Genomic DNA, 55,903 nt, shown 5'->3' on the forward strand with positions numbered 1-55,903 from the left:
GTTGGGGTGGAATCAGGACATTCCCCCTCCCGCCTGCGGGAGGGGGAATGTCCTGATTCCACCCCAACCGCTCAGTCCACAGTCCCGAATATCCACACCGCCTGCAACGGCACGCTCGCGAGCAGGCGCAGGAGCGCCCCGACGAACCCGGCTCAAGCGCCCGGAGACAGAATCTGGTCGACCGCGCCGCGACGGATGTTGGCCTGCGCCGCATGGGCATAGGCGGCCTGTTCCGCGATGCGCTTGGCGACGCGGATCGTGCTTTCCACCGCTTCCTTGGAGGCCGGGGGCAAGGGGACCAGTATCTGCGGCTCGGGCAGCATCGACTGGATTTCGCCGGCTGCCCCGTCGACCGTCACCGTGCCGCCCTGACTGCGCAATTCAGCCAGAATGTCGGCAATGCGGGCATGCACCTTGGCATATTCGGCGCTGGTCGCGATGCTTTCTTCCACGCCCGACTGATCCTCGGGCGTCGGCGCCTGCCGGGACGATCCACCACCCTGATGCACGGTGGCGGCCGATGAAATGGGCGCAATCGCGGACACGGCGGACGGCGCGCGGGTCGCGCCGCGCTCCACCGACAGTTCAGTCCGCGAAATATAGTCGTTCATGACGCACATCCTAATGCGTCCCCATGAAGATTATACGGATATTAAGTCCTAAACTTAAGTTAAGGACGATCGATTTTCAGGAAACCGCTGATTATCAACATGATTTTTTGCCGTCCGCGTCGAAGCGCAGATCGTCCGGCACGGTGATGAATGGCCGGTCCATCTCGCTCGCCATCCGATTCTCCACCCGGAAGACGAAGGCAAGGACGGTCGCGACCGCCATGTACAGCCCTTCATTGACGATCTGCCCGGCGCGCGAGGTGAAGTATATGGCGCGGGCCAGTTCGGGATATTGCAGCACCGTGACCCCGTTCTGGTCGGCAAGGTCGCGGATCGCCGCCGCCACCGCGTCGCAGCCGCGCGCCACCACCACCGGCGCGGCGTCCTGCCCCGGCTTGTAGCGCAAGGCGACGGCGAAATGGGTGGGGTTGGTGATGATGACGCTGGCCTCCGCCACCGCCTTGCGGGTCGAACCGCTCAGCACCTCATATTGCTTGCGGCGGATATGGCCTTTCAGCTCGGGGGAACCTTCGCTCTCCTTATGCTCGTCCTTGATCTCCTGCTTGGTCATCGACAGCCGCCTGGACCGCTGCATGAGCTGGGCGGGAACGTCGATGCCCGCGATCAGGAACAGGCCCCCCGCCATGATCAGGCAGGTCATGATGAACATGTTGCCAAGGTCCGCCATGGCGGGCGCCAGCCCCGCCTTGCCCAGCCCGACGATCTCCGTCAGCCGGTCCCAGATCATCCAGACGCCGATCGCGCCCAGCAGCGCGACCTTGGCGACGGACTTGACCAGTTCGATCAGCCCCTGGAGCCCGAACATGCGCTTGAGGCCGGCGGCGGGATTGAGCTTCGACGCCTTGGGCGCGAAGGCGCCGGGACGGAAGCCGAGCGAGCCGAGCAGCGCCGGCCCCGCAATGGCAGCCAGCAAGGTCGCCAGCAATATCCCCGCGACCGGCAGGGCGATGCCGGACAGCAGCGCGATGCCCCGGTCGGCCGGCGCGAAATTCACGATGTCCTCCCGCCGGAAACGCAACGCCTCTATCAGCATGTCGGACAGGGATTCGACCATGGAGGGCCCCGTGACCGCGATCCAGCCAATGCCGGCCATCACCACCAATGCAGTGGCGAGATCGCGGGACTGGAGAATGTCGCCATTCTTGGCCGCATCCTTCAGCTTCTTGGCTGTCGGCTTCTCGGTCTTTTCGCCGCCGCCATTGCTCCCGGCCATGGTCAGTGCCCCTCAGCGATGGTCTGGGCCTGGTCCAGCCCGGCCTTCAGGGCGGCGGCGATCCCCTCCGCCATGATCGGCGCGGTGACGGCCAGCAGGATGAGCCCCGCCATCAGCGCCACCGGCATGCCGACCGCGAACAGGTTGAGCGCGGGCGCTGTGCGCGCCAGCATGCCCATGACGATCTGCACCAGCACCAGCGCGAAACCGACCGGCAGCGCGATGGTGACGCCCGCGCCGAGCAGCGCGCCGCCGAATTCGATCAGGTGCCAGACCGCATCGTTGCTCAGCATCGCGCCACCCGGCGGCAGCGCCCGATAGCTTTGCACGACAAAGCTCACCAGCATCAGATGCCCGTCCATCGCCAGCAGCAGGAAGGTCGACAGGATGGAGAGGAACTGGCCCACTGCCTGCGTCGCCTGGCCCGACGAAGGATCGACCATCGCCGCGAAATTGAGGCCCATGGTGTTGCCGATAGCCTCCCCGGCCACCAGCGCGGCGGCATAGCCGATCTGCACGGCAAAACCGATGGCGAGGCCGGCAAGCACCTCACCCGCGACCAGCATCACGCCCTGGAAACTGGCGACGCCGTCGGCGGGAAGCTGGATAGGCACGCTGTTGAGCGCGGCCATGCCCAGCGCCAGCGACAGGATCAGCCGCAATTGCAACGGCACGGCGGGCGCGCCGAAGACGGGCGCGGCGATGAAGGCGGCGCCGGGGCGGATCATGGCGATCAGCCAGATCCAGAGCTGGACTTCCACATTGACAAAGCCTGGGGCGAAGCCCGGCGCGATCATTGCAGCAGGTCCGGAATGCGCTCGAAAATCTCGCGCGTGAAATCGGCGATCAGCACCATGATGGAACCGCCGAACAGCACCAGCATCGCGCCGACGACGATGATCTTGGGGATGAAGGCCAGCGTCTGTTCATTGATGGAGGTCGCGGCCTGCACCATGCCGATGACGACGCCTGCGATCAGCGCGGGAATCAGGATCGGCGCTGCCGCCAGCGCCGTGATCCACAGCGCCTGCTGCGCCAGCCCCATGAAGAAATCGGCGTTTTCCATGGATCAGGCCGCCCCGGAGCCGTCTGGAGGAGAGAAGCGCCCGCCCTTCATGTCGCGAACGATCCGGCCAGCGAACCCATGGTCAACGCCCAGCCGTCCACCAGCACGAACAGCAGCAGCTTGAACGGCATGGAGATGATCGTGGGCGACAGCATCATCATGCCGAGCGCCATCAGCGTCGATGCGACCACAAGGTCGATGATCAGGAACGGCAGGAAGATCATGAAGCCGATCTGGAAAGCGGTCTTCAGTTCCGACGTCACAAAGGCCGGCAGCAGGATGGAGAAGGGAATGTCGGCGGGCGAGCGGAAGGCCGGCGCCTCCGCCAGATTGGAGAAGAGCTTGAGGTCCGTCTCGCGGGTCTGCTTGGTCATGAAGCCGTGCAGCACCTTGCCCGAACGGCCCACCGCCTCCTCGATGGAAATCTGCCCCTTGCCATAGGGATCGAAGGCCTGGGCGTTGATCTGGTCAATGGCCGGCCGCATCACGAACAGGGAGAGGAACAGCGACAGGCCGACCAGCACCTGATTGGGCGGCGTCTGTTGCAGGCCAAGCGCCTGACGCAGCAGCGACAGGACGATGATGATGCGGGTGAAGCTGGTCATCATGAGGATCAGCGACGGCAACACCGTCAGCAGGCTCATGAGGATCAGGATCTGCAGCGATAGGGAGAGCGAACGGCCGTCGCCGCTGATCTGCCCCATGGCGCGGCTCAGCGCGCCGCCATTGTCGACGGGCGCCGGAGCGGCGGGCGCGGCCTGCGCAAAGGCGGGCATGGCAAGGACCAGGGTCAGCAGCAGCAGCGCGACCACACCCCATTTCATCATCCCCGCGCAGGCGGGGACCCATCTCCCGGCAGCAGCCTGCGGACCCGAGGTCCGGAGAGGGGTTCCCGCCTGCGCCGGAATGACGGTGGCAAGCAGGTCAGCGCCCGGCACGATAAGGGTCGCCTTCCGCGATCTTCTCGATCCGCCCCCGCGTCACGGAAAGCAGGATCTTCTTCCCCTCGAACTCCACGACGGCGAGCTTGCCGAACGTCCCCATCGGCAGCGCTTCCAGCACCTTGAGCGACCGGTCGTTCTGCCCCGCCATCATCCCCGGCTGATATTTGCGCCACAGCCACAGCGCGCCGAAGGCCATGCCGCCGACCAGAGGCAATAAAATCAGCAGCTTGACGAAATACCAGATCATGAGGGCTTTCCGCGAAGATGGTTAATTCGTCATCCGTTCCGAAAGATTGGCGCGCAAGGCAAGCGGTAAATCTGCCGCCTGCGCTTCAGCCGCGCCGCTCGACGCCCGCCAGCCGGCTTTCGGCAGCCGCGATTTCGACGATGCGGATGCCGTAGCGGCCGTTCACCGTCACCACCTCTCCCTTGGCGATCAGCGCGCCGTTGACCATGATGTCGAGCAGGTCGTCGGCCTGGCGGTCCAGTTCCACGACGCTTCCTTCGCTCAGATCCATGACCTCCGCCAGCCGGAGCGAGGTCGACCCGACCTCCACCGACATGCGGACGGGAATGTCGGCCAGCAACCGGAACTGGCGGTTGTTCACCATGCGGGAAATGCTGTCCTCGCCCACGCTGTCAAGGCGGGGGGCTTCGCTCATGTCGCTCATTGTCCGGTTTCCTGTGCAAGCTTTTCGATCTGGAATGCGGCGCGGCCATCCTGTTCGCCGATGGAGCCGTGCGCGACGATACGGTCGCCCACGATCAGCGGCAGGCTGCGGTTGATGGTGACGGGAATGATGTCGCCGGCCTTGAGCTGCATCAGTTCGGCCAGGGACAGGTCAGGACGCGCCAGCACCGTGCGGGCGGGCAGGCGGATGTCGCGCATGCGGTGGGCGATGCGCGCCTGCCACACCGGGTCGGCGCGTTCGTCGTCAATCGGGATGCGACTGCCCGTCAACGACTCGACGGCGCGCAGCGCGGACAGCGGGAACAGCAGGTCGACGGGCCATTCGGCATCGCGGCTGATGCTGATCAGGAAGCGTTGCAGCACCATCTGCTCGCCCGGCTGGGCCGCGGCGGCGAAGCCGATGCCGGTTTCCCGGACGATCAGACCGGCCTCTATGGCCAGCATGTCGCTCCAGCATTCCACCAGCCGGGCCATGAAGGCATCGGAAATCCGCGCGATCAGGCGATCTTCGGTCGGCGTGAACTCGCCGCGCGGCGGCAGCGCACGATTGCCGATGCCGCCATAGAAACAGTCGACCAGCGTCGAGATCATCGCCGCATCGAGCCGCAGCAGCACCTGCCCCTTGAGCGGCGCCAGGCGATAGACGCCGATGCTGGAGGAGCCGGGCACCTCATGCGCCCAGGCGCCGAATTCCAGCGCGCGCGCGTCCTGCGCGGCGACATGCGGGCGAACCCCGGCGATCGGCTCGATCAGGGCGCGCAAACGCCGGCCGAGCTTTTCGCCCAGCCGGTCCAGCCCCGACAGCATCAGCGGCGCCTGCGATTCCCCCCGCCCGAAGGCGTAGGCTTGAACGTCGGTCATTTCAGTCCCCAGCCGTCCCGGGCGGGGGACTTCCCGCCGATCAGGCAGCCCTATTGAATAACGAAATTGGTAAAATAAACGTTATCGACGCCGCCATAGCCCGTCTTCTGCTTCAGAATGTCGTTAATAATGCCCTTGATCTTCCCCTGAAGCGCCCTTTTCCCCTCCGGCGTCGACAGCGCCTCCACCGGCTGTTCGGCCAGCATCATCAGGACCTGGCTGCGAATCGCCATCTCATGGACCTTGATCGCCTCGACAACGCGAATGTCGTAATAGGTCGAAACGGCGATGGAAATCTGCGCAAAGGCGTCCGTATCCGACATGTTGGAGGTGAACGGCGTCTGAAGCTGGAAATAGGTCGCCTGATAGGCCGCGGGATTGGCCGGGCTGGGCAGGTCGATGCCCTTGGCCGGGACATGGACACCCGAAGGGGCATGACCCCCGCCGCCGCCCTCATGCCCGCCGCCTTCGCCGCCGCCACCGCCGGCATAGCCATGGGCCTTCGCCACTTCCTCGGCATTTTCCCCCGCCAGCACGAGCACGGGCTTGTTCGGATCTTCCTTCGGCCCTTCTTCCTTCGGGCTGAAGAAACCCGCGGCGTAAAGACCGCCGGCCGCGCCCGCCCCGCCAACGACCATGGCGATGACGATGAGCAGGATCATCTTCATCCCACCGCCCTTTTTCTTCTTCGGCTTGGCGTCGTCACTCATCGGTCAAAGTCCCCCGCAATCCATGTCGTCAGGCATAGCGCGCGCGCGCGGCGGGATTGCCGGCATGGCGCAGCTCGTCATGGTTAAGAACGGCCGGATCGCCGGAATTTTTAGGGGCAAATGCGCTATTTTCCTGGGGACGCCAACGGCCCTGTCCCTGCGATTGCGCCATGTTCTGGCCGTTGTTCGCCCATGCGTTCGCGCCCTGGGAACCCTGTTGCTGCGCGCCCTGCTGCTGGGAGGATTGCTGTTGATTGGCGCTGTCCGCCCGCGCCGCTTCCGCGACAGGAGGCGCGCGTTCGATCTTCACCTCGGCAATGCGCACCGCCGAAAGTCCAGCATCAAGGCGCAGACGGTCGCTGTCCTGGCGCAGCGCCATTTCGGCGGCTTCGCTGGCGACGGTCAGGCTGACCGCCGCGCCGTCGCTGCCCTGGCGGATGTCCACCTGCACGGCCCCAAGCTGGTCGGCGTTGATCTGGAACCGCCCCTGCGCACCGTTCGCGGACAGCCCGGCAATCTCGCGGGCGAGGCCGTCGATCCACTGGCCGGAAACGCCCATGTCGACGATCTGCGCGCCAAGGCTGGCGGACAGGTCGGCCGGCGGCGGCGCGACGGCCGACGGCACCGGCGGCGCGGAAACAGGCTGGGCGAGCGGCATCGGGGGCACGGCATCGACCGGGTCATGCTGGACGGCATGGGCCGGCACCGCCTCGACCGGCGTGGCGGCCCTGCCCGTTTCGACGCGGGCCGCGAGCGGTTCCCCGGCGCGGACCGGCGTGCCCGGCTGGCGGGCAGCGACCTGATCGCGCACGAGCTGGAGCAGGGCGAGCGCCTCGGACTTCACCGGGGCGCTGCCGGGATGCGCAGCGGGAACCGGGCCTTCCGGCTGGTCGGCCGATGCCGCAGGCGCTTCAATGGCTGGCTGCACAGGGGCGTCCGCCACGGGAGTCGGTTCAACCGTCGACTGGGCGGGAACCGGCTGTCCGGCAGACTGAGGCGGCAAGGGCGCCGCTACCGGCAGATTCTTGCCGCGATCCGGCTTGGCGGGCGCCGTTTGCGCGACCGGGGCCGTCGATGGCGGCAGCGCCTGCGCCGGAACGCTTGGGGGGGCCGGCATGTGGACAGCAGCGACGACCGTTGCCGGAGCCTGTGCCGCCTCGGCCTGCTCCTTCGGCCTGTCGCTGTCGCCCGGCTCGGCTTCCGCTGGCTCGTCGGCATGCTCCACCGCCGCGGCTTCGGGCAAGGCCTCCACCTTTTCCGGCTTGGTTTCCCTGCCGGGGCGCGGGGCCTTGACCTGGGGATCGGGCGTCGCGACCGGCAGTTCCGGCCCGCCGACCTCGCCCTCTTCCATCGCGACCGGCGCCGCAGCAGGCATTTCCGCCGCGACCTCCTCGACGGAACCGCTATCCACCGCAGGGCCGTTATCCACCATAGGGCCAGCATCCACCGCAGGCGCCGTCTCCCGAACGGCGGCCTCGGCTGGCGCGTCGATCTTCCTCGCAAGTCCGGGCGGCAGCGGCAGCGAATCCTTGCGGTGGCTCTGCACCGCCCTCAATGCGTTGGCCAGACCGAAAGGCAAGGGGGAAGGCGTCTCCACCTCCGGATCGCCGCCATCGGCTTTGCCGGCCTTGGGCGGTGCGGGCTCCATGCCCTCGGCTTCATCCGCGACCGCCGGAGCGATCCCTTGCGGCAGGCCCGCGATCCCCGCGCTTTCCTGCGCTTCGGGCAAAGCGGCCATCGTGCCGTTCAGCAGCTTGGCGAAATCCGCCGCCCCCTCCGCAGGCACGGTCGACGCAGCCGCGCCATCGGCGGGCATCGGCGTCGCCGCCGAGGAAAAGAGCAGCGCCTTGAGGCTGGTCAGCATGTTCACGTCAGACATCTCCTGTCCTCTGCATCCGGCGATAGCGCGGCAGCGCCGCAAGCTTGTTCTCCCGCCATTCCTCCAGGTCCGCGCGGGCGCGATCCTTGAGCTTCACGGCGATTTCGCGATCCCGATTGGCCGCGAGGGAAAGGCCTTCCTTGACCTCCACCTTGCGGCGCGCATCGTAGAGCGCACCATCCAACTGGCGCCCCGCCTGTTCCAGACGGCCCGCCAGTTCCTGCATCGCTGCAAAATTCGCGCCAGTTGCGACGCCCTGCCCGGTAAAAAGATCGTTCCGCACATTGCGCAGCCGCTCGACATTGCGGGCAAGGCCCTCCGCCTCGTCGCGGGCGCGGGCGGTTTCGGCCGCGGCCATGGCATGCTGGACATGGCGGACGCGCAGCACGCGCTGGCGGCGGGCGACTTCGCCCTTCACGCGCCGAACTCGGCGATCAGGGCATGGGCGCTGGTGTCGAGGTCGATGAAGCTCTTCTGATCCTGACGAATGAAGTCGAGGACTTCCTGTCGCCGCTGCACGGCTTCATCGATCACCGGATCGTTGCCGGGGCGGTAGGCGCCCATCAGGATGAGGTCGCGATTTTCCTCATAGGCGGCCCAGAGGCGGCGATAGGCGGCGGCGGCAAGGCGATGCTCGTCCGGCACGACATCCGCCATGACGCGGGACAGCGACTTGCCGACATCGATCGCCGGGAAGATCGCCTGTTCCGACAGATGGCGCGACAGCACGAAATGCCCGTCCACAATGGCGCGGGCGGCGTCGACGATCGGATCGTCCGTATCGTCGCCATCGGCCAGCACGGTGTAGAGCGCGGTGATCGACCCGCCAGTCCGGGCGTCGACACCCGCCCGCTCGACCAGACGCGGGATCAGCGCCAGCGCGGAGGGCGGATAGCCCTTCATTGCGGGCGGCTCGCCCAATGCCAGCCCGATCTCGCGCTGGGCATGGGCGCAGCGGGTCAGGCTGTCGATCAGCAGCAGCACCTTCTTGCCCCGCGCCCGGAAATATTCGGCGATGGCGGTGGCGCGGGCCGCGGCGCGCAGGCGCAGCACCGGCGGATGGTCGGCTGGGACGGCGACGACGATGCTCTTGTGCATCGCGCCTTTCAATTTGGTCTCCAGGAAATCGCTGACCTCGCGGCCACGCTCCCCGATCAGGCCCGCGACGACGATGTCGGCTTCGGCGCCCTGGATCATCTGGCCCATCAGCACCGACTTGCCAACGCCGGACCCCGCGATGATCGCGATGCGCTGGCCGCGTCCGGCGGTCAGCAGCGCATTCACCGCACGCACGCCCAGGTCGAACGGCTCGGTGACGCGGCCCCGGTCGAGCACATTGCCCTTGACGCCGTTCAATGGCCACGACCCGCCCGCGATGATCGGCCCCTTGCGGTCCAGCGGCTGGCCCATGGCGTCGATCACGCGGCCGATAAGGCCTTCGCCCACCTGCACCATGGTCGCCTGGGAATCCGGTTCGACCCGCGCCCCATTTTCCAGCGGCGCGTCGCTGTCGAGCGGCACCAGCAGCGTCCTGTCGCCGCGAAAGCCCACAACCTCGGCTCGGCAGACCGTCCCGTCCGAAGCGATCACCCGCGCGCCCGCGCCGATGGGACGGCGAAAGCCGGTGACTTCCAGCATGCCCGCATCATGGCTGACCAGCCGGCCGACATGGCGCGGCTGCCGGTTCTGCACCTGCATATGGTCGAACAGCGTTTCCGCCTGGGCCAGCGCGGCGCGAATCATCAGGCCTTGCCCTCCATATCGTCCAGCAGGGCGCGCAGGCGCGACAGGCGCACATCCGGGCCGTCCTCGACCCAGCCGTCGGCGGTTTCAAGGCGCACGCAGCCGCGCTGCATCGCGCCGTCGGGCACCAGCTTCACGCCGATGCTCTCGCCTTCCAGCAGCGCGATGTCGTCGGGATGCAGGTGCAGCGCGCCCTTTTCGTCATTATCCTCGATGAAGGCGGCCACGCTGTCGCAGCGCTGGAGCAGCCGCTCGATGTCGATCTCGACCTCGCCCACGATCTGCTCCACCAGCCGGACCACGGTCGCGGAAAGCATGGTGGACAGCATGCCGCTGGGCGCCGGCGCCAGCAGTTCCAGCGCTTGGGCAAGCTGCTGGCGGGCCTGCGTCTCGGCCGCATGGGCTTCCGCCGTCACGCGGCTGCCTTCGTCGAAGCCCATGGCGAAGGCTTCGATCCGCGCCTGTTCCAGCACATCCTCTTCGCTTTCCGGAATGCTGTCATGCACCGGCTTGCCGGGCGCGGCATGCGCAGGCGCGAACAGGCTGCGGAAGCCGCCGCTCGTCACCTGTCCCATGCCGCCCAGCGGGATGCTGGCGACTTCCGCATTGCTCCAGAGCTTAGACAAAATCATTCCCCTTGCCGCCCAGCATGATGGTGCCCGCATCGGCCATGCGGCGCGCGGTGGCGATGATCAGCTTCTGCGCGTCGATGACCTCGGCCAGGCGGATCGGCCCGCGTTCCTCGATCTCGTCGGCAATGGCCTGCGCGGCGCGGGCGGACATGGAACCGAATATCTTCGCCTTCAGCATGTCGTTCGCGCCCTTCAGCGCGACCACCAGGATCGAACTGTCGACGGTGCGCATCAGCGTGCCCATATTCTTGTCGTCCATGTCGATCAGGTTGTCGAAGACGAACATCTCCTCCTCGATGGTCTGGGCGACCATCTTGTCCCGCTTGGCCAGCGCCTTGATGATGCGCTGCTCATTCTCCTTGCGGACATTGTTCATGATCGCCGCCGCCTCGATGGTGCCGCCGCGCTGCGAGGCCCCGCCCTGCTTCTTGGCCATGTTGCCGCGCAGCAGGAGCTGCTCCAGATCGTCCAGAGCCTCGTTCGACACGGGCCCGAGCGTGGCGATGCGGTAAACCACCTCTTCCTGATATTCGGTCGGCAGCAATTGCAGCACGTCGGCGGCGATCGGCGCCTCCAGATGGGCGAGGACGATCGCCATGATCTGCGGATGCTCCGCCTCGATCAGCACGGCGATCTCCTTGGCGTCCATCCATTTCAGCATCTCAAGCTGGGTGGAGCGGGTCGGCGGGGTGATGCGGGCGAGCATGTTCTCGGCCCGCTCCTCGCCCAGCGCCTTGGTCATCGCGCCGCGAATATGGCGGGTCGCGCCATAGCCGATGGTGGTGCGCTTCTTCGCCTTGGTGACGAAATGATCGAGCGCCTCATTGACTTCCTCGACCTGCACGTCGGCCACATCGTACATCGCATAGCCAAGCTGGCGCACCTCATCGGGCTCCAGGCGCGAGAGGATCTGCGCGGCCTCATCCTCGTCGAACAGCATCAGCAGGACGGCGGCGGCGGCGCTGCCCTTCAGCGCCGTGGCGGTGGCGGCGTCAGGCATTTTCCTTCTTCCCTTCCTTCAGAAGGTCGCGGACGACCAGCGCCGCGCGATCGGGGTCCTGCTTCACGAAATTGCGGATCAGGTCGGCGCGCTGGGCATAGTCATAGGTGGAGGAGATCATGTCGAGCGTGACCGGCGTCGACCCATCCGGGTTGACCGTCGCCTGACGGGTGATCTCGGTCGAGATTTCGCGGCCGATCTTCTGGCCCTCGGCGGCGACCTGTTCGGCGGCGGCGGCCTGAGCGGCGGCGCGGCGCTTCAGCAGCGGCCGGCCGATGCCGAAGATCACCAGCAGGGCGACCAGCAGGGCGGAGACATTGCGCACCAGCGGCGACACCCATCCCGCTTCATACCAGGGCGCCTGAACCACTTCTTCCTTGGCGAAGCTGCGGGCGGAAAGGGCCACCACGTCGCCCCGCGCCTGGTCGAAGCCGACCGCCCCCTTCACCAAAGCCTCCAAGGCCGCGATCTCCTGCGCCGAACGCGGCTTGCCGTCAGGCCCGTTGTCCAGCGCGACCGCGACCGACAGGCGCTTGACCGTGCCGATGGCGTCCCTGGTCACGGAAACCTCGCGGCCCAGTTCGAAGCTGCGGTTGAAGGTTTCCTCGGTCTTCATCAGCGGATTGGGCGGCGTGCCGGGCTGGGCTGCGGTCTGGGTGCTGGTGGCGCCCTGCGCAACGGCCTGGCCATTGGGATTGGTCTGCGTCACGGTCGGATTGACCGGCGCCTGATTGCTGAGCGCGCCGGGAATGCCGCTCGCTTCGCCGCCCGCGCCCTGACCGCGCGGGTCGGATGCCCAGGTGCCCTGTTCGCTGCGAAGACGCGCTTCATCCTGCGGATAGGTTTCGCGGGTCGCCTGCCGCTCCGCGAAGTTCAGTTCGGCATGCACTTCGGTCGAGAATTTGCCCGCGCCCAGAATCGGCGTCAGCAGCGCGATCACCGACTGGCGATAGCGATCCTCCATCCTGGTCTGGACGGCCAACTGGCGGTCGTCGGCGGCGTTGCTGTCGTTATTGCTGAGCAGACGGCCATTCTGATCGACGACCGATATGTCCTCCGGATTGAGTTCCGGGATCGACGAAGCCACCAGATGCACGATGGCGCTGACCTGCTGGTCGGTCAGCGACCGGCCGGAGGCAAGACGCAGCATCACCGATGCGGAGGGTTTGGACCGTTCGCGCAGGAAGACGCTGGGCGGCTCGACCGCAAGGTGGACCTTGGCGCTCTCCACGCTGTCGATCGCCTCGATGGTGCGGGCCAGGTCCATTTCGCGGGCGGAGCGCAGCTTTTCGCCTTCCACCGCGCGCGATGCGCCCATGGGCAGGCTGTCGATCATGCTGTTGCCGTCGGGCGCGCTCTTGGGCAGGCCCTGGGCGGCGAGCATCATCTTCGCCTTGAAATAATCGTCCTCGCCAACGGTCATGCTGCCCGAATTGTCGAAGTCGTAGCGGATGCCGTTCTGGTCCAGCACGCTCGCAACCGCCGATTTGTCGGCATCGGGCAGGGCGCGGAACAGGTCGCGCTGCGGCGGTTCGCGCAGGGCGAGCCACGCCGCGCCAGCGGTCGCGACGACGCCCAGCAGGCCCAGCAGCGGCAGGCTCTTCGCCACGGCGGGCTGCTTCATGAAGCCGGTGAAGCGCGCCTTCAGCGCATCGACGCCCTTCGCGCCGCCCGGAAAGGCGGGGCTGGTGGCCGGGAGAGCGGCGGCGCCGCCGACGGAGGGGGTGAGTGCGTTCTCGCTCATATTACACCGGCATGCTCATGATGTCCTTGTAAGCGGACAGCAATTTGTTGCGGACCTGAAGGGTGGCTTCGAAGCTGACGGAGGCCTGCTGCTTGGCCAGCATGACCCCGGCAATATCGGTGGTTTCCCCCCGTTCGAACGAGGCGGCTGCTTCGCCCGCCTGGTTCTGCAGGCCGTTCACCTGCTCCAGCGCCGATTTCAGCGCGTCGGTAAAGCCGCCCGGCGCGGTTGCGCCATTGGTGCCGACCGCGGAGCCAGGGCCGACATTGCCGGTCTGGGCGACGTCGCGCAGCGCCGCGTTCTTCTGGAGGATGGCGTTGCGGATCGCCATCACGCTATCGGTCGGAGAAATTCCGGACATGCCCTATTCCTCCTCAGGCCGCCGCCCGCTCGCGCATCTCGGCAAGCCGATAGCGCAGCGTACGTTCGGAAATGCCCAGCTTGCGGGCGGCGGCGGCGCGATGGCCATCCGTTTCGCGCAGGGCGGCGCGGACCGCCTCCAGCTTGCTGTTATGCGCCACGTCGCGCAGCCGGATCGGATCGGCCGGCGCCAGGACCTGCTCCACGATGCGCAGTTGCGGCGCGCCGGTGATGTGCAGGTCGTCGGCATCGATGCGGTCGCCGTCGCGAAGGACCACGGCGCGCTGAAGGACATTGCCCAGCTCGCGGGCATTGCCGGGCCAGACATGGCCGGTCAGCTTTTCCAGCGCCGCGGCGGTCGGCCAGACGAAGGCATCCTGCTGGCGCAGCAGCATGGCGGCGGCGATGGCGGCGATGTCGCCCGGGCGCTCGGCCAGCGGACGCAGCTCCAGCGGCATGACATTGAGGCGCCAGTAAAGATCCTCGCGAAAGCGGCTGGCAGCGACTTCGGCGGCGAGGTTGCGGTTGCAGGCCGCGATGATGCGGACATTGACCGGCACCGGATGAGTCGCGCCGACGGGCAGCACTTCGCCTTCCTGGAGGGCGCGCAGCAGCTTGGCCTGAAGGCTGAGCGGCAGTTCGGCGATTTCGTCGAGGAACAGCGTGCCGCCGTCCGCCGCCAGGAACAGGCCCTCGGACGCATTGGCCGCGCCGGTGAAGCTCCCCTTCTTGTGGCCGAAGAGCATGGCTTCCATCATGGTTTCGGGCAGCGCCGCGCAATTGACGGCGATGAAGTCGCGGGTCACGCGGCCCGACTGGGCATGAAGGAAGCGCGCCATGCCTTCCTTGCCGGTGCCCGTATCGCCCTGGATCAGCACGGTGGCGTCGCTGCGCGCCACGCGGCCGGCCAGCGTCATCAGCCGCGTGCTGCCGGCGTCGCCCACCGCGGGAACGGCAGCGGGACGGGCCAGCTCCGCGATCAGCGCGAAGGCGAAACCCATATCCTCAAGGCCGAAGGCAACGCGGGTGGGCAGGCCGTTGGCGGCAGGCACCAGCGAGGGCAGGCCGTCGATCAGGTTGATCAATATGTCGCGATGGGTCGCATGGCCGATTTCGGTGGCCAGCAACACGCGCCGGTCTTCCCGCTCGCGCGGGCTCTGGGCGTCCACGATCCGGACGGTAAAGAACGCATTTTCCAGCCAGTGCTGCAGGCCCGGAACGAGCGCGCAGACTCCTCGGCTCACGTCCAACGATGACATGAACTTGTCCCCATGTTTTGGCCGGCTTGTGCCCCCGCACGCCCCTGACCCCTTCGATGGGTTGAAACTGCCCGACTGTGGTTAGCATATGGTTAATGCGGCAAACCCCTTGCCGCATAACGGCAATTTTTTTCCGCCGGCGCGGAACTTTTCGCCGCTTCATGGATATATCGGCCCCCGCAAAGGGCCCCGAACGCCCTGTTTCCGGGCCTTTTCAATAAAATAGCAGAAAAAATCATCCCCGCCCTAAAAGCTTTTTTTCCGGTGCCGTTATCCCCTTTCGAGGCCGCAAGCAGCCTGATGGCAGCGACCTGAACGAACGAAAGGGTATCAAAATGACTGTTATCGGAACCAACTCCTCGGCGCTGCGTGCATCCAATGCTTCGGCCCAGGCCAGCAAGGCGCTCAGCACCGCGATGGAACGCCTGTCGACCGGCAAGCGCATCAACAGCGCGAAGGACGACGCGGCCGGCCTCGCCATCGCATCGACCATGACCTCGCAGATCCGCGGCATGACCCAGGGCATCCGCAACGCCAATGACGGCATCTCGCTCGCCCAGACGGCGGAAGGTGCGCTGGGCGAAGTCAGCAACATGCTGCAGCGTATGCGTGAATTGTCCGTCCAGGCTTCCAACGGCACCAATGGCCCCGACTCGAAGGCAAATATCCAGACCGAACTGGAACAGTTGAGCACGCAGATTGTGTCCACCGTCAAGAACACCTCGTTCAACGGCATTCAGCTTTTCTCGGGAACGGGCTTCAGCGGCACTCCGAGCGCGCAGTCGATTAACATCCAGGCCGGCGCCAATGCGAGCGACGCTGTAACCATCGATCTCAGCGATCTGAGCGATACCGCTTCCGACTTGGCGGCTGTGGTAGATTTTACGGCCACCGCGTCTCCCTATGCCTTGATCGACGTCACGACCGGCACGCCGAATCTCACTCTGTTCGATGATGCCTTGAAGCAGATCGACACGGCACGCGCCGGCCTTGGTTCGGTCCAGAACCGCCTCGAATCGACGGTCAACACGCTGACGGCCAACGTCACCAACCTGACCGACGCCCGCAGCCGCATCGAGGACGCCGACTTCTCGGCCGAAACGACCGCGCTCGCCAAGCAGCAGATCCTGAGCCAGGCCTCGACCGCGATGCTGGCCCAGGCGAACCAGAGCCAGCAGGGCGTGCTGAAGCTGATCAGCTAAGCTGCGACACTCAGATTGACCGGCTGGGGTTTTGGTCACCCCGGCCGGTCATGCCGCCCCCGGCGCATTTACAGTCCCCACCGCGCCGGGGGTAAAAACTTCGATGAAACGACCAGCATAACGAAGCCTCCGTCCCCCCGGGCGGAGGCTTCATCGCATTTGTCGATCGGCCGGTTTCCAATCAATGCGGGATCGAAACACTTGCATTGGCGGTTGTCGCACCCATGATGACGGCCATGACCAACAATTCTTCGACAGGAATCGGACGCCGCGCAATGATCGCGGCGTCCGGCGCTGCGCTGCTGCTGCCGCATTCCGTGCTGGCCCAGAACCGGGCCGAGGCCTTTTCCTGGACCATGCTGATCGCCCGGGCACAGCGCCTCGCCCGCGGCGCGTTCACGGTGACGCCCTTCTTCCCCGGCGCCGACAGGATCGGCTATGATGCGTTCAACGAGGCGCGCTTCCGTGACGAGCGGACCATCTGGAACGAAAGCGGCGACGATACCGGCATCCGCCTGTTCCCCCTGAGCGGCACGGTGCAGCAGCCGGTGGAGATCGCGCTGGTCGAAAAAGGCCGGGCGACGCCGCTGCGCTACGATCCCGCCATGTTCGACGCGCCGCCGGGCAATGCGGTGCGCGCACTGGGCCCCGATGCGGGCTTTGCCGGCTTCCGCATCATGAATCAGGCGCGGGACGGCGACTGGCTGTCCTTTCTGGGCGCGACCTATTTCCGCGCCCCCGCCGAAAGGCAGTTCGGGCTCTCGGCCCGCGCCGTCGCCATCAACACCAGCATCGCGGGGAAGGAGGAATTTCCCCGCTTCACCCATTTCTGGCTGGAGCGGACCGGGCGCAGCAGCGTCACCGTCTATGCGCTGATGGACAGCGCATCGCTCACCGGCGCCTTCCGCTTCGCCAATGAACTGACGCCGCAGGGCGTGCGGCAGGATGTCGACGCCGTGCTGTTCACGCGCAAGGCGATCGCGGAACTGGGGCTGATGCCGATGACCAGCATGTTCTGGTACGATCAGGCCGACCGGCGCACCCGCACCGACTGGCGGCCGGAAATCCACGATTCCGACCTGCTTTCCATCGCCGGCGCGGATGGGACCGTCCATTGCCGTCCGCTGGTCAATCCCTCCGCCCCCCGCGTCGATGTGTTTGAGGAGCGCAACCCCAAGGGCTTCGGACTGCTCCAGCGCGACCGCAATTTCGACCATTATCAGGATGACGGCGTCTTCTACGAACGGCGGCCTTCCCTATGGGCGACCAGCCGCAAGCCGCTGGGCGCCGGACAGGTGCGGCTCTATGCCTTTCCGACCGACAGCGAATATACCGACAATGTCGCGGCCTATTGGACCCCCGCCGCGCCCACCCGCGCGGGCAGCCGGATAGAGGCGAGCTATCGGCTGGACTGGTCCGCCGCCCGCGCCCCCGCTTCCGCCGGCCTTGCCACGGTGGAGAATATCTGGACCGGGCAGTCGGGCGAAGCCGGGGTCGACCGTTTCCTGGTCGACTTCGCCGGCGTGCCGACCGGAAGCAGGCCGGACATATGGGTCGACCTTGCCGGCGGAACGCTGGTCAAGAAGGCCGGTTATCCGGTCCTGCACCAGAAGGACATGTTCCGGATGGTCCTGGATATTCGTCGGGACCGGGGCAGGCCGACCGATATCCGCGCCCAGCTCAGGGCTGGCAATCGCCCGTTCAGCGAATATGTGCATTACCCGCTGGGCGCCTGAATTAAGGGCGACAAGGGAACCAGCCGGGTTCAAGGCGGTTCTGGTGACGGGTTTCGAGCCCGTGAAATCTGGCGAAACGAGTCGGGCATGAAAGCAACGGGTGGCGTGCACAGCAACAGGGCCGGCGGAATGGCGACCGTCAGGGCGTTCGAGCATCTTCCCCCGGAGAGGCCCCTGGCCATGCCCGCGCAGGATTTTTCCGCGACCCCGCGCGACCTGCCCCACCGTCCGTTCAACATCGACCTCTGGGCCCGGCGCACCCTGGTGGTGCTGCTGGCGCTGCTGCCTGCCTCCATGGCGGCGCATGAGATGCGGCGTTCCATCGGCCTGGACGGCATTTCGGCATGGGAGGGCGTCTATCTCGCCCTCTTCATCCCGCTCTTCGCCTGGATCGCCTTCGGCTTCGCCACCAGCCTGATCGGTTTCCTGCTGCTGACCATGGGGCGCGGCCCGGGCGTCCGTCCCTATCGCGCGCGGTCGACGGCGCCGCTGCGCGGGCGCACCGCCGTGCTGCTGCCTGTCTGCAATGAGGATTTTCAGGGCGTGCTCGGCCGCCTGTCGATCATGGAGCGCTCGCTGGCGCAGGTCATGGGGGGCGAGCGGTTCGAATTCTTCATCCTCTCCGATTCCAACCCGGAAAATGGGGAGAAGGAGCGCGCCGCCTATCTGAAGATGCGCAAGGGCTTTTCCCGCCCCGTCCATTACCGCCGCCGCGCACTCAATGTCGGGCGCAAGCCGGGCAATATCGCGGAATGGGTCGAACGCTTCGGCGGCGCCTATGACTATATGATCGTGCTGGACGCGGACAGCGTGATGAGCGGCCAGACCATGGCGCGGCTGGCCTCGGATATGGAGCGGCATCCGCATGTCGGCCTGATCCAGACCGTGCCGTCGATCGTCGGCGCGTCGACGCTGTTCGCCCGCTGGCAGCAATTCGCCAGCCGCCTGTTCGGCCCCATTTCCGCCGCCGGCATGATCTGGTGGTCAGGGTCGGAAGGTATGTTCTGGGGCCATAATGCGATCCTGCGGACCAGGGCCTTCGCGCAGAGCTGCGGCCTGCCCGAACTGCCGGGGCGCGCGCCCTTTGGCGGGCATATCATGAGCCATGACATGATAGAGGCGGCCCTGCTGCGCCGTCGCGGCTGGGACGTGCATATCGTCATGGCCGACGACAGTTTCGAGGAATTTCCCCCTTCCCTGCCCGATCTCGCCACCCGCGACCGCCGCTGGTGCCAGGGCAATATCCAGCACATCCCCCTCCTTTCTAAGATCAGGGGCATGCACCCGGTCAGCAAGTTCCAGCTCTTCGTCGGGGCGTCGGCCTATTGCACCTCGCCGCTGTGGCTGGCGCTGATGCTGGTGGTGCTGGGCGGCGCGGTGGCGGGCGTCTGGCCGCCGAGCGCCATATTGCCGTCGGGCGGGCTGCTGGCGCTGACGGCAGTGCTGCTGTTCGGGCCGAAGCTGCTGGCGCTGCTCTGGGCGCTGGCCGATCCTGCACGGCGCATCGGTTTCGGCGGCGGAGTGCGCATGATGCGCGGCGTGATCGCGGACATCGCGCTGTCGATCCTGATGGCGCCGATCAGCATGCTCACGCAGACCATCAACCTGTTCGGCATATTGATGGGCCGCAAGAGCAGCTGGAACGGCCAGACCCGCGACCGCGACGGCATGCGGATGCTGCCGGCGATCTGGCTGTTCAAATGGCATATCCTGCTGGGCGTGGGGCTGACGCTGCTGGCGGTCGAGTCCGATACATCGCTGGGCTGGATCGTGCCGGTGGCGGCGGGTCTGGTGCTGGCGCCCTTCTTCGCGGCCTTCACGGCGCGCAAGGATTGGGGCAGCCATGTCGCGAAAAGCGGGCTGTTCCAGGTGGCGGAACCCTGGTGGCGGATGCAGAATTACCAGAAGACGCGTTATCGGCAGCTGCAGTTGGACAATGCGCCGATCAAGGACTTCTCCAACGCCGCGAACGACAGTTAGTCGATCCTGAAACACCGTGTTCCTGCGCAGGAGCACGGCACGCCTGAAGGAAAGCGAAGGGACTCAGTCCCAATCCCGCAATTTCTCGCGCAGCCTGTCCAGCGCGGCCTTCTTGATCTGGCACACCCGCGCCGCGCCGATGTCCAGCGTCGCGCCGATCTCCTCCAGATTGAGTTCCTCGACGAAATAAAGCTGAAGCACCAGCGCCTCCCGCTGCGGCAGGTCGCCTATGCATTTGGCGAGCGCGGCTTTGAGCGATTCCCGCTCCATCACATCGTCGGCGCGATCCTCGACATCGGCAAACCACATGGACTGGTCGGAATAGACCTCGTCCATGCTGCTATGCTGCACCATCTCGCAGCCATCCGCCACTTCGCGATAGGCGGCGGGGTCCAGCCCCATTTCGGCGGACATCTCCGCCTCCAGCGGCGCACGGCCCAGCTTCTGCTCCAGCCGGTTGCGGACGACCCCTAACTGCTTGCGCTGCGACATGGCGGAACGCGTCATCGTCGCATGGCGGCGCAGATGGTCTATCATCGCCCCGCGCACGCGCATCTGCGCATAGGAGGCGAAGCCAAGGCCCCGATCCTCGAAGCCATTGGCCGCCTCGACCAGCGCGACCATGCCGATCTGGAGCAGGTCCTCGATCTCGATGGCGCTCGATACCCGGCCATGGACATGCCAGGCGATCTTGCGCACCAGCGGCATATATTGGCGCGCCAGCCGTTCGGGCGAATTGGCATGGGCGGACCGGCCATAGGTGTTGGCATCGGAACCGGCGACGACCCTATTCATGAACATCGGTCAGGCTCCTCAGGCAACGCGTTCGCGTGTCGGCAGGGGGTCGTGGCGCGGCGCGGGCCGCTGCTCGCCGCCGACCACGGCGACGACTTCCACGCCCTTGCCATCGGGAATTTCCAGGAAGGACAGCACCGGCGTCTCCGGCAGATGCGGTTTGAACAGCCGGGCCAGCGCGCGGCGGGCCAGCGGCGAGGTGACGATGGCGAAGTTGCGCGCCTGCCCCAGCAGCGGACGGGCCGCCGTGACCACCGCCTCTATGATGCGGTTGGCAAGGGCGGGTTCGATCGGGTGCCGGGCATCGCCCGCGACCCGCATCGCCTGCGCCAGCAACGCTTCCAGATCGCCGTCCAGCGTGATCACCGGCAGCGGCATCTTCACCGGCACCAGCCCCTGGATGATCAGCGAACCGATTCGCTGGCGCACCGCCTCGACCAGTTGGTCCAGCGTCATGTCGGGCCGCGCCGCGTCGACCATCGCCTCGCAGATGCGGCGGAAATCCTTGAGCGGAATGCCCTCCGCCAGCAGGGCGCGGCAAAGCGCAGAAATCTGGGTGAGGTTCAACAGCCCCGGCGTCAGCCCGTCGACAAGTTGCGGCGCGGCGTCCTTGAGGTTGTCGAGCAGCTTGCGCGCTTCGTCCAGACCGAACATCTCGCTGGCGTTCATCGCGATAAGCTGGTTGAGATGGGTGGCGACCACCGTCGGCGGATCGACCACCGTATAGCCCGCGACCACCGCTTCGCTGCGCTTGGCGGGCGAAATCCACACGGCATCCAGACCGAAGGTCGGGTCTTTCGCCTCGCGGCCGGACACAGTGCCCTCCAGCGCGCCGCTGTCCAGCGCCAGCAAGTCGTCGGGGAAAATCTCGTCCTCACCGACGACGACACCGGCGATGGTGATGCGATATTGGTTCGGCTCCAGCGCCAGATTGTCCTTCACGCGGACCATCGGCACGACGAAGCCCAATTCCTTCGAAAGCTGGCGGCGGATGCCGGTGATGCGGGCCATCAGCGGCGCGCCCTTGCGCTCGTCCACCAGGCTGATCAGGCCATAGCCGATCTCCAGCCCCAGCACGGCGCCGTCCGACACGTCGTTCCATTCGATCAGCGCCGGGTTGGGCGGCGGGGCGGCGGGTTCAGGCTCGGCCGCCTTGCGCTGGCTCGACTTGCGGAGGTGCCAGGCGATGCCGCCCGCCACCGCGGCGGCGGGCAGGATGATCATGTGCGGCATGCCGGGCAGGATACCCAGGAAAGTCAGGATCGCCGCGACCGGCATCCAGGCCTTGCCCGAACCGAACTGGCTGGTGATCTGGTTCGACAGATCGTCCTCGCTGCCGACCCGCGTCACGATGGCGGCGGCGGCGATGGAGAGCAGCAGCGCCGGAATCTGCGCGACCAGCGCGTCGCCGATGGCCAGGATGATATAGGTCTGGGCAGCTTCCCCGATGCTGAGCTTGTGGCTGACCACGCCCAGTATGATGCCGCCGACGATGTTGATGGCCAGGATCAGGATGCCTGCGACCGCATCGCCCTTCACGAATTTGGAGGCGCCGTCCATCGATCCGTAGAAGTCCGCCTCGGTCGCCACTTCACGGCGGCGGACCTTGGCCTCTTCCGGGGTCAGCAGGCCGGCGTTCAGGTCGGCGTCGATCGCCATCTGCTTGCCCGGCAGGGCGTCCAGGGTGAAGCGGGCGCTGACTTCCGACACGCGGCCCGCGCCCTTGGTGATCACGACCAGGTTGATGATCATCAGGATCGCGAAGACGAAGATGCCGACGACATAATCGCCGCCGATCAGGAAATGGCCGAAGGCCTCGATCACATGGCCCGCCGAATCGGTGCCTTCATGCCCGTTCACCAGCACGACGCGGGTCGACGCGACGTTCAGCGCCAGCCGCAGCAGCGTCGCGAACAGCAGCACCGTCGGAAAGCTGGAGAAGTCGAGCGGCTTGGCGGCGTTCAGCGCCACCATCAGCACGGCCAGGCTGATCATGATGTTGGTGATGAACCCGATGTCCAGCATGATCGCGGGCACCGGCACCATCATGAACAGCACGACCATCAGCGTCGCAATGGGCAACACCGCTCCCTTGGCGGCGCTCATCCAGATCTTCGCTTTGACTTGGGCGGGAGTCATATCGGGCCGTTACCTTCCGAGGGTGGCGAGCATGAGATAGGCGAGGCGCGCCGTCTGCGGTTCGGGCCGGACGGTGACGTCGGCGGCGGTCGCAAGGCGCTGGGTTTCGATCCGCACATAGTCGGCGGGCTGCACGGTCTTCGCGCCGGAGGGCAAAGACGCATCGGCATATTGAATGTCGCCGCCGCCGACCGAATCGAAGCCCTTCTGGAGCTTGGCGGCGAAGCGGTCGCGGATTTCGGCAAAGCTGCGGGCGTTGCCCTGCCTGTCGTAGAAGATGGAGCGGTTGGCGCGGGCGGCGGCCGGGAACATCCCGGCGGCGGCGGCATTGGGCGCGCGGTCGTTCATCGACAGGAACCTGCTGGCCCCGCCGACGCCCAGGAAATGGGCCATGTAAAGGTCGACCGGTTCCGCCTCGCGGCCCAGCCGCTGCTCCAATGTGGCCTTGTTGTCGGCGGCATGTTGGGCGGCCATGACGGATGCGGTTTCGGGATGCTTGCGCAGGTCCAGTATCTGCTGGCGAAGGTCGGGATCGGCCACATAATAGCGGCCATTGCTGCCCCGGCTGATCGCGTCGGCGGCCCAGCCCAGCCCATATTCGCTGCCATGCTGGTCGATGACCGCCAGCCAGCTCTGGTCGACGAACTGGTAAAGCCCGGTCGCGGAGGAGGTGGTCGCGCGAGCGGTGGGATTGAGGCTGCTCTCGATCTTCGCCTGCCCCAGCAGATAGGCGAAGTCCACGCCCGTCCGCCGGCTGGCCATGGCGATCGCGTTGGTCACGCGATTGCCCGTCGAAGCGCCCGTTGCCGCCCCCGTTCCTGCGATGTCTGCGAAAGCCGACACTGGTTCGATCAATCCCCGTTGGTACCGGGGGTCATTAGAGCAAGTGACGTGCCAAGATTTGGTTAACGCGCGCTCATAATTTGATTTTCGGGAATGGAGCCTGCTCCGGTCAAATCAAGCCGCGCCCACCCGCTCCTGCGCAGGCAGGAGCCCAGTCCGCCGTCAGATGAAAAGCAAAAAGGGCGCCGTGGCGGGCGCCCTTGCAAAGTCTCGGAGGGTCGGATTTTCAGCGCCCGTAAACCAGAGGCGCCGTTTCCGCGCCGCGCGCCGCGAGTATCGCAAGCCGCTGATTCGCATGATCCGCGAGCAGGTTGGTACGAATCCGCGCCGATTCCATCAGCGGCTGGAGCGCCCTCAATCGATCCTTCACCGCTTCGTCGGACCGCCACACGCCGATGGCGCGAACAGCGGACGCGGCTTTGGCGATCCGCTGCGTCGCCGCTTCGATCACCGCCGCATCCACGCCGTCCAGTGCCCCGCGCAGCTCTTCGAAAGCCGCGCCCAACTCATCCAGCGCTGCAAGACCGAGCGGCATGGGGTCAACCGGCCGCCGGTAGGTCGAGCGCCAGCATGCGATCCGCGATCGCCGCCGGATCGACGGGGTAATTGCCCGAAGCGATGGCCGCCTTGATCGCGGCGACGCGGTCCATGTCGACCGGCGCGCCTTCGGCCGCCATGCGGGCGACGGGGCTTGCCGAACTGGCCGAAGAAGCGGAAGTCGCGGCCGAACCGGTCGAAGAAGCGCGCGTCGTCCTGCCGCCTTCCTTCAGGCGGGCTGCCTCTATGGCGGCGCTGATATTCTGGCCGACAGACTTGATCATCGTTTCAATCCTTCATTCGTCCCGCACAGTCTATATACGGCCGGGTTCAAAAATTGTTAAATCCCGGAACACGAACAATTCCCATTTCCACGACCTGCGCCAATATCGGCGCGGATTTCCTGTCTTCCCGCACGCGGATCGTCTCGCCCACGGCGCCGTCCTCGTCCGCGACCATCATGCGCGAGACGCTGAAGGCCGCATTGCCCGCCATCAATTGCACCGGGTCGCCCTTCTTGACGGCAGCCTCCCTGGGCGCCGCCCGCGCCGCAGGGGCGTAGCGCGCCACCGGCCCGGAAGCGGCAGCGGCGCCGCCGGCCACCAACGGCACGCGGATTCGCCAGCCCAACGCATCGCACTTGACGATGGCGGCCCCAAAGACCGGCCCGTCCACGCTGGGCGTCGCCGGACAGGCGGCCAGCCGCAAACGCCGGTCGACCGGCGCGATCGGCCCGCCCGGTTCGCCCAGATTGGCGCCGACGGTCATCGCGACCAGACTGTCGATCCGATCCAGATTCTCGAACTTCTGCTGCGCCAGCGCAGGATCGGACGCTGAAACGGACAGCGCCAGAAGCAGGATCTTGGGCAAATTCGTCACGGTATCTCTCCGAAAGCGGACAGGATTAACCATGAACCACGCAAAATTCGTGCCATGTGCTGGCTGCCGCTGGTGGGGGAGGGTGAGCCGTGCCCCAAGAAAAAACAGCCGCACCTTTGGGGCGGTCGACGCCTAACGTCCCGCGACAATCAGGATCACCTGCCCCTTGCCGCCCTCGCCATCCAACTGGTCCAGCCCGCGCAGCACCAGCCGGTCGCCGCCAATGCCTTCCGCCTTCAGCGCCCGCGCCACGGCGCCGAGGCGCGCCGCCGACAGGTCCCAGCCGTCGAAGCGCTGATGCCCCGCATCCGTGCCGCGGCTGCTGACCTCCAGCCGCTCGCGCCCCAGCGCAAAGCGATCCGCCACGATCTTCAGCCGCTTCCGGCCCTGCTGCGTCAGCAACGCCTCACCGGGCAGGAACAGTTCGGCGGCGTGGATTTCCATGGGACTGCTGGCATGGCCGCCAAATTGCTGCCGCACCTGCGCCAGCATGGCGTCACGCCGCTGGCCGCTGGCCTGAAGCATGACGAAAAAGCCGAGCAGCAACAGCAGCAGGTCGGCGAAGCTGATCGCCCAGCGGCCGCGCCGCGCCCCGGCAAGGGCGGAGATATTCATGCCACCTCGCGGATCGAGGCGCGGCGCATCGGCACATTTTCCCGCCGCGCGATGGCGGCCATGCGATCAGTGACCTCCTTCTGCCAGGCGAGTTCCCGTTCCGACAGGTCGGCAAGCCGCGTCGCTACGGGCGCGGCGATGACATTGGCAATGACCACGCCATAGAAGGTGGTGAGGAGCGCCAGGGCCATGGAGGGGCCCAGCGCCGCCGGATCGTCCATCGCGGCGAACATGCCGACCAGGCCGATGATCGTGCCCGCCATGCCCAGGGCCGGGGCGGCATCCGCGATGGACAGCCAGACCTTGCAGGCGGCGCCATGGCGCTGCGCCCGGTCCGCCAGCGATTGCGCGGCCCACAGTTCGAACTGCTCCGTCTTCTCGCAATTGGCGAGCTTGCGCGCGGCTTCGGTCAGATAGGGATTGGCCGTCTTCACCCGGTCCGTGCAGGCAAGGCCGCGCAGTTGCGCGACCTGATCGATCTTCAGCATGGCCGCCCGCGCAGCATCCCGGTCCTTCGCCGGATCGGCGCGCAGCAGGGGAACAAGGGCGGCAAAGGCCCGCCCCAGCGCCCGCGCGCCATTCTGGAACAGCGCCACCAGCCCGATCCCCGCGACCATGGCCAGCAAGGTCAGGGGGTCGAACAAATGCGCCATGATCCCGATCATCTTCACGTCCCCGCTTACGCCCGGCCGGCCGGCGGCAAAGCGCTGCCACCCGCCGGCAAAATTTTGCCGCCCTTGCCGCCATCCTCACGCAATCCCCCGGATTTCCGCCATTTTCCGCCATGCCGATGCGTCACCCACGCAAATTGGCACGGCTCTTGCGAATATCAGGCTGGATCACCCGCAGTTCACGCCATCAGGCTTCAGAACGGCGGGGGAGACGGAAGTTTTAGGCCCATCGGGGCGGAAAAAAGCGGAAAGACGACAATGTCGCTGGAAGACGGATTGTTCGGGATACATGGAAAGGCGCTGGCGCTTCGCTCGCAGCGCCTTTCCCTGCTCGCGTCCAATATCGCGAACGCTTCGACGCCCGGATACAAGGCGCGCGACATCGATTTCGAGTCCGCCCTCAAGGAAGCCACGACGCGGCAGGGCAAATCCGCCGCCGACGTGTCGCAGGCCGTCGACGATTCGATGGGCTATCGCGTGCCGCTGCAACCCAGCCTCGACGGCAACACCGTCGAACTCAGCACCGAACAGACTTTGTTCGCGGAAAACGCCGTCAAATATCGCACGACCCTCTCCTTCCTGGAGGGCCGCATCAACACCATCACCCGCGCGCTTAAGGGAGAATGAGCATGAGCGGCCATGGCCCCCTGAACGTCTTCGACATCGCCGGCCGCGCCATGAGCGCGCAGCTCGTGCGGCTCAACGCCACCGCATCCAACATGGCGAACGCGGGCAATGTCACCGGCAGCGCGGCGGAGGCCTATCGCGCGATCAAGCCGGTGTTCCAGTCCGTCACCGACAGCCCCGGCGTCTCGACCGTCAAGGTCCAGAATGTCGTCACCACCAATGCGCAGCCCACCAAGCGCCACGATCCCAACCATCCGCTGGCCGACAAGAATGGCGATGTCTGGGAAGCCGCCGTGGATAGCAGCGCGGAGCTGGTCGACATGATCGAGACCGCCCGCATGTACCAGAACAACGTGCAGGTGCTGAACACCGCCAAGTCCCTGATGATGGAAACCATAAGGATCGGCAAATGACGACCACGACCGCCACCGACAGCGCGGGCCTGTCCGTCTATAACCCCTATGCCAATGTCGGCACGGGCAAGTCGGAAATGGGCCAGGCGGATTTCCTGCGCCTGCTGACCGCGCAGATGCAGACGCAGGACCCGTTCGAACCCGTCGATAACGCCCAGATGGTCGCGCAGATGGCCACCATCACCAACAGCAGCGGCATCGCGGAAATGAACCAGACGCTGAAGAATCTGGCGTCGCAACTGACCGGATCGCGCCTTGGCGACGCGGCAAGCTGGATCGGCAAGTCGATGCTGGTGCAGAGCAACATCGCCGCGCCCGATGCAGCCGGCCAATATATGGGCCAGGTCAGCTTTGCCGACGCCACCAGCGGCGCCAGCGTCGACCTGATCGACGGCAGCGGCAATGTCGTCAAGACGATCGAACTGGGCGACCAGCCCAAGGGCGACATCAATTTCTATTGGGACGGCAAGGATGAAGCCGGCAACACCATCGCCACCGACGCGCTGAAGATCAAGGTCAACGGCGCCAGCCCCAGCCGCGTCGCGAGCTGGGCCACCATCGCCGCCGTCCAGTCACCCGCCGACGGCAGTTCGTCCAAGCTGATCACCGCGCTCGGCACCTATTCGCCGTCCGACGCCATCTCGCTCGCCTAACCGACCAATCCTTTTCACACCGATTTTCCTTTTCACCCAAGGAGCAACGCCATGTCCTTCTACATCTCGCTTTCCGGCCTGAAGGCCGCCCAGACCGACCTGTCGACCACGGCGAACAATGTCGCCAACGTCAATTCGACCGCCTTCAAGAAGAGCAAGGCCGTGTTCGGCGACATCTTCGCCGCCGCGCCGATGCAGACCACGACGCAGGTCGCCGGCCAGGGCGTGCGCGCCCAGGGCATCAGCCAGCAGTTCACCCAGGGCACGATCGAGACCACCGACAAGACGCTGGACCTCGCCATCACCGGCGAAGGCTTCTTCACGGTGAAGCGCAGCGCCGACAATCAGGTGGGCTATACCCGCAACGGCGCCTTCTCGGTGGAGGAGGACCGCTATGTCGTCGACACCACCGGCGCCCGGCTTCAGGTGATCCCGCTCGATCCCACCACCGGCGCGCCGACGGTGACGGGCACCCTGACCCCGACATCGCTGACCGACCTCAAGATTCCGACCAACTGGCCCGACGGCGGCACCGGCAACCAGCTCACCAGCGTGGGCGTGTCGGAAGAAGGCAAGATCACCGGCGTTTATGCCGACGGTTCCACCGTCTATCTGGGCGCAACCGCCATCGCCGCGTTCAACAGCCAGGAAGGGCTGCGCCAGAGCGGCGACGCCCATTGGACCGCGACCAACGCGAGCGGCACGCCGATGCTGGGCACCGGCAATAGCGGCCTGTTCGGCTCGGTCCGCTCCGGCGCGCTGGAACGCTCCAATGTCGACATCACCGAGGAACTGGTGAACCTCATCTCCGCCCAGCGCAATTTCCAGGCGAACTCGAAGGCGATCGAGGCGGCGAACACGCTGTCGACCACCATCGTCAACATGCGGACCTAAGCTTCCGCATGAATTGAACCGTCATTCCCGCGAAAGCGGGAACCCATCTCCCGACCTCGCACAAAGCGGCAACGCTGGAAGATGGATCCCCGCCTCCGCGGGGGTGACGGAAATAAATCAGCGCCCGCAGTCAACAACAGGACACCCCCATGGACCGGCTCGTCAACACGGCACTCACCGCGATGCGCGGCGCGATGGCGCGGCAGGCGGCGATCTCCAACAATCTGGCGAACGTCAACACCACCGGCTTCCGCGCGGAAATCGCCAATGCCGAGACGCGCTGGATCAAGGGCAGCACCTTCGACACGCGGGCGCAGGCGTCCGAACAGGTGATCGCCGCCGACATGGCGCAAGGCGCGGTCACCGAAACCGGCAATCCGCTGGACGTGGCCATGAACGGCGATGCGATGCTCGCCGTTCAGGCCGCGGACGGCAGCGAAGCCTATACGCGCCGCGGCGACCTGAAGGTCAGCGACAGCGGCCTGCTGACCACCGGCGACGGCCTGCCCGTGCTGGGCGAAGGCGGCCCCATCACCCTGCCGCAGATGGACAGCATCTCCATCGCGAAAGACGGCAGCATCTGGGGCGTGCCGCAGGGCGGCGACCCCGCCAATCCGCAACAGGTGGACAAGCTGAAGCTGGTCAGCCCGGTCGGCTCCAGCATCGCCAAGGGCACGGACGGGCTGTTCCGCGAAGCCAATGGCGGCGCGCTGCCCGACGATCCGCTCGCCAGCGTGACCGGCGGATCGCTGGAAGGGTCGAACGTCAACGCCACCTCAGCGCTGGTGCAGATGATCGAGGCGAGCCGCGCCTGGGAAACCCAGGTCAAGATGATCGACACCGCCAAGCAGCTCGACGATGGCGGCGCATCGCTGATGCGCCTGGACTGATGGTTAATTTGGCACGGCTCTTGCTTTTCGACAGGCAAGCCTGACGGCCCTACGGAGATTTTGAGCCATGACCAACGCAGCCCTTCATGTCGCCCGCACCGGCCTTGACGCGCAGAACACGAAGATGCGCGTGATCGCCAACAACCTGGCGAACGTCAACACCACCGGCTTCAAGCGCGATCGCGCCGATTTCGAAACGCTGGCCTATCAGCAGATCGTGGCCGCGGGCGCGAACAGCGACAGCGAGAACAAGTTCGCCACCGGCCTCAACCTCGGCTCGGGCGTCGCGATGCAGGGCACGGCCAAGATCAACAGCCAGGGCACGCTCAACCAGACCGGCAACACGCTGGACATGGCGATAGAGGGTTCGGGCTATTTCCAGGTGCAGCAGCCGGACGGCTCCATCGCCTATACCCGCGCCGGCAATTTCACGACCACGGCGGAAGGCGTCGTCGTCACCAGCGAAGGGCTGCCGCTGATCCCGCAGATCACGGTTCCGGAAGGCGCCACCAGCGTCACCATCGGCAATGACGGCACCGTCTCCGCCACGCTTCAGGGGCAGGCCGAACCGACCCAGCTCGGCCAGATCGAACTGGCGAGCTTCATGAACCCGGGCGGCCTTCAGGCGGTCGGCGGCAATCTGCTGAAGGAAAGCGCCGCCAGCGGCACGCCGCAGGTCGGCGTCGCGGGGCTGGACGGGCGCGGCGTCGTCCGCTCCGGCTATCTCGAAACCTCGAACGTCAACGTGGTCGAGGAACTGGTCGACATGATCGAGACCCAGCGCGCCTATGAGGTCAATTCCAAGATGATCAAGGCGACCGACGAAATGCTCCAGTACGTCAACCAGCAGTTGTGAGCCGGATGATGCGCAGAACGGCCATTTTCTTCCTCTTCGGAACCGCCCTCGCCGCCTCCCCGGCCATGGCCGGCAAGAAGCGCGATGCCGAACGGCAATTTTATGCCCCCACGGTCGTTGCCGCCCCTGCCGCCCCGGCCGCCAACGGTTCGATCTTCCAGGCGTCGATGGGCTATACCCCGCTCACCAGCGGGGCGCGGGCGACCGGCGTGGGCGACATCATCACCATCGTGCTGGTCGAACGGACCCAGGCGACCAAGAGCAACAGCGCCGACACCAGCCGCGACGGCAGCATCGCCCTGACCCCGCCCAGCACCGGCCCGCTGTCCAAGATCTTCTCCGCCAGCGACATCGGCTCCAGCGGCAGCAACAGCTTCACCGGCAAGGGCGCCGCCACCCAGTCCAATGCGCTCAACGGCGAAATCACCGTGACCATCGCGGCGACCTATCCCAACGGCACGATGCTGGTGAAGGGCGAAAAGGCGCTGACGCTCAACCGCGGCGACGAATATATCCAGATCAGCGGCCTCGTCCGCCAGGCCGACATCGGCCCGGACAACCGCATCGCCTCGACCCGCGTGGCCGACGCGAAGATCATCTACACCGGCAAGGGGGAAATCGCCCGCGCCAGCCGCCAGGGCTGGCTGCAGCGCTTCTTCTCCATGATCAGCCCCTTCTGATGGACATGCACGCCATGACGTCCTTCGCCCGCCTCCCCAACTTCGTCATTCCCGCGCAGGCGGGAATCCATCTCCGGACCTCGCGTCTGGTGCAACGTCGGGAGATGGATTCCCGCCTTCGCGGGAATGACGGCGTGTGGTTGGGCAAGCGTTTAGCGCGTCGCGTAATACTCGCCCTTCTCACCGCCCTCACCCTGATCGCAGCCCCGGCCCATGCGGAGCGGATCAAGGACCTCGGCAATTTCCAGGGCGTGCGCCCCAACCAGCTCACCGGCTACGGCATCGTCGTCGGCCTGGCGGGCACGGGCGACGACAGCCTGGACTATGCGACGCAGGGCATGAAGGGCGTCGTCTCGCGCTTCGGCCTGACGCTGCCGCAGGGCATCAACCCGGCTCTCAAAAATGCGGCGGCGGTGCTGGTGACGGCGGACCTGCCCGCCTTCGCCAAGCCCGGCCAGCGCCTCGACGTCACCGTCTCCGCACTGGGCAAGGCGAAGTCGCTGCGCGGCGGCACGCTGATCATGACCCCGCTGCGCGGCGCGGATAACGAAATTTACGGCATGGCGCAGGGCAATCTCGCCGTCGGCGGCCTGGGCGTGTCCGGCGCGGACGGCAGCCAGGTGTCGGTCAACATTCCTTCCGCCGGCCGCATCCCGGGCGGCGCGACGGTGGAGCGCGCGGTCGCGACCGGCTTCGACACCGCTCCGACGCTGACCTTCAACCTGTCCGAAGCCGACCTCACCACGGCCCTCAGGGTGGCGGACGGCATCAACCGCACCTATGGCGACCATCGCGCCAAGGCCGTGGACGCCGTGTCGATCACCATCGACGCCGCGCCGGGCGCCACCGACCGCATCATGATGATGGGCATGATCGAGAATATCGAGATTTCGCCCGCCGACGCCCCGGCCAAGGTGATCGTCAACGCCCGCACCGGCACCGTCGTCATCAACGGCGCGGTGAAGATCCATCCCGCCGCCATCGCGCACGGGAAAATCACCGTCAGCGTCAACGAATCCCCCCGCATCGTCCAGCCCGCTCCCTTCTCGCAAGGGCAGACGGCGGTGGAGCAATCCAGTTCGATTTCGATCGATCAGGAAAAGAAACCGATGATTAATTTTAAAGGTGGAGCCTCTCTGGCCGATATAGTCAAAGCGGTGAACGCCATCGGCGCCTCCCCCGCGGACATGGTCGCGATCCTCGAAGCGCTCAAGCAGGCAGGCGCGCTCAAGGCTGAACTGGTGGTGTTGTGATGCGGATTGGTGCGACTTCGGGAACGACGGCCCCGGCGGGCGGAACGCAGGACAGGGCCGCGCTGCAAAAGGCGGCGCAGCAGTTCGAGGCGATCTTCCTGCGCCAGATGATGGGCGCGATGCGCTCGGCCAGCCTGGCGGAGGGCATCAGCGATTCCAGCGCCACCGACCAGTTCCGCGACATGGCCGACGCCCGCACCGCCGACAGCATGGCGAGCCACGGCACGCTGGGCATAGCGGAGATGCTGATGCGCCAGTTCGGCGCCAAAGCCGTCGCGCCTGCCGGCCCAAATGCCGCGGATAAGGCCGAATGAGCGACCTCTTCATCATCGGCGCGTCGGGCACCAAGGCCTATCGGACCGCCATGGCCGCGATTTCCGAGAATATCGCCAATGCCAGCACGGAGGGCTATTCCCGCCGTTCGGTGACGACCATCGAATCCGGTTCGTCCACCGCCACCATGGCCGTCTACATCTCCCGCGCCAATTTCGGCGGGACGGAGGTCAAGAGCGTCAACCGCGCGACCGATCCCTATCTCGACGCGACGGTGCGCTACACCAACATGCAGCTTGGCAGCGCGGTCGCGCGGATGCGCTGGCTGACCGATTCGGAAACGGCGCTCAACGACACGGAAACCGGCATCGGCCAGCTCATGACCGGCATGTTCCAGAACATGGACAAGCTGGCCGCCAGCCCCACCGACAACTCCCTGCGGGTGACGACGCTGGACAGCATCAGCCGCGTCGCCCAGGCCTTCAACCAGACCTCGGCCGACCTGGTGCAGGTGTCCAGCGGCATCGCGACCGAGGCGCAGGCTTCGGTGACGACGATCAACCAGGCCCTCTCCGCCCTCGCGGACATCAACAACAGCCTGCTGCGCGCGCAGCCGGGCACATCGGCCTATGCGCAACTGCTCGACAGCCGCGACGCGGCATTGGGCACGCTGTCCACCAATCTCAACATCGACATCGGCTTCGGCACGCATGACCAGGCGCAGGTGACGCTGAACGGCCAGACGCTGGTGCAGGGGAGCAGCGCCACACCGCTGGCCCTCACCGTCAACACCAACGGCACGCTGGCGCTTGCGACCGGCGGCGGCGCCGCCCTGGCCGCGCCGACGAGCGGCACGCTGGGCGGGCTGTTCTCCGCCGCCGGCACGGTGTCGCAGCGCCGCACCAGCCTCGACACGCTGGCGCAGCAGTTCGTCGCCAATATGAACAACTGGCATGCGCAGGGGCTGACCAACGGCAGTCCGGGCGCGGCGGGCGCGCCGCTGCTGTCCGGAACGACGGCTGCGACCGTCGCCGCCCTCATCACCGACCCGGCGCAGCTTGCGACCAAGGCCGCCGACGGCACGCCCAACGGCAATCTGCTGACCGTATCGACCGTGCTGCGCGGCAATGGCAGCGTCGAACAGGGCTGGACCAACCTGATCGCCACCCACGCCAACCTGCTTTCCTCCACCAAGGCGGAGCAGACCACGGCGCAGAACCGCAGCGATCAGGCCGTGGCCGCCCGCGAAGCGGTAAGCGGCGTCGACCTCGACATGGAGGCGGCCGAACTGCTGCGCATCCAGCAGGCCTATTCGGGCAGCGCCAAGATCCTTCAGGTCGCGAAGGAAACCGTCGACGCCATTCTGCAGATCATCTGAACGGGAGCAACGGGACCATGGTCGGCATCACCAACAAGATCCTTCTGGCCGAGATTCGCCGTCAGCAGAAATTGTCGCAGGACATCGTCGATGGCCAGACCGCCATCTCGACCGGCCAGACGCTGAACAAGCCGTCGGACGACGCGCTCGCCTGGGTGCAGGTGTCGGACATCGGCCGGGCGCAGGCGCAACAGGCCGCCTGGCAGTCGAATATCAGCACCGGCACGGCCCGCGCCAACACGGCAGAGGCCAATCTGGGCGAGATGAACTCCCTGCTGACGCGCGCGCAGGAATTGATGACGCGCGCCCGCAACGGATCGCTCAGCACGACCGACAAGACGGCCATCGTCCAGGAAATGACGACGATCCGGTCGACCATCGATTCGCTGTTGAACCAGAAGGATTACAGCGGCGTACCCGCCTTCGACGATGGGCAGAGCGTGCTGGTCCCGGTCAGCCGCGGCCTCAACCTCGCGGTGGTCGGCACGCGGCAGGAAGTGTCCGAAGGGATCGACGTCAACGGCACGCCGATGACGCTCGACGCCATATTGGGCCAGAGCATCGCCGCGCTGCAAAGCGGGACCGACAGCGACGTCGCGGCCGGGCTCGACGCGATCAAGGCGGCCCAGAACCACATCGTCCTGGAACAGACCAAGCAGGGCGTGCGCAGCGACCGGCTGGACGTGATCGGCACGCGCCTCACCAATGTCGACCTCGACCTCAAGGAACGGCGCGCAGGCCTGGAATCGACCGACCTGCAGGATGTGATCTCCTCGGTATCGGCCAAGCTGCTCCAGCTTGAGGCGGCGCAGTCCGCCTTCGCCCGGATCAACCAGCAGACCCTGTTCGACCTGATCAAATAGGCGCCTGAAGCGATCCCATGGTCATCATGTTCCTGCCCGGGCAGGAACACGCCATGGCTTGGACGAACCTTCCGAAACAGAAGGATCTTTCGCCCGGAAACATCGCCATCGATTTTTCGGTCGCGCCCTAAACCACGGCATCGCCAAGCCGTATTAACCAATCGAGAGCGTCTTTCATGCGATGCTTCGATCAAGACGGCGCCTTCGGGCAGAATTTCGGGGATAATCATGTTCGCAATCATCGGCCTGGTCGTGCTGCTCGCCATGGTGTTCGGCGGCTTCATCTTTACAGGCGGCGACATCGGCCCGGTTCTGCACGCGCTTCCACACGAAATGATCATCATCGGCGGCGCGGCCGTCGGCGCGCTGATCATCGGCAATTCGGGCTCGGACCTGAAGGCGCTGGGCGGCGGCCTGGGCAAGGTGTTCAAGGGCCCGAAATACAAGAAGCAGGACTTTCTCGACTGCATCTTCCTCGTCTCCAAGCTGATGAAGACGCTGCGCGTCGAAGGGCCGGTGGCGCTGGAACCGCATATCGAGGACCCGGCCAGCTCGACCATCTTTTCCGAATATCCGCGCCTGATGGGCGACAAGACGCTGATCCACCTGATCAGCGACACGCTGCGTCTGGTGGTCGTCTCCTCCGGCACGCTCGATCCCCATGCGGTCGAGGAAGTCATGGATAATGCGCTCAAGACCCATCATCATGAAGCGCTGCGTCCTGCGGACAACCTCCAGGGGCTGGCGGACGCATTGCCTGCCCTCGGCATCGTCGCGGCGGTGCTGGGCGTGGTGAAGACCATGGGCTCGATCGACCAGCCCCCGGCGATCCTGGGCGGCATGATCGGTTCGGCGCTGGTCGGCACCTTCCTGGGCGTTCTGCTCGCCTATGGCATGGTCAACCCTTTCGCCAATCGCTGCCGCGCCGTGATCGAGGCGGACGGGTCCATGTACCATGTCGTCAAGCAGATCATCGTCGCCTCCCTGCACGGCCATCCGCAGCCGCTGGTGATCGAGGCCGCGCGCTCCAGCCTGACCCATGCGAACCAGCCGGCCTTCGCCGAAGTGTTCGACGGCATGCGGGGCAAATAAGCCATGGCCGAGAAGAAGCGCGGCGCGAACGAGCCCGAACCCAGACCGATCATCGTCAAGAAGATCATCGTCGACGGTCATGGCGGCCATCATGGCGGCGCGTGGAAGGTCGCCTATGCCGACTTCGTGACGGCGATGATGGCCTTCTTCCTGCTGATGTGGCTGCTGGGCGCGACCACGGAAAAGCAGCGCAAGGGGCTGGCCGACTATTTCACGCCGACCCTGGTGCAGCTCAAGGAAGGTTCGGCCGGGTCGAACGGCATGTTCGGCGGCGACAGCATGACGGCGAAGGAAAATTATCCGACCACGGGCGGTCAGGGCAATCTCGCCATCACCATCCCGCGCGACGCATCGGGCACGAAGGACCAGGGCGGCAAGGCCACCAAGGCCGCCGACCGGGTGAAGTTCGAATCGATCAGGAAGGAACTGGAGGCGCGCATGGCCCGCCGCCAGGGCATCCGCAAGCTGCTGAAGAACATCCGCTTCACCGAAACGCGCGAAGGGCTGCGCATCGACCTGATAGACGAAGCGGACTTCGCGATGTTCGCCATGGGCACCGACCGCCTGCTGCCGCAGGCGCGGGAACTGGTGAACGAGGTCGCGGCAACGATCCGGACCATGCCCAATCCGCTGATCGTGCGCGGACACACCGACGGCCTGCCATACAGCGCGGGCCAGACGATGAACAACTGGATGCTCTCCTCCGCCCGCGCCGAAGCGACGCGCAAGGCGCTCGCCGCCAGCGGCATCGGCAACGACCGCTTCGCCCGGATCGAGGGCGTGGCCGACCGCGAACCCTTCGCGAAGGGCGACGTCTACGACCCGCGCAACCGGCGCATGTCGATCATCCTGGGCTGGAGCCGCGGCGCGAACGACGGCGATGCGGACGAACAGCCCGACGCCGAAACCAGGGCCGCGATCAAGGAACGCGACAACCCCATGACCATGGCCCGGACCGAAGCGCGCAAGCTCGACATGGGCGGCACCAGCCTCCCCGCAGGCGCGCAGTTGATCAACCCGACAGCACCGGGGACGTCGAACAAGCCCGGCAAGCATTGAACCAACCCGGCTGCCTTGGGTGGTTAGAAGACGAGCAGCTATTAGCACCGCTCTGATCGTTACCGGACATTAGGAAATGGCATATAGGTGCTGTGCGCATCCTTGTCGGAGAATGATGTGCGCGCCGCCCTCCTTTTAGCTGTTTTTGCCATGAGTGTTCCTTGTAGCGCTTATGCGCGCGATGATGAAAGCGGTCGTTATGGCCCGATGGACGGGCGTGGGCACGGCTTCAAGGACAAGATTGCAAAGGACGGATTCTGGGAAATCACCGGCGGCGTCAGCGGACATAGCCAAGCGACCGCAGCAGATTTCGCGATTTACCGCGCTGCCGAAATGGCACGGGCAGATGGCCATCGCTATGTTGAAATTCATGATGCTGTAGGTCGGCAAAACCGTTCCTCCGGCGCAGAAAGCGTGACGTTGTTCGCGCGGCCGGTTGACGCCCCGGTTCACCCGTCAGCCTGTAGATCGGGTAAACCTAAGCGTTGCTATACGGCCGACGTGGCATTGGTGTTTGCTCGGTTGAGCGGCGCGGACGGAAACCACCCCGGAGTGGCTGCACCGAGCTACATCGACAAATTCGGGCGCACTGTCACTCAAAGCGGCTTTGGCACGGGCGCAGTAGGCGTTCCACCTCAATAATTCAGTATGGTTTAGCATGAAGGTGAAGCTGACGGCCGCTTTCGGGCATTCCGCTTCTGGAACAGAATGGCAATTCGTGGTCGTTTCCAAACCCCACCTCCAGCGCCTGAGTGGCAGCCTTCGATCAGGCGTTACCCGAAAACCACAGAAAGCTCCAAAAGCATCCTATTTCTCCAACAGGGGCCGATCAGACCTGTCCTATTCCGCGCCGACCCGCTTATCCCACCACCCTCTTTGAAACGTCCGACCCATCCCCTCTCACGCCCACGCGCGCTTAGGCACGCGCGCGCATACACTGTGAACTTCGACCCGAAAATGGCGGATTTCCGCCCTTTCCAACACATCACCCCCGCCCCGAACCGGGAACCCGCCTCCTACACCGACAACCCCACTGGAGGCGCGCGCCCTAACCCGCTATCCCCTCCCCCCATGGCCCAGAATCATCTCTATCTCGTCGACGGCAGCGGCTATATCTTCCGCGCCTATCACCAGCTTCCGCCGCTCACCAACAGGCATGGCCAGCCCGTCGGCGCGGTCTATGGCTATACCACCATGCTCTGGAAGCTGGCCGACGAACTGGGCAAGGCGGAAGGCCCCACCCATCTCGCCGTGGTGCTGGACAAGGGCAGCCACACCTTCCGCAACGACATGTACGACGCCTACAAGGCGAACCGCCCGCCGCCGCCGGAGGATCTGGTCCCGCAATTCCCGATGATCCGCGACGCCACCCGCGCTTTCTCCCTCCCCTGCATCGAGGAAGCGGGGTTCGAGGCCGACGACATCATCGCCAGCTACACGAAAGCTGCCGTCGCGGCGGGCTGGCACGTCACCATCGTCAGCTCCGACAAGGACCTGATGCAGCTGATCCAGCCCGGCGTCGACATGTACGACACGATGAAGAATGAGCGGCGCGGCGCCGACTATGTCATGGCGAAATTCGGCGTCCAGCCGGAACAGCTTGGCGACGTGCTCGCCCTGATGGGCGACAGCGTCGACAATGTCCCCGGCATCCCAGGCATCGGCCCCAAGACCGCCGCCAAGCTGATCACCGAATATGGCAGCCTGGAAGCCGCGCTCGAAGCTGCCCCTTCGATGAAGAAATCGAAGATGCAGGAAAATCTCATCGAACATGCCGACATGGCCCGCCTGTCGCGCCGGCTCGTCGCGCTGCATGACGCCATGGACCTGCCCGAGCCGCTCGACGACCTGACGCTGAAGGGCATTCCGCTGGAGCCGCTGCAGGCCTTCCTCGAACATCACGGCTTCAAGTCGCTGCTCGCCCGCGCCGGCGCGCCCGCCGCGGCCGTGGCGGTCGCGACCGCCGCCGCCGCCGTCACCGAACTCGCCGCTCCCGCCGCCCCGGTGCTGGAGGAGGAACCGCCGATCGACCGCAGCCTCTACGAAACGGTGGTGACGGAGGACGCGCTCGACCGCTGGATCGCCGCCGCCCATGCCGAGGGGCTGGTCGCCGTCGATACGGAGACGGACATGCTCGACTGCGTGTCCTGCGCGCTGGTCGGCGTCAGCCTCGCCGTCGGCCCCAACGCCGCCTGCTATATCCCGGTCGGCCATGGCGGCAAGGACATGTTCGCGGAAAAGCCCGACCAGCTTCCCCTCGCCCTCGTCCTCGCGAAACTCAAGCCGCTGCTGGAGGATGACAGCGTCCTCAAGATCGGCCAGAACCTCAAATATGACATCACGGTCCTGCGCCGCCATGGCATAGAGATCTTCCCCTATGACGACACCATCGTCATGAGCTTCGACCTCGACGCGGGCCAGAGCCTCGCAGGCCACGGCATGGATGAGGCGGCGAAGGTGCACCTCAATCATATATGCATCAGCTTCAAGGATGTCTGCGGCACCGGCAAGAGCCAGATCAGCTTCGCGGAAGTCCCCCTCGACAAGGCGACCGAATATGCCGCCGAGGATGCCGACGTCACGCTGCGCCTGTGGAAGCTGTTCAAGAGCCGCGTCGCGAATGAAGGCGCGACCCGCGTTTATGAACTGGTCGACCGCCCGCTCGTCGCGGTGATCGCGAAGATGGAGCATGAAGGCATCAAGGTCGACCGCGAGGCGCTCTCCCGCCTCTCCGCCGAGTTCACTGCCGAGATCGCCAAGCTGGAAGGCGAAATCCACGGCCTCGCCGGCCAACCCTTCGCCATCGGCTCCACGCAACAGCTTGGCGCGATCCTGTTCGACAAAATGGGCTACAAGGGCGGAAAGAAGGGCAAGTCCGGCGCCTATTCGACCGACGTCACCATCCTGGAGCAGCTCAAGGCCCAGGGCGCGGAAATCGCGGGCAAGGTGCTCGACTGGCGGCAGCTTTCCAAGCTCAAGTCGACCTATACCGACGCGCTTCAGGCCCAGATCAACAGGGACACCAGCCGCGTCCATACCAGCTACAGCCTGTCCGGCGCACAGACCGGCCGCCTGTCCTCGACCGACCCCAATCTCCAGAACATCCCGATCCGCACTGAAGTCGGCCGGCAAATCCGCCACGCCTTCGTCGCGGAGCCGGGCAATGTCATCCTGGCGGCGGACTATAGCCAGATCGAACTGCGCCTCGCCGCGCACATGGCGGACGTGCCCGCGCTGAAGGAGGCGTTCGCGAACGGCGAGGACATCCACGCCGCCACTGCCCAGCAACTCTTCGGGGAGGTCAACCGCGACACGCGCGGCCGGGCCAAGACGATCAATTTCGCCATCCTGTACGGCATCAGCCGCTGGGGCCTCGCCGGACGGCTGGAGATCAGCGCCGACGAAGCGCAGGACATGATCAGCCGCTATTATGAACGCTTCCCCGGCATCAGCCTCTACATCACCGACACGATCGAAAAGGCGCGCTCAAGGGGCTATACGGAAACGCTGTTCGGCCGGAAGACATGGTTCCCGCGCATCAAGGCGTCGATCCAGCATGAACGACAAGGCGCCGAACGAGCCGCGATCAACGCACCTATACAGGGCACCAGCGCCGACATCATCAAGCGCGCCATGGCCCGCATGGGCCCGGCGCTCGCGGCGGAAGGGCTGCATCAGGTCAAGATGCTGCTGCAAGTGCACGACGAACTTGTCTTCGAACTGCCGGAAGGCGATGTGGAACAGGCCAGCACCGTCATCCGCCGCGTCATGGAAGGCGCCGCCGAACCGATCGTGAAGCTGAGCGTGCCGCTGGGCGTCGAAATCGGCCACGGCCCAAGCTGGGGCGCGGCGCACTAGAGCCAATCGACATTCAGCCCCGACGGCCTGCAAATGACGCTTTTCCGTGCTTCCGGTGCTCACCTACTTTGAGTAGGCTGCGCGCCGGGTCACGGAAAACCACCATTTTCGGCTCGTCATCTTCTGAATGTCGATTGGCTCTAATCCTTGAAGGCGCGGCGCGCCGGGAATTCACCCCCGCGCGTACCGGTCCTCATACCGAACGATGTCGTCTTCCCCCAGATAGGTTCCCGTCTGCACTTCGATGAACACGACGGGAATCTTCCCCGGATTCTCGACCCGATGCTTCGCCCCCGCCGGGACATAAAGCGACTGGTTTTCCGTCAGCAGCGTCACCTCTTCATTCACCGTGACCTTGGCCGTCCCTTCGACGACGATCCAATGTTCCGACCGATGGAAATGGCTCTGCAGGCTCAATGACTGCCCCGGCTGCACGACGATCCGCTTCACCTGGAAGCGCTCGCCCGCCAGCAGGCCCTCCACCCAACCCCATGGCCGGTGATCCTTGGGGAAACTTTCCGCCTGCGCGGCGCCCTTATTCTTGAGCGCCTCGACGGCCAGCTTCACATCCTGCGAGCGCGCCTTGTCCGCGATCAGCACCGCGTCGTTCATCGCCACCGCAATGATGTTGCTGAGCCCGATGCCGACCAGTTCCATGCCTTCACTGTCGGACCGCAGCAGCGTATCGCTGCAATCGATCGCCGTCGCCCCGCCGCTCACCGTCACTCCGGCCGTATCCGGACCGGCATGGCTCCACACCGCATCCCAGCCGCCCAGGTCGGACCAGCCAGAGCCATAGGGCACGACCGACAGATTGTCGGCCCGCTCCATGACGGCATAATCGATGGAAATGTCCGGCGCGCTGTCCCATGCTTGCGCCGCCAGCCGCAAAAAGCCCAGATCGCCTTCCGCCGCCTCGACCGCCGGCCGCACCGCCGCCAGCACGTCGGGCGCATGGGCCTCGAAGGCGGCGACCAGATCCTTCGCCGCAAACAGGAAAATCCCCGCATTCCAGAGATGATCGCCGCTCGCCAGCATCTCCGCCGCACGAACCGCATCGGGCTTTTCGACAAAGCGCGCCAGCTTGATCGGTTCGCCCGATCCATCCGGCCGGGCGACGACCTGCAAATAGCCATAGCCGGTTTCCGGCCGTGTCGGCTGAATGCCGAAAGTCACCAGATCGCCGGCATGCGCCGCCGCCAAGCCTTGGCTCACCGCCGCACGGAAGGCCTCTGCATCGGGCACCACATGGTCCGATGGCGCGACCAGCATCACCGCCTGCGGATCGTCCGCCATCAAATGCAGGGCCGCCGCCAATATGGCGGGCGCCGTGTTGCGCACCGAAGGCTCGATCATGATGGCCCGCGGATCGGCGCCCTCCTGCGCCAGTTGTTCGGCCACGATGAAGCGGAACGCCGCGTTGGTCAGGACGACAGGGCGGCCAAAGGCGAAACCCTCGCCCGCACCCGACAGCCGCCGCACCACGGAGCGGAACAGCGTCTCCTCGCCCAGCAGCGGCACGAACTGCTTGGGATAGGATTTGCGCGACAGGGGCCACAACCGCGTCCCCGATCCACCGGCCAATATGACTGGCGTAACCTGCTGAAATTCTTTTCCTTCGATACCCGGCATGCAACTCACTCGAACAAGGCGATCCCTCCCGATGGGACCATATCCGCCCCTCTTATCGCCATTCCGTGAAAGCACCTATGAAGAAGCCGAAAAAAAGCGGCCCGCACCGGGGCCGCTTATCGTCAGTCGAACAGCTCTTCGAGAAAGCTCTTCTTCCGCTTCTTCTGATAATATCGCCCGTCGTCGCGATGGTCGCGGTCCGGCCGATAGCTCGGCTGTGGAGCCGGAACCCCGCCCGCCGACCGTTCGATGATCTTGTCCAGTTCACCGCGGTCGAGCCAGACGCCCCGACATTGCGGGCAATAGTCGATCTCCACGCCCTGCCGGTCCGTCATGGAGAGCCCCACATGACAGACCGGGCAGAGCATGGCCGACACCGCGGCCTGATCCCGCATCCGGGTTACTCCCGCTCGCCGGTCAGGCTGAGCAGCATCTGGAACAGGTTGACGAAGTTCAGGTAGAGCGACAGCGCGCCCATCACCTGCATCTTCTGCGCGACTTCATGGCCGGCATAGGCGAAATATTCCGACTTGATGCGCTGCACGTCCCAGGCGGTCAGGCCAGTGAAGACCACCACGCCGATGATCGAGATGACCATCGCCATAGCCGACGAGCCGATGAAGATATTGATGAGGCTCGCTACCAATATGCCGATCAGGCCCATGATCAGGAACGACCCGAATTTCGACAGGTCGCGCCCGGTCGTATAGCCCCACAGCGCCATCGCCAGGAACATCACGGCGGCGGAGAAGAAGGCCTGCGCGATCGACCCGCCGGTGAAGACCAGGAAAATGCTGGCCAGCGACACGCCCATCACCGCCGAAAAGGCGTAGAAGGCCATGCGCGCGCCCGCCGTCGTCATCTTTTCGATGCGGAAGCTGAAGAAGAACACGAAGGCCAGCGGCGCGAAGATCGCCACCCATTTGAGCGGCGTGCCGAAGATCGCGGCGGCCAGCGCCGGCGTATTGCCGATGAAAGCGGCGACCAGCCCGGTGATTACCAGGCCGATGCCCATGTTGCGGAAAACGCCCAGCATGTGCGCGCGCAGCCCGGCGTCGGTCTGCGCCGTCTGGCTCGCACCATAGCCCGGCATACGAACGGGATTGTTCACGGCGTTATCACTCCATCCAAAAACAGTCTTGACGGATCGAGTGGCCCGGCGCGGTCTTCGTGCTACGTCAGAGGGGGGCAAACGCACACGAACCTGCACCGAGCACACTCGATGCGGTCCGACATCGCGGCTGGATGTCACATCCAACCGCCAGAGGGGCCCGGCCCGCACAAGCAATATCGGTGGGGCAACGCGCCATTGCAAGGGATGGCGCAGAGCGTCGGTCCGCCAGCAACAATTTATTACAAATGCCAAGGCCGGTTGACGCTTCGGCCCGATCGCCGCATGGCTGCGCCCATGAGCGACCAGTTCACACCCGCCCAGCAGCATGCCGATGCGCCTCTGCGCCTGTTCAACAGCCTGACGCGCACGGTGGAGGCCTTCGCCCCGATCGAGCCGAACCACGCCCGCGTCTATAGCTGCGGCCCGACGGTCTATAATTACGCCCATCTCGGCAACCTGCGCGCCTATGTCTTTACCGACACGCTGCGCCGCACCTTGCTGTGGAAGGGGCTCACCGTCACCCATATCATCAACATCACCGATGTCGGTCATCTGACGTCGGACGCGGATGCCGGCGACGACAAGATGGAAGCCGCCGCCCGTGCCCAGGCCAAGAGCATCTGGGACATAGCGGCGCATTATACCGAGGCTTTCAAGCAGAACATCGCCGACCTCAACATCATCCCGCCCAGCGAATGGACGGTCGCCACCGACTATGTCCCGCAGATGATCGCCTTTGCGGAGAAGATCGCGCCGGCCCATTGCTACGAACTGGAAACGGGTCTCTATTTCGACAGCAGCACCGTGCCTGATTATGGCGCGCTGGCCGGGGGGCGCGACGATGCCGCCCATGCCCGCATCGATCCCGTCGCGGGCAAGCGCAACCCCAGCGACTTTGCGATCTGGCGCAAGTCCCCGCCCGGCGAACAGCGCCAGATGGAATGGGACTCACCCTGGGGCAAGGGTGCGCCGGGCTGGCACCTCGAATGTTCGGTGATGAGCGAGGCGCGGCTTGGCCATCCGTTCGACATCCACACCGGCGGCATCGACCATCGCGAAATCCACCATCCCAATGAAATCGCGCAGAATCAGGCATTCCATGGCTGCTGCAGCGAAGCGGGCGCGGCGACCGCAGGCTTCACCGGCGCGAAATGGTGGATGCACAATAATTTCCTCGTCGACCGGCAGGGAAAGATGAGCAAGTCCAAGGGCGGCTTCACCACTCTCTTCTCGCTGATCGACGCGGGCGTGCATCCGCTTGCCTACCGCCTGCTGTGCCTGGGCGCGCATTATCGCAGCGAGTTGGAGTTCAGCGCGGACAGCGTCGGCGCAGCGCTCACCCGCCTGAAACGCCTCGTCATGGGTGTCGAAAACCTGAAGGCGCGGGCCGAGGGCGTGACATGGCAGTCGCTGCGGCTGGACTGGCTGCGCGCCAATCTCCACCCCAAGCTCGCGCCCTTGCTCGAACAGTTCGACGCGGCGATCAGCGACGACCTGATGACGCCCCGCGCGCTGCCGCTTCTGGAGGAGACCATCGCCATCAAGAAGGTGCCGGTGGACGAGAAGCTCTGCCTGCTCGCGGCCTTCGACCAGGCGCTGGGCCTCAACCTGCTGACCATCGGCCGCGCAGACCTGCGCATCCGGCCCGGGGACGCGGCGATCGCGCCCGAAGAGATCGAAGCCGAACTGGACCGTCGCCAGCAGGCGCGCGCCGAAAAGGACTTCGCCCTGTCTGACGAGATACGCGACGCCTTGATCGACCGGGGGGTCGAGGTGATGGACGGCGATCCGCTTCGCTGGGACTGGCGCCTCACCCTCAACACGGCATAAGGTTCCGGCGGCTGAGCCGGACCGTGCGGCGGATCAGCCGGCCCGTTTGTACATATGTCAGGCAAGCGGGCATATTCCGCGCATGCTAAAAGCCGCAACCGCAGCGTTCATGGGAATTGGCGCCATGACGATACCGACCGTCGCTGCGCCTGCGCAAAGCTATATGTTCGAGACGGGAACGACCCTGCTCGCCAAATGCCGCAACAAGGCGCCGGAATATGCCCTGGCCTGCACCGCCTATATCGTCGGCGCGGTGGACGGCATCAAGAAGGATGTGTTCATCGGCCGGGCCAAGCCCAATTGCTGGCCCGCCCAGATGAACGCGGAGGAAGTGAAGCGCATCGTCCTCACCTATCTGACCCGCTATCCCGACCAGCGGCAGGCGCCTGCCTCCGTCCTGGTCAGCGTGGCGCTCAACGAACATTATCCTTGCCAGAAATAACGTGCCCCCGCACGCCGCCGCTATAAACTTGCGTTAGCCACTGGTTGCGCGTAGGTGCGGCCCCTATTTTACGATCTTTGGGAGACTCGACGTGGCGGCGAAGTGGACGCCGGAAAGCTGGCGCAGCCAAAAGGGCATCCAGATGCCCGTCTATCGTGACGCCCAGGCGCTTGCCGCCGTGGAGGCTCAGCTCAGCCAGTTTCCCCCGCTCGTCTTTGCCGGCGAAGCGCGCAGCCTGAAGGCCGAACTCGCCAGGGTGACGAATGGCGAGGCGTTCCTGCTTCAGGGCGGCGATTGCGCGGAGAGCTTTGCGGAGTTCCATCCGAACAATATCCGCGACACCTTCCGCGTGCTGCTGCAGATGGCGGTAGTGCTGACCTTTGCGTCCAAGCTGCCGATCGTGAAAGTCGGCCGCATGGCGGGCCAGTTCGCCAAGCCGCGCTCCGCGGATACGGAGACGATCGGCGGCGTCGAACTGCCCAGCTATCGCGGCGACAATGTCAACGACATCGCCTTCACGGCGGAGGCGCGCGAACCCGACGCGGGGCGGATGATCCGCGCCTATAACCAGTCGGCGGCGACGCTCAACCTGCTGCGGGCCTTTTCGACCGGGGGCTATGCCAGCCTGGACCGGGTCCATGGCTGGATGCTGGATTTCATGGGCCGCAGCCCCTGGGCCGCGAAGTTCGAGGCGATGGCCGACCAGATCGGGCAGGCGCTCGACTTCATGCGCGCCTGCGGCCTGTCGCCCGAAACCGTGCCGCAATTGGGGGGAACGAGCTTCTACACCAGCCATGAGGCGCTGCTGCTGCCCTATGAGCAGGCGCTGACCCGGCAGGATTCGCTGACCGGCGACTGGTACGACACCTCCGCGCATATGCTGTGGATCGGGGATCGCACCCGGTTCGAAGGGTCGGCGCATGTCGAATATCTGCGCGGCATCGGCAATCCGATCGGCATGAAATGCGGCCCCAGTCTGGAGCCGGATGCGCTGATCCGCCTGCTGGACGTGCTGAACCCCAGCCGGGAAGCGGGCCGGATCACGCTCATCACCCGCTACGGCCATGACAAGATCGAGGCGGGCCTGCCCAGGCTGGTCCGCGCGGTGCTGAAGGAAGGCCATCCGGTGGTCTGGTCCTGCGACCCGATGCACGGCAATGTCATCAAGGCGGCCAATGGCTACAAGACGCGGCCGTTCGACCGCATCCTGGCGGAGGTGCGCGGTTTCTTCGCCGTTCACCGGGCGGAGGGCAGCTTCGGCGGCGGCATCCATGCCGAAATGACCGGCCAGAATGTGACGGAGTGCACCGGCGGCGCCGTGGCGATCACGGACGAAGGCCTTGCGGATCGTTACCACACCCATTGCGACCCGCGCCTCAACGCGGCGCAGAGCCTGGAACTCGCGTTCCTGCTCGCAGAAATGCTGAACGAGGAACTGAAGGAACGCCGGGCAGCCGCCTGATCCTTCGAAACGGAAATGATCCCGCCGCGACCATGCCTCGCGGCGGGATTTTTCTTGGCGCAATCCCCGGTGCTCGTTTGAGCGCCCTATGTCGCGGGAGCCGGATTAGCACCTCTTTCGCGCTGAGCTTGTCGAAGCGCCACTCTTCCTTGGGAAAGCGCAGGACGGCGACAGGCTCAGTCCGAACGGATGGGCATGGACGAGGAATGATCGGCACTGGCCATCGAAACCCGCCAGCGGACCAATCCATCATCCTCTTCGACGGCGGGCTGGTAATCGATGGTCCGGCCGCGTCTGTCACATGCACGTAACAATCCCATGATTCAGCCCTTGCTTTGGCGGTGCAGCAAGATAGCCTCCGCATATGGCAAAGGAACCGCAAGTGGCGACCATCGCCGTCTACAGCCTGAAGGGCGGGGTCGGGAAAACCACCTTCGCGATCAACCTCGCCTGGGCATCCGCAAGCATTTCGAAACGGCGGACATTGCTGTGGGATCTCGACCCACAGGCTGCGTCGAGCTGGCTGATCTCCACGGACAGCGAAAGCCGCGACGCCGCGCAGGCGATCTTCAGCAAGGATGTGGAGGTCCGCAAGCTGATCCAACCCTCGACGGTGCAGGGCCTCGACCTGATCGCCGCCGACACCTCGCTGCGCAGCCTCGACCATCTGTTCCGGGAGATGGACAAGAAGAAGCGTCTCGCCAAGCTGATCGAGAGCCTGGGCAAGGATTATGACCGGATCATCCTGGATTGTCCGCCCGGCCTCACCGAAACCAGCGAGCAGGTGCTGCGTGCGGCGGACATGATCGTCATTCCGGTCATCCCCTCCCCCCTCGCCCAACGCGCCATGGGGGAGGTCGCCCGCTATCTGGTGCAGCGCGGCGGCAGCCATCCGCCGATCATGCCGGTCTATTCCATGGTCGACCGCCGCCGTGGTCTGCATCGCGCGGCCCTGGAATCCCAGCCCGGCTGGCCGGCCATTCCCATGGCCAGCGCGGTCGAACAAATGGCTGTCCGCCGCAAACCGCTGGGCGCCTTCGCGGCCTCATCCCCATCCGCCCAGGCCTTTGCCGGACTTTGGACGACGATCGAGCGGCAGCTCCAGAAACATTAGGGCGGCGACAGGATTTGGCGGGTTACCGCCTGCCAACAGCCTCCGCCTACTTCAACCTCGCGATCGCGCCCGGATCGCACCGCTTCTCCCCGTGCGGCACGGGCGACCAGCCGGGCACCAGGATCGACTGCCCGACCCGAAGGGGCGCAAAACGCCGCCGTTCAATGCCTGCGCAACGCAGTTGGAGTTCCAGCATTTTGGGCGGGGTATCCCATTTCTCGTAGGAAAGGCGGAACGTCCCCCAATGGATGGGAATGGCGGTCGAGGCCTTGAGCTTTTCGAAAATCTGCACGGCCTGTTCCGGCCCGACATGGGAATCCGACTGCATTTGTCCGGGATGGAAGCGGAAGGCGCCAATCGGGATCATCGCCAGCCTGATCGGCCCCAGCCGCGCCGCGTCCGCGGGCCAGGCCATATCGCCAGCGCCCGTGTCGCCCGCGAAGAAGATATTGCCCGCCCGCGTTCTGACGAAGAAGCTCGACCAGAGCGCCCGGCTGCGGTCAGTGCCCCAGCGGCTGCTCCAATGATGGTTGCGCAGCACATGAACGCGATAATCCGGGCAATGCTCATAATTTTCGCACTGGATCACCGTGCCGTCGCCCAGGCCGTTCAACGCCGCGCCGCTTATCGATTGCCCCCAGTCGAGCGCCGTCGACGGAATGCCGTTGGCCTTCAGGATCGCGTCATTGCCCAGGCTGGTGACGATCTTCGGCCTGTCCCGTTTCCACAGCCTTTTCAGCGTGGGGATGTCCATATGGTCGTAATGATTGTGGCTGAGGAGGATGAGATCGATCCTCGGCAGATCGTCGAAGCGCACGCCCGGCTGCGCCACCCGCCGGGGCCCCAGGGGCGGAAAGGGGCTGGCATGGTCGGACCAGATCGGATCGGTGAGGATATTGAGGCCCGCCGCCTGCACGAGTACGGTGGCATGTCCCACCCAGGTGGCGATCATGCCACGCGGCGCCGCGAAGGCAGGCGGGCGCGAAGGCTTGACCGCCACCATGTCGGGCCATGAGGGCCGGTCGTCCTGACCCAGCAGCCACCGCGCGATGAAAGCGCGCGGGTTGCCGCCCGCCGGTGCGGTAGAGCGGATTTCCCCATCGGGATTGAAGAAGCGTTCCCCGTCATAATGGCGGCTGACCGGCCCCTCATAATAGATGCGGTCGAGAAAGGGTGGAACGACCGTCACCGCCAGGCACAGGGCCACAACCAGAAACAGCAGCGCAGCGCCCAAGCCTTTGACGATTTTCCCGACGATGCGGCCCATGCCGTCTCCCGCTCCGATGACCGGACGGACATAGCGCGGTTCAAGGTATCGGCAAGCGTGGAGATGGAGGAAGGGGCAAGAGTGGAGAGCGGACGTTGATGTTGGTCTGGGTAAAGCATGCTCCTGCGCGGGAGCACCGCGCGCCTAATGGCGGAACCCGACTATCTCCGTCGCCCCACACCCAGCCATCCTGACCCGCCTCGCATCCTCAGGATGCCATGGAACGAGGCACGGCGCGCAATGTCGACGGGTTGATCGCCTGGACGAATTCCACCCCCAGCCGGTCGTCCTTGGACCATCGCGCGATGGCGTTGACGGTCTGGTTGTCGCCCAGTTCGATGGCGAACAGCGTGCCCTCCGGCACGTTCCACAGGCCCTCCAACTGCGCACCCGTGGCGGAGATGTTGCGGATGCGCCCGGTATAGACATGACCGTCATGGTGCACGGCCACGGTACGCAACATGGTCTTGCGTTCCGTCCGGCTCGACTGGAAGCCCTGCGGCGCGACCACGCCGCCATGGCGGTGTTGCTGGACCAGCACGTCCGCCGCCGGCAGCGGGCGGCCATAGACATAGCCCTGGATATGGCTGCACCCCAGGTTGCGGATCAGCGCGAGTTCATCCTGCGTCTCCGCCCCTTCGGCCGTGGTGTCCATGCCCAGCGCTTCGGCCAGGCTGACGATCGCCTTGATGATCGCGCTGTTGGGGCTGCCCTTGATCGCGGCGCCGCGCACGAAGCTCTGGTCGATCTTGATCTTGTCGAACGGCGCTTTCTTGAGATAGCCGAGCGAGGAATAGCCGGTGCCGAAATCGTCGAGCGCCAGTCGCACCCCGATGCCCTTCAGCCGGGAGAACATCGAGTCCGTGCCATCATCATCGTTCAAGAACACGCTTTCGGTGATCTCCAGCTCCAGTCGCTGGGCCGCCAGCCCCGAGGCGGCGAGCGCATTCATGACGATCGAGGGCAGGCCGTGATTGGCGAACTGGATCGGGGAGACGTTGACGGCCACCCTAACCCCGTCGGCCCACTGCGCCGCATCGCGGCAGGCGGTGCGGAGCACCCATTCACCGATCGGGCCGATCAGGCCGCTTTCCTCCGCAATGGGGATAAACAGCGTGGGAGAGATCGCGCCGCGCACCGGATGCTGCCAGCGCAGCAGCGCTTCATAGCCGGTAATCTGCTCGGTCCGGGAGGAAACCACCGGCTGATAGACGAGGTGCAGGGCGTTTTCGACCAGCGCCTTGCGCAGATCCTCCTCCAACTGGCGGCGATCCTCGGCATCGGCATGCATCTCCGGGGAATAGAAGCGATAGATGCCGCGCCCGTCCCCCTTGGCGGCGTAGAGCGCAAGATCGGCATTGCGGATAAGTTCCTCGGCCGTCACCCCATCCTGCGGGCAGAAGGAAATGCCGATCGACACCCCGATGACGACCGCCGTTCCCTCCACCGTATAGGGCTGGGACACATCGGTGATGATCGCCCGCGCCAAATGGTCCAGGGTGATCTTGTCGGGTCGTCCGGGCAGCAGGATCTTGAATTCATCGCCGCCCTGACGTCCGACCAGCCCCTTGTTGCCGACCACGCGCCGGATACGCTCGCTGACCTGGCGCAGCAGCGCATCGCCAGCCGGATGGCCCAGCGTGTCGTTGACGATCTTGAACCGGTCGAGGTCCAGCATCATCAGCGTGCAGTCACGCGGCTGCCCGTTCTTGCCCGCGACCGCCTGCTCCAGGGAGCGCATCATCTGCACCCGGTTGGCAAGGCCGGTCAGCGAATCATATTGGGCGAGCCGCGTCACCTCCGCCTGGCTGCGGCGCATTTCGGTAAGGTCCGTGCCGCTGCCCCGGAAGCCGTGGAACTGGCCGAATTCATTGAACACCGGCTGGCCGGAGATCGACCACCAGCGCTCGTCCTTCGCCATCGCGGCGCGGACGGGAATTTCGGCAAAGCCGGTGCGCGCCGACAGGTGGAACCCCAATGTGCGCTCGCCATCGCCATCCTGCCGGTCGCCGGGACGGATGATTTCCGTGATCGGGCGGCCGATCAGCGCATCGTTGCCCAGCCCCAAGGTGCGGGCCAATGTGTCGGAAATATAGACGATGCACCCGTGGCGGTCGGTTTCCCAGAACCAGCCGCGACCTGACTGTTCATAGTCATGGAGCAGCCGGTCGGAGCGCTGGGCCCTCAAATCCCGCTGATGGAAGGCGATGGCGCGGTTCATGTCGGCATGCGCCTGGCGCAGCGCGGCGACCAGCATCGCGGCTATGCAACTGATCAACAGGCCGACCTGCGCGAAATCGCCCCGATGCAGGATGGAGGCGATCAGCAGGCCGCAGAAATAGCTGACACCCAACAGGCGCCGGTCGCCGAAGATCGACACGGCCATCAACGCGACCGCCATTTCCGCGGCCAGATTGCGCGAAGGCTCGCCGGCGATCAGCGACGGCCCCAGCATCAGGCTGAAGCTGAGGCCCGAGAGCAGCACCATCGGCAGCATCAGCCATTTCTGGTGATGTGGCCGCAAAAGCTGGAACCGGGCTCCGCGCGGCACGACGATGGCAATGCCGTCGACCAGCAGCATGGCCGCCAGGGCAACGGCATGGCCGACATTGCCCTCATCATAGAAAGGCACATGCAGCAGAGCGGTGATGCAGAGCTTCCCCAGCAGGACAAGCGGCCAGAGCCGGGCGATATGGACGAAGGTGCCGGAAATCCAGGAAGCGTCGACGGCAGCCCCGCTTTCGGCAAGGCCAAGCGCCGCGACCAGATCGGTCCGCCGCGTATGCAGTTCTGCCAGGTTCGCCCGCAAGGAAGTCATATTCCCTGCGTAACGACAAGAGATTGAAAGAAACTTACCCGACAGGCAAGGTCTGCGGCGGGTGGTTTCCCGCCACTAATCCCCGCCCCTGAAGGGGAGGGGAAGCGTCAATGTCCGCAACCGGGCAAAACCCTCAAACGCGCATGGGCATCAGCACATAGAGCGCGGGGCTGCGATCATCTTCGCGGATCAGCGTCGGCGCAGCGGCGTCGGCCAGGTGCAGTTCGACCAGATCACTGTCGATCTGGCCCAGGATGTCGAGCAGATAACGGGCGTTGAAACCGATGTCGAAGCCCTCGCCCTGGAAGGCCCCGGGGACTTCCTCGGCTGCCGTGCCGTTTTCCGGGCTGGTGACGGAAAGGGTGATCTTGTCGCGGTCCAGCGTCATCTTGACGGCGCGGGTCTTTTCGGTGGCGATGGTCGCCACGCGGTCCACGCCTTCCTCGAAGCTGCGCGGATCGATCTTCAGCAGCTTGTCGTTGGCGGTCGGGATGACGCGGCTGTAATCAGGGAAGGTGCCATCGATCAGCTTGCTGGTCAGGATGGCGCTGCCCAGGCCGAAGCGGATCTTGCTCGCCGACAGCGAAATCTGCACAGAGCCTTCCACCTCGTCGAGCAGCTTGCGCAGTTCCCCGATGCACTTCCTCGGCACGATGATGCCCGGCATGCCGTCCGCGCCGTCGGGTCGCGGCACGGTGACGCGCGCCAGGCGATGGCCGTCGGTCGCCGCCGCCTTCAGCACAGGCTGTCCCTCGTCCGAAACGTGGAAATAGATGCCGTTCAGATAATAGCGCGTCTCTTCGGTCGAGATGGCGAAGCGCGTCTTGTCGATGATCTGCTTCAGCGTTTCGGCGGGCAGTTCGAAGCTGGTCGGCAGGTCGCCTTCCGCGATCACCGGGAAGTCGTCGCGCGGCAGGGTCGACAGGTTGAAGCGGGCGCGGCCTGCCTGGATCAGCATCTTGCCCTCGGCCGCCTGGAGCGAGACCTGGCTGCCTTCGGGCAGCTTGCGCGCGATGTCGAACAGGGTGTGCGCCGAAATGGTGGTCGCGCCGGGCTGTTCCACCTGGGCGGCGACGCTTTCGACGATCTGGAGGTCGAGGTCGGTCGCCATCAGCTTGATCGCACCATCGGCCGATGCTTCGATCAGCACGTTGGACAGGATCGGAATCGTGTTGCGCCGCTCGACCACCGACTGGACGTGGCTGAGGCTCTTGAGCAGCGTTGCGCGTTCGATGGTGGCCTTCATGTCCCTGTTCTGTCCGTTTCTTTTCTGCGCAAAGCCCGAACTCGGTCGAATCCGGGCGACAATGATGGATGATCCTTCATAGCCGCTGTGACGGCCCCTGCAAGCGCTGGGTGATCGTTTCGTTTGCCAAAGGGTTGCAAAAGGGAACAGCATGCGCTTTGCCGGGGATGTGAAAGCTCCATGGCCCCTCGCCCTCCCCCTGATGATCATGGCCACGGCCGCGCAGGCGCGGGACTCTCTGGGCGTGTTCGAGGCGTGGGGGGCGTTTCGCGATCCGACCCCATCCCAATCCGGTGGCCCCCGTTGCTATGCGATCGCCATGCCCGTCGCAGCGGGATCGGAGGGCTTTGCGGCGGTCGGGAGCTGGCCGCGCCAATCGGTGCGGGGGCAGGTGCATTTCCGCTTGAGCAGGATGCGAATGGGGGACGCTGCGGTGATTCTGAATGTGGGGGATCGGCGCTTTACGCTGGTGGCGGGGCAGGTGGATGCCTGGGCGCCCGATGCGCGGGCGGATGCAGCAATCATCGCGGCGATGCGCTCCGCCACCAGCATGAGTGTGCAGACGCGGGATGCGCGTGGGCGGGGCTTTGCGGACACCTATGCGTTGCGCGGAGCGGCTACGGCGATCGATGCCGCGGCGCTGGGGTGCGCGCGATTGCGGTGAGGGGCGTGCGCCATTCACCGCCCTTCCAAAATCCCCCAAAATCCGCTATGGGCGCGGCCATGCAGACAGCCGCCAACCCCTTGATGCCGATTCCCGGCGCTATCGACCCTGTGCCCGTGCCCCGCGCGGTGACGCCTCGTGAGGATGGGCGCGTCGACCTGATGGGGCTGTCGCGGCCGCAGATCAAGGGCGTGCTGGAGGAATCGGGGCTCGATACCAGGCAGGCGAAACTGCGGTCCAAGCAATTGTTCCACTGGCTCTACCATCGCGGCGAGACCGATTTCGACGCCATGACCGACCTTGCCAAACCGATGCGCGGCTGGATGGCGGAGCGCTTCGTCATCGGTCGTCCGCAGGTCGTGGAGGCGCAGGTCTCAAGCGACGGCACGCGCAAATGGCTGCTGCGCTCCGACGACGGGCAGGATTATGAGATGGTGTTCATCCCGGACGCGGACCGGGGGACGCTGTGCGTATCGAGCCAGGTGGGCTGCACGCTCAACTGCCGTTTCTGCCATACGGGCACGATGCGGCTGGTGCGCAACCTGACGCCGGGCGAGATTGTGGGCCAGGTGATGCTGGCGCGCGATGCATTGGGCGAGTGGCCCAAGGGCAGCATGGCGTCCGCCAATGACGATGAAGCCGACGATGCGCCGCAATATACGACCGATGGCCGCATGCTGACCAATATCGTGATGATGGGCATGGGCGAGCCGCTCTATAATTTCGACCATGTGCGCGATGCGCTGAAGGTCGTGATGGACGGCGATGGACTTGCCCTGTCGAAGCGGCGCATCACCCTCTCCACCTCCGGCGTTGTGCCGATGATGGCGCGGGCGGGCGAGGAGATCGGCGTCAACCTCGCCGTGTCGCTGCACGCCGTGACGAAGGATGTGCGCGACGAGCTGGTGCCGCTCAACAGGAAGTTCGGCATCGATCAGCTTTTGCAGGCCTGCGCCGACTATCCGGGGGCGAACAATGCGCGGCGCATCACCTTCGAATATGTCATGATCAAGGACAAGAATGACAGCGACGAGGATGCGCGCGAGCTGGTCCGGCTGCTTCGCCAGTACAAGCTGCCGGCGAAGGTCAATCTGATCCCGTTCAACCCCTGGCCGGGCACGGATTATGAATGCTCGACGCCCGAGCGGATCAGGCGCTTTTCCGACATCGTGTTCGAAGGCGGGATTTCCGCGCCGGTGCGCACACCGCGCGGGCGGGACATCATGGCCGCCTGCGGCCAGCTCAAGTCCGCTTCCGAGAAGAAAAGCCGGGCGGAGCTGGACCGGCTGGAGGCGGAGAAGCAAGCGGCGCTCGGATAGAGCGGGGCCGATGACCTGCGCCTTTGCGGCGCGAGATGCAACCCCCGCCCGGACGGCGGGGTTTTTCTTGTCGGC

Annotated in this window: 55 protein-coding genes; 24 read left to right on the forward strand and 31 right to left on the reverse strand. The window is 65.5% G+C overall.

Features of this window, described 5'->3' with window-relative positions; translation table 11 throughout:
• Positions 1–152: 152 nt before the first annotated feature.
• From K7W03_RS05465 to K7W03_RS05545, 17 genes are all read right to left on the reverse strand, one after another.
• Positions 153–611, reverse strand: coding sequence for a hypothetical protein (locus tag K7W03_RS05465; RefSeq protein WP_222885732.1), 459 nt, complete (start codon positions 609–611; stop codon positions 153–155).
• Between the two features lie 94 nt (positions 612–705).
• Complete coding sequence (gene flhB, locus K7W03_RS05470; protein WP_222885733.1) at positions 706–1,845, reverse strand: flagellar type III secretion system protein FlhB; 1,140 nt, start codon at positions 1,843–1,845, stop codon at positions 706–708.
• A gap of 2 nt (positions 1,846–1,847) precedes the next feature.
• On the reverse strand, positions 1,848–2,642 hold the full coding sequence (gene fliR / locus K7W03_RS05475) for a flagellar biosynthetic protein FliR (protein WP_222885734.1): 795 nt from the start codon (positions 2,640–2,642) through the stop codon (positions 1,848–1,850).
• On the reverse strand, positions 2,639–2,911 hold the full coding sequence (gene fliQ, locus K7W03_RS05480) for a flagellar biosynthesis protein FliQ (protein WP_025548552.1): 273 nt from the start codon (positions 2,909–2,911) through the stop codon (positions 2,639–2,641). The genes fliR and fliQ overlap by 4 nt, the downstream gene beginning before the upstream one ends.
• A gap of 47 nt (positions 2,912–2,958) precedes the next feature.
• A complete protein-coding gene (gene fliP / locus K7W03_RS05485; RefSeq protein ID WP_025548553.1) occupies positions 2,959–3,738 on the reverse strand; it encodes a flagellar type III secretion system pore protein FliP in 780 nt (259 codons plus the stop codon).
• 97 nt (positions 3,739–3,835) lie between these two features.
• Complete coding sequence (locus K7W03_RS05490) at positions 3,836–4,102, reverse strand: FliO/MopB family protein (protein ID WP_025548555.1); 267 nt, start codon at positions 4,100–4,102, stop codon at positions 3,836–3,838.
• 85 nt (positions 4,103–4,187) lie between these two features.
• The gene (fliN, locus tag K7W03_RS05495) at positions 4,188–4,526 is read right to left on the reverse strand and encodes a flagellar motor switch protein FliN (protein ID WP_025548556.1); all 339 of its coding nucleotides are present in this window, start codon (positions 4,524–4,526) and stop codon (positions 4,188–4,190) included.
• Complete coding sequence (locus K7W03_RS05500) at positions 4,523–5,407, reverse strand: flagellar motor switch protein FliM (RefSeq protein WP_025548558.1); 885 nt, start codon at positions 5,405–5,407, stop codon at positions 4,523–4,525. The genes fliN and K7W03_RS05500 overlap by 4 nt, the downstream gene beginning before the upstream one ends.
• A gap of 50 nt (positions 5,408–5,457) precedes the next feature.
• Complete coding sequence (gene fliL / locus K7W03_RS05505) at positions 5,458–6,117, reverse strand: flagellar basal body-associated protein FliL (protein ID WP_025548560.1); 660 nt, start codon at positions 6,115–6,117, stop codon at positions 5,458–5,460.
• 28 nt (positions 6,118–6,145) lie between these two features.
• Positions 6,146–7,996 carry a flagellar hook-length control protein FliK gene (locus tag K7W03_RS05510; protein ID WP_222885735.1) on the reverse strand — a complete coding sequence of 617 codons (1,851 nt, stop codon included), beginning with the start codon at positions 7,994–7,996 and terminating at the stop codon, positions 6,146–6,148.
• The gene (locus K7W03_RS05515; protein WP_025548561.1) at positions 7,989–8,414 is read right to left on the reverse strand and encodes a hypothetical protein; all 426 of its coding nucleotides are present in this window, start codon (positions 8,412–8,414) and stop codon (positions 7,989–7,991) included. Before K7W03_RS05515 ends, K7W03_RS05510 begins: the two co-directional genes overlap by 8 nt.
• Positions 8,411–9,739, reverse strand: a complete 1,329-nt coding sequence (locus K7W03_RS05520) for a FliI/YscN family ATPase (RefSeq protein ID WP_222885736.1) — start codon at positions 9,737–9,739, stop codon at positions 8,411–8,413. Before K7W03_RS05520 ends, K7W03_RS05515 begins: the two co-directional genes overlap by 4 nt.
• Positions 9,739–10,371 (reverse strand): flagellar biosynthesis protein, encoded by a 633-nt coding sequence (locus K7W03_RS05525; protein ID WP_222885737.1) that lies wholly within the window; start codon positions 10,369–10,371, stop codon positions 9,739–9,741. The genes K7W03_RS05520 and K7W03_RS05525 overlap by 1 nt, the downstream gene beginning before the upstream one ends.
• Entirely contained in the window at positions 10,358–11,371 is a 1,014-nt protein-coding gene (fliG, locus tag K7W03_RS05530) for a flagellar motor switch protein FliG (protein WP_025548566.1), read from the reverse strand. Before fliG ends, K7W03_RS05525 begins: the two co-directional genes overlap by 14 nt.
• On the reverse strand, positions 11,364–13,115 hold the full coding sequence (gene fliF / locus K7W03_RS05535) for a flagellar basal-body MS-ring/collar protein FliF (RefSeq protein WP_222885738.1): 1,752 nt from the start codon (positions 13,113–13,115) through the stop codon (positions 11,364–11,366). The genes fliG and fliF overlap by 8 nt, the downstream gene beginning before the upstream one ends.
• Position 13,116: 1 nt before the next feature.
• Positions 13,117–13,476 (reverse strand): flagellar hook-basal body complex protein FliE, encoded by a 360-nt coding sequence (fliE, locus tag K7W03_RS05540; RefSeq protein WP_025548568.1) that lies wholly within the window; start codon positions 13,474–13,476, stop codon positions 13,117–13,119.
• A 13-nt stretch (positions 13,477–13,489) separates the two neighbouring features.
• Entirely contained in the window at positions 13,490–14,734 is a 1,245-nt protein-coding gene (locus tag K7W03_RS05545; protein WP_222885739.1) for a sigma 54-interacting transcriptional regulator, read from the reverse strand.
• Between the two features lie 335 nt (positions 14,735–15,069).
• On the opposite strand from K7W03_RS05545, the gene K7W03_RS05550 reads away from it, so the two are divergent.
• From K7W03_RS05550 to mdoH, 3 genes are all read left to right on the forward strand, one after another.
• The gene (locus tag K7W03_RS05550) at positions 15,070–15,936 is read left to right on the forward strand and encodes a flagellin (RefSeq protein ID WP_222885740.1); all 867 of its coding nucleotides are present in this window, start codon (positions 15,070–15,072) and stop codon (positions 15,934–15,936) included.
• Positions 15,937–16,160: 224 nt separating this feature from the next.
• A complete protein-coding gene (locus K7W03_RS05555; RefSeq protein WP_222885741.1) occupies positions 16,161–17,672 on the forward strand; it encodes a glucan biosynthesis protein in 1,512 nt (503 codons plus the stop codon).
• 87 nt (positions 17,673–17,759) lie between these two features.
• A complete protein-coding gene (mdoH, locus tag K7W03_RS05560; RefSeq protein ID WP_222885742.1) occupies positions 17,760–19,652 on the forward strand; it encodes a glucans biosynthesis glucosyltransferase MdoH in 1,893 nt (630 codons plus the stop codon).
• 63 nt (positions 19,653–19,715) lie between these two features.
• On the opposite strand, the gene K7W03_RS05565 is transcribed toward mdoH, so the two are convergent.
• From K7W03_RS05565 to K7W03_RS05600, 8 genes are all read right to left on the reverse strand, one after another.
• Positions 19,716–20,453 carry a sigma-70 family RNA polymerase sigma factor gene (locus K7W03_RS05565; protein WP_140042544.1) on the reverse strand — a complete coding sequence of 246 codons (738 nt, stop codon included), beginning with the start codon at positions 20,451–20,453 and terminating at the stop codon, positions 19,716–19,718.
• Between the two features lie 12 nt (positions 20,454–20,465).
• Complete coding sequence (gene flhA / locus K7W03_RS05570; RefSeq protein WP_222885743.1) at positions 20,466–22,586, reverse strand: flagellar biosynthesis protein FlhA; 2,121 nt, start codon at positions 22,584–22,586, stop codon at positions 20,466–20,468.
• A gap of 9 nt (positions 22,587–22,595) precedes the next feature.
• The gene (locus K7W03_RS05575) at positions 22,596–23,429 is read right to left on the reverse strand and encodes a lytic transglycosylase domain-containing protein (protein ID WP_137710247.1); all 834 of its coding nucleotides are present in this window, start codon (positions 23,427–23,429) and stop codon (positions 22,596–22,598) included.
• A 226-nt stretch (positions 23,430–23,655) separates the two neighbouring features.
• Entirely contained in the window at positions 23,656–23,964 is a 309-nt protein-coding gene (locus K7W03_RS05580; protein ID WP_137710246.1) for a hypothetical protein, read from the reverse strand.
• Positions 23,965–23,968: 4 nt separating this feature from the next.
• Positions 23,969–24,250, reverse strand: coding sequence for a flagellar biosynthesis anti-sigma factor FlgM (flgM, locus tag K7W03_RS05585; protein WP_025548582.1), 282 nt, complete (start codon positions 24,248–24,250; stop codon positions 23,969–23,971).
• A 46-nt stretch (positions 24,251–24,296) separates the two neighbouring features.
• Positions 24,297–24,845, reverse strand: coding sequence for a flagella basal body P-ring formation protein FlgA (locus K7W03_RS05590; protein WP_061936558.1), 549 nt, complete (start codon positions 24,843–24,845; stop codon positions 24,297–24,299).
• 132 nt (positions 24,846–24,977) lie between these two features.
• On the reverse strand, positions 24,978–25,460 hold the full coding sequence (locus tag K7W03_RS05595; protein ID WP_048576702.1) for a flagellar motor protein MotB: 483 nt from the start codon (positions 25,458–25,460) through the stop codon (positions 24,978–24,980).
• A complete protein-coding gene (locus K7W03_RS05600) occupies positions 25,457–26,125 on the reverse strand; it encodes a MotA/TolQ/ExbB proton channel family protein (protein ID WP_044660324.1) in 669 nt (222 codons plus the stop codon). The genes K7W03_RS05595 and K7W03_RS05600 overlap by 4 nt, the downstream gene beginning before the upstream one ends.
• Before the next feature lie 264 nt (positions 26,126–26,389).
• Here K7W03_RS05600 and flgB point away from each other — a divergent pair, with 264 nt between their 5' ends.
• The 15 genes from flgB to polA all read left to right on the forward strand — a co-directional run bounded on the left by flgB (position 26,390) and on the right by polA (position 40,920).
• A complete protein-coding gene (gene flgB, locus K7W03_RS05605; protein WP_025548588.1) occupies positions 26,390–26,758 on the forward strand; it encodes a flagellar basal body rod protein FlgB in 369 nt (122 codons plus the stop codon).
• 2 nt (positions 26,759–26,760) lie between these two features.
• Complete coding sequence (flgC, locus tag K7W03_RS05610) at positions 26,761–27,171, forward strand: flagellar basal body rod protein FlgC (RefSeq protein ID WP_025548590.1); 411 nt, start codon at positions 26,761–26,763, stop codon at positions 27,169–27,171.
• The gene (locus K7W03_RS05615) at positions 27,168–27,824 is read left to right on the forward strand and encodes a flagellar hook assembly protein FlgD (RefSeq protein ID WP_222885744.1); all 657 of its coding nucleotides are present in this window, start codon (positions 27,168–27,170) and stop codon (positions 27,822–27,824) included. Before flgC ends, K7W03_RS05615 begins: the two co-directional genes overlap by 4 nt.
• Positions 27,825–27,875: 51 nt before the next feature.
• Positions 27,876–28,718, forward strand: a complete 843-nt coding sequence (locus K7W03_RS05620; protein ID WP_048576704.1) for a flagellar hook-basal body complex protein — start codon at positions 27,876–27,878, stop codon at positions 28,716–28,718.
• Positions 28,719–28,867: 149 nt separating this feature from the next.
• The gene (locus K7W03_RS05625; protein WP_025548595.1) at positions 28,868–29,608 is read left to right on the forward strand and encodes a flagellar basal body rod protein FlgF; all 741 of its coding nucleotides are present in this window, start codon (positions 28,868–28,870) and stop codon (positions 29,606–29,608) included.
• Positions 29,609–29,675: 67 nt separating this feature from the next.
• Positions 29,676–30,464, forward strand: coding sequence for a flagellar basal-body rod protein FlgG (gene flgG, locus K7W03_RS05630; protein WP_025548597.1), 789 nt, complete (start codon positions 29,676–29,678; stop codon positions 30,462–30,464).
• A gap of 5 nt (positions 30,465–30,469) precedes the next feature.
• Positions 30,470–31,144 carry a flagellar basal body L-ring protein FlgH gene (locus K7W03_RS05635; protein ID WP_413469315.1) on the forward strand — a complete coding sequence of 225 codons (675 nt, stop codon included), beginning with the start codon at positions 30,470–30,472 and terminating at the stop codon, positions 31,142–31,144.
• 14 nt (positions 31,145–31,158) lie between these two features.
• The gene (locus tag K7W03_RS05640; protein ID WP_226869722.1) at positions 31,159–32,397 is read left to right on the forward strand and encodes a flagellar basal body P-ring protein FlgI; all 1,239 of its coding nucleotides are present in this window, start codon (positions 31,159–31,161) and stop codon (positions 32,395–32,397) included.
• Positions 32,397–32,711 (forward strand): rod-binding protein, encoded by a 315-nt coding sequence (locus tag K7W03_RS05645; protein WP_222885766.1) that lies wholly within the window; start codon positions 32,397–32,399, stop codon positions 32,709–32,711. The genes K7W03_RS05640 and K7W03_RS05645 overlap by 1 nt, the downstream gene beginning before the upstream one ends.
• Positions 32,708–34,048, forward strand: a complete 1,341-nt coding sequence (gene flgK, locus K7W03_RS05650; protein WP_222885745.1) for a flagellar hook-associated protein FlgK — start codon at positions 32,708–32,710, stop codon at positions 34,046–34,048. The genes K7W03_RS05645 and flgK overlap by 4 nt, the downstream gene beginning before the upstream one ends.
• A 17-nt stretch (positions 34,049–34,065) precedes the next feature.
• Positions 34,066–34,911 (forward strand): flagellin, encoded by an 846-nt coding sequence (locus K7W03_RS05655; protein ID WP_222885746.1) that lies wholly within the window; start codon positions 34,066–34,068, stop codon positions 34,909–34,911.
• Positions 34,912–35,139: 228 nt separating this feature from the next.
• Complete coding sequence (motA, locus tag K7W03_RS05660; protein WP_007682571.1) at positions 35,140–36,003, forward strand: flagellar motor stator protein MotA; 864 nt, start codon at positions 35,140–35,142, stop codon at positions 36,001–36,003.
• A gap of 3 nt (positions 36,004–36,006) precedes the next feature.
• The gene (locus tag K7W03_RS05665; RefSeq protein WP_061936544.1) at positions 36,007–37,062 is read left to right on the forward strand and encodes a flagellar motor protein MotB; all 1,056 of its coding nucleotides are present in this window, start codon (positions 36,007–36,009) and stop codon (positions 37,060–37,062) included.
• Positions 37,063–37,179: 117 nt separating this feature from the next.
• Positions 37,180–37,704, forward strand: coding sequence for a hypothetical protein (locus tag K7W03_RS05670; protein ID WP_137710241.1), 525 nt, complete (start codon positions 37,180–37,182; stop codon positions 37,702–37,704).
• 429 nt (positions 37,705–38,133) lie between these two features.
• Positions 38,134–40,920: a DNA polymerase I gene (gene polA, locus K7W03_RS05675; RefSeq protein WP_222885747.1), complete on the forward strand. Its 2,787-nt coding sequence runs from the start codon at positions 38,134–38,136 to the stop codon at positions 40,918–40,920.
• 171 nt (positions 40,921–41,091) lie between these two features.
• Here the strand turns inward: polA and K7W03_RS05680 are convergent, their stop codons facing one another.
• From K7W03_RS05680 to K7W03_RS05690, 3 genes are all read right to left on the reverse strand, one after another.
• Positions 41,092–42,552, reverse strand: coding sequence for a mannose-1-phosphate guanylyltransferase/mannose-6-phosphate isomerase (locus K7W03_RS05680; RefSeq protein WP_140042548.1), 1,461 nt, complete (start codon positions 42,550–42,552; stop codon positions 41,092–41,094).
• A gap of 122 nt (positions 42,553–42,674) precedes the next feature.
• The gene (locus K7W03_RS05685; protein WP_025552169.1) at positions 42,675–42,947 is read right to left on the reverse strand and encodes a zf-TFIIB domain-containing protein; all 273 of its coding nucleotides are present in this window, start codon (positions 42,945–42,947) and stop codon (positions 42,675–42,677) included.
• Between the two features lie 5 nt (positions 42,948–42,952).
• Positions 42,953–43,645, reverse strand: a complete 693-nt coding sequence (locus K7W03_RS05690; protein ID WP_044660334.1) for a Bax inhibitor-1/YccA family protein — start codon at positions 43,643–43,645, stop codon at positions 42,953–42,955.
• A gap of 315 nt (positions 43,646–43,960) precedes the next feature.
• Between K7W03_RS05690 and cysS the strand changes: the two genes are divergently transcribed.
• From cysS to K7W03_RS05710, 4 genes are all read left to right on the forward strand, one after another.
• Entirely contained in the window at positions 43,961–45,496 is a 1,536-nt protein-coding gene (gene cysS / locus K7W03_RS05695) for a cysteine--tRNA ligase (protein WP_222885748.1), read from the forward strand.
• 124 nt (positions 45,497–45,620) lie between these two features.
• Positions 45,621–45,938 carry a Rap1a/Tai family immunity protein gene (locus K7W03_RS05700; protein WP_044662810.1) on the forward strand — a complete coding sequence of 106 codons (318 nt, stop codon included), beginning with the start codon at positions 45,621–45,623 and terminating at the stop codon, positions 45,936–45,938.
• A 91-nt stretch (positions 45,939–46,029) separates the two neighbouring features.
• Positions 46,030–47,400: a class II 3-deoxy-7-phosphoheptulonate synthase gene (locus K7W03_RS05705; protein ID WP_044660337.1), complete on the forward strand. Its 1,371-nt coding sequence runs from the start codon at positions 46,030–46,032 to the stop codon at positions 47,398–47,400.
• Between the two features lie 364 nt (positions 47,401–47,764).
• Entirely contained in the window at positions 47,765–48,514 is a 750-nt protein-coding gene (locus K7W03_RS05710; protein WP_044660338.1) for a ParA family protein, read from the forward strand.
• A 46-nt stretch (positions 48,515–48,560) separates the two neighbouring features.
• Here the strand turns inward: K7W03_RS05710 and K7W03_RS05715 are convergent, their stop codons facing one another.
• From K7W03_RS05715 to dnaN, 3 genes are all read right to left on the reverse strand, one after another.
• Positions 48,561–49,781 carry an MBL fold metallo-hydrolase gene (locus K7W03_RS05715; RefSeq protein ID WP_222885749.1) on the reverse strand — a complete coding sequence of 407 codons (1,221 nt, stop codon included), beginning with the start codon at positions 49,779–49,781 and terminating at the stop codon, positions 48,561–48,563.
• Between the two features lie 208 nt (positions 49,782–49,989).
• The gene (locus tag K7W03_RS05720; protein ID WP_103001218.1) at positions 49,990–52,599 is read right to left on the reverse strand and encodes an EAL domain-containing protein; all 2,610 of its coding nucleotides are present in this window, start codon (positions 52,597–52,599) and stop codon (positions 49,990–49,992) included.
• Between the two features lie 133 nt (positions 52,600–52,732).
• On the reverse strand, positions 52,733–53,845 hold the full coding sequence (gene dnaN, locus K7W03_RS05725) for a DNA polymerase III subunit beta (protein ID WP_044660341.1): 1,113 nt from the start codon (positions 53,843–53,845) through the stop codon (positions 52,733–52,735).
• A 151-nt stretch (positions 53,846–53,996) separates the two neighbouring features.
• Between dnaN and K7W03_RS05730 the strand changes: the two genes are divergently transcribed.
• The gene (locus K7W03_RS05730; RefSeq protein WP_044660342.1) at positions 53,997–54,509 is read left to right on the forward strand and encodes a hypothetical protein; all 513 of its coding nucleotides are present in this window, start codon (positions 53,997–53,999) and stop codon (positions 54,507–54,509) included.
• A 59-nt stretch (positions 54,510–54,568) separates the two neighbouring features.
• Positions 54,569–55,828 (forward strand): 23S rRNA (adenine(2503)-C(2))-methyltransferase RlmN, encoded by a 1,260-nt coding sequence (gene rlmN / locus K7W03_RS05735; RefSeq protein ID WP_025549670.1) that lies wholly within the window; start codon positions 54,569–54,571, stop codon positions 55,826–55,828.
• The last annotated feature ends 75 nt before the right edge of the window (positions 55,829–55,903 follow it).

It is taken from the genome of Sphingobium sp. PNB, assembly GCF_019873065.1.
Classification (GTDB): Bacteria; Pseudomonadota; Alphaproteobacteria; order Sphingomonadales; family Sphingomonadaceae; genus Sphingobium; species Sphingobium fuliginis.

Bases quoted from the DNA above. Each gene is read 5' to 3' on its own strand.
- K7W03_RS05465 (WP_222885732.1), bottom strand. From the start codon at position 611: ATGAACGACTATATTTCGCGGACTGAACTGTCGGTGGAGCGCGGCGCG.
- flhB (WP_222885733.1), bottom strand. From the start codon at position 1,845: ATGGCCGGGAGCAATGGCGGCGGCGAAAAGACCGAGAAGCCGACAGCC.
- fliR (WP_222885734.1), bottom strand. From the start codon at position 2,642: ATGATCGCGCCGGGCTTCGCCCCAGGCTTTGTCAATGTGGAAGTCCAG.
- fliQ (WP_025548552.1), bottom strand. From the start codon at position 2,911: ATGGAAAACGCCGATTTCTTCATGGGGCTGGCGCAGCAGGCGCTGTGG.
- fliP (WP_025548553.1), bottom strand. From the start codon at position 3,738: ATGATGAAATGGGGTGTGGTCGCGCTGCTGCTGCTGACCCTGGTCCTT.
- K7W03_RS05490 (WP_025548555.1), bottom strand. From the start codon at position 4,102: ATGATCTGGTATTTCGTCAAGCTGCTGATTTTATTGCCTCTGGTCGGC.
- fliN (WP_025548556.1), bottom strand. From the start codon at position 4,526: ATGAGCGACATGAGCGAAGCCCCCCGCCTTGACAGCGTGGGCGAGGAC.
- K7W03_RS05500 (WP_025548558.1), bottom strand. From the start codon at position 5,407: ATGACCGACGTTCAAGCCTACGCCTTCGGGCGGGGGGAATCGCAGGCG.
- fliL (WP_025548560.1), bottom strand. From the start codon at position 6,117: ATGAGTGACGACGCCAAGCCGAAGAAGAAAAAGGGCGGTGGGATGAAG.
- K7W03_RS05510 (WP_222885735.1), bottom strand. From the start codon at position 7,996: ATGTCTGACGTGAACATGCTGACCAGCCTCAAGGCGCTGCTCTTTTCC.
- K7W03_RS05520 (WP_222885736.1), bottom strand. From the start codon at position 9,739: ATGATTCGCGCCGCGCTGGCCCAGGCGGAAACGCTGTTCGACCATATG.
- K7W03_RS05525 (WP_222885737.1), bottom strand. From the start codon at position 10,371: ATGATTTTGTCTAAGCTCTGGAGCAATGCGGAAGTCGCCAGCATCCCG.
- fliG (WP_025548566.1), bottom strand. From the start codon at position 11,371: ATGCCTGACGCCGCCACCGCCACGGCGCTGAAGGGCAGCGCCGCCGCC.
- fliF (WP_222885738.1), bottom strand. From the start codon at position 13,115: ATGAGCGAGAACGCACTCACCCCCTCCGTCGGCGGCGCCGCCGCTCTC.
- fliE (WP_025548568.1), bottom strand. From the start codon at position 13,476: ATGTCCGGAATTTCTCCGACCGATAGCGTGATGGCGATCCGCAACGCC.
- K7W03_RS05545 (WP_222885739.1), bottom strand. From the start codon at position 14,734: ATGTCATCGTTGGACGTGAGCCGAGGAGTCTGCGCGCTCGTTCCGGGC.
- K7W03_RS05550 (WP_222885740.1), top strand. From the start codon at position 15,070: ATGACTGTTATCGGAACCAACTCCTCGGCGCTGCGTGCATCCAATGCT.
- K7W03_RS05555 (WP_222885741.1), top strand. From the start codon at position 16,161: ATGATGACGGCCATGACCAACAATTCTTCGACAGGAATCGGACGCCGC.
- mdoH (WP_222885742.1), top strand. From the start codon at position 17,760: ATGAAAGCAACGGGTGGCGTGCACAGCAACAGGGCCGGCGGAATGGCG.
- K7W03_RS05565 (WP_140042544.1), bottom strand. From the start codon at position 20,453: ATGTTCATGAATAGGGTCGTCGCCGGTTCCGATGCCAACACCTATGGC.
- flhA (WP_222885743.1), bottom strand. From the start codon at position 22,586: ATGACTCCCGCCCAAGTCAAAGCGAAGATCTGGATGAGCGCCGCCAAG.
- K7W03_RS05580 (WP_137710246.1), bottom strand. From the start codon at position 23,964: ATGCCGCTCGGTCTTGCAGCGCTGGATGAGTTGGGCGCGGCTTTCGAA.
- flgM (WP_025548582.1), bottom strand. From the start codon at position 24,250: ATGATCAAGTCTGTCGGCCAGAATATCAGCGCCGCCATAGAGGCAGCC.
- K7W03_RS05595 (WP_048576702.1), bottom strand. From the start codon at position 25,460: ATGAATATCTCCGCCCTTGCCGGGGCGCGGCGCGGCCGCTGGGCGATC.
- K7W03_RS05600 (WP_044660324.1), bottom strand. From the start codon at position 26,125: ATGATCGGGATCATGGCGCATTTGTTCGACCCCCTGACCTTGCTGGCC.
- flgB (WP_025548588.1), top strand. From the start codon at position 26,390: ATGTCGCTGGAAGACGGATTGTTCGGGATACATGGAAAGGCGCTGGCG.
- flgC (WP_025548590.1), top strand. From the start codon at position 26,761: ATGAGCGGCCATGGCCCCCTGAACGTCTTCGACATCGCCGGCCGCGCC.
- K7W03_RS05615 (WP_222885744.1), top strand. From the start codon at position 27,168: ATGACGACCACGACCGCCACCGACAGCGCGGGCCTGTCCGTCTATAAC.
- K7W03_RS05620 (WP_048576704.1), top strand. From the start codon at position 27,876: ATGTCCTTCTACATCTCGCTTTCCGGCCTGAAGGCCGCCCAGACCGAC.
- K7W03_RS05625 (WP_025548595.1), top strand. From the start codon at position 28,868: ATGGACCGGCTCGTCAACACGGCACTCACCGCGATGCGCGGCGCGATG.
- flgG (WP_025548597.1), top strand. From the start codon at position 29,676: ATGACCAACGCAGCCCTTCATGTCGCCCGCACCGGCCTTGACGCGCAG.
- K7W03_RS05635 (WP_413469315.1), top strand. From the start codon at position 30,470: ATGATGCGCAGAACGGCCATTTTCTTCCTCTTCGGAACCGCCCTCGCC.
- K7W03_RS05640 (WP_226869722.1), top strand. From the start codon at position 31,159: ATGACGTCCTTCGCCCGCCTCCCCAACTTCGTCATTCCCGCGCAGGCG.
- K7W03_RS05645 (WP_222885766.1), top strand. From the start codon at position 32,397: ATGCGGATTGGTGCGACTTCGGGAACGACGGCCCCGGCGGGCGGAACG.
- flgK (WP_222885745.1), top strand. From the start codon at position 32,708: ATGAGCGACCTCTTCATCATCGGCGCGTCGGGCACCAAGGCCTATCGG.
- K7W03_RS05655 (WP_222885746.1), top strand. From the start codon at position 34,066: ATGGTCGGCATCACCAACAAGATCCTTCTGGCCGAGATTCGCCGTCAG.
- motA (WP_007682571.1), top strand. From the start codon at position 35,140: ATGTTCGCAATCATCGGCCTGGTCGTGCTGCTCGCCATGGTGTTCGGC.
- K7W03_RS05665 (WP_061936544.1), top strand. From the start codon at position 36,007: ATGGCCGAGAAGAAGCGCGGCGCGAACGAGCCCGAACCCAGACCGATC.
- polA (WP_222885747.1), top strand. From the start codon at position 38,134: ATGGCCCAGAATCATCTCTATCTCGTCGACGGCAGCGGCTATATCTTC.
- K7W03_RS05680 (WP_140042548.1), bottom strand. From the start codon at position 42,552: ATGCCGGGTATCGAAGGAAAAGAATTTCAGCAGGTTACGCCAGTCATA.
- K7W03_RS05685 (WP_025552169.1), bottom strand. From the start codon at position 42,947: ATGCGGGATCAGGCCGCGGTGTCGGCCATGCTCTGCCCGGTCTGTCAT.
- K7W03_RS05690 (WP_044660334.1), bottom strand. From the start codon at position 43,645: ATGCCGGGCTATGGTGCGAGCCAGACGGCGCAGACCGACGCCGGGCTG.
- cysS (WP_222885748.1), top strand. From the start codon at position 43,961: ATGAGCGACCAGTTCACACCCGCCCAGCAGCATGCCGATGCGCCTCTG.
- K7W03_RS05700 (WP_044662810.1), top strand. From the start codon at position 45,621: ATGACGATACCGACCGTCGCTGCGCCTGCGCAAAGCTATATGTTCGAG.
- K7W03_RS05710 (WP_044660338.1), top strand. From the start codon at position 47,765: ATGGCAAAGGAACCGCAAGTGGCGACCATCGCCGTCTACAGCCTGAAG.
- K7W03_RS05715 (WP_222885749.1), bottom strand. From the start codon at position 49,781: ATGGGCCGCATCGTCGGGAAAATCGTCAAAGGCTTGGGCGCTGCGCTG.
- K7W03_RS05720 (WP_103001218.1), bottom strand. From the start codon at position 52,599: ATGACTTCCTTGCGGGCGAACCTGGCAGAACTGCATACGCGGCGGACC.
- dnaN (WP_044660341.1), bottom strand. From the start codon at position 53,845: ATGAAGGCCACCATCGAACGCGCAACGCTGCTCAAGAGCCTCAGCCAC.
- K7W03_RS05730 (WP_044660342.1), top strand. From the start codon at position 53,997: ATGCGCTTTGCCGGGGATGTGAAAGCTCCATGGCCCCTCGCCCTCCCC.
- rlmN (WP_025549670.1), top strand. From the start codon at position 54,569: ATGCAGACAGCCGCCAACCCCTTGATGCCGATTCCCGGCGCTATCGAC.